Genomic DNA, 56,135 nt, shown 5'->3' with positions numbered 1-56,135 from the left:
ACCTCGAGGGGAAGATCAACGCGGCCCACATCCACTTCGGTGGGCGGCACCAGAGCGGGGGGATCATCGCCTTCCTCTGCGGCACCCCGTCGAAGGACGGGAAGGGCGGCGCGCCGAAGGGCACCAAGGAGTGCAAGGCCTCTCCCGCCAAGGTCGAGGGAACGATCAAGCCCGCGGACGTCATCGGCCCGCAGGAGCAGGGCATCAAGCCCGGCGAGTTCGACGAGCTGGTCGACGCGATCAAGGCCGGCGTCACGTACGTCAACGTGCACACCGACAAGTACCCGAACGGTGAGATCCGGGGCCAGATCAAGAAGGAAGACCGCAAGAAGGACGACCGCAAGAAGGACGACGAGAAGCCGGACTGGAGCAGCAAGGACGACGAGAAGCCGGACTGGGACTGGAGCAGCAAGGACGACGAGAAGTCCGACTGGAGCGGCAAGGACGACGAGAAGTCGGACCGCGACGGTGAGCACGGCAAGGACGACAAGGACGAGCACTCGGACGAGAAGGACTGGGGCTCGGAGCACCGGGAGGCATGACCGGTTCTCCGGTTCCGTGCCGGCTGCTGCTCTGATTGCGCGCGCGGCCCTGAGGGCGGACCGGATCCGAAGGGGCAGCCCCTGGTGGGATGCCCCTTCGGCGTGGGCGGGCACCCGCACGCGCGACGCGGGGAAGATCGTGCGTGGGCCAGGTGATTACGGCGGTTCCGGTGGGTACTGGCGGGCGATGTTCTTCATCTTCGGCCTGCGTACCAAGGTCAGCCAGTCCGGCGTGGTGCGGCAGGTGTGCCGCCACTGCGGCAACCACGCCGCGCAGGTGATCACCCGCCGGTCGACGAAGTTCACCCTGTTCTTCATCCCGCTCGTCCCGGTCCGCATGCGGTACGTGCAGCAGTGCACCTTCTGCGGTGCCCAGTACGAGATCTCGCGGTCCGACGCGCAGCGGCTCGCGGTCGGCTGAGCGCGTGGTGCGCTTCCTCTGCTGGCTGATCGGACGGGAACCGGTCGCACCCGCGCCGCCCTCCGCGCACACCGCCTCCCGCCCGCCCTGCACTGCCGGGCGGCGGCACGGTCGCCGGAAGCGCCGGCCGTTGGCCGGGACCGTCCTGCCCCGCTCGCCCTGGAACCGCTCCGCCGGCCGCTGACCCCGACCTCTAGTCTGAACCGTTCCGAGGAACGGGGGAACGTTGCGCAACCACCGGGCCGTCGTGCTGGTCGCCGTCCTGCTGTCCACCTTCTCGCTGCCGGTTTCGCTGACCGGGGCCTCGGTCGCGCTGCCCGACATCGGGCGGGACCTCGACGCCGGTCTCGCCTCCGTTCAGTGGGTGGTCAACGGCTACAACGCGACCTTCGCGAGCTTCATGCTCGCCACCGGCGCGCTCGCCGACCTCGTCGGCCGGCGGCGCGTCTTCGCCGGCGGGGTGGCGCTGTTCGCGGTGTCCGGCCTGCTCGCCGCGGTCGCCGGCGACATCCTGCTGCTGGACGTCGCCCGCGCGGTCGCGGGCGTCGGGGCCGCAGCGGCCGCCACCAGCGCCTCCGCGCTCCTCGCGGGCGCCTTCCAGGGGCCGGCCCGAGCCCGCGCGTTCAGCGTCTTCGGTACGACGATCGGCGCCGGCCTGGCCTTCGGCCCGTCGGTCGCCGGGCTGCTGATCGACACGCTGGGGTGGCGGGCGGTGTTCGCCGCGCCGGCCCTGGCGGGCGGGGCGGTGCTCCTGCTCACCCCGTGGCTGCCGGAGTCGCGCCAGCCGCACGCCGGCCGGATCGACTGGCCGGGCACCGGGTCGTTCACCGCCGCCCTGCTGTTGCTGATCTTCGGCTTCGTGCAGGGTCCCGAGTACGGCTGGGACGACGTGCGGATCGTCGGCGCCTTCGGGGTGGCGCTGGCGCTGCTCGTGGTGTTCGCCCGCGTGGAGCGGTCCCGTCCCGATCCGATGTTCGACCTGGCCCTGCTGGCGAACCCCCGGTTCGTCGGCATCTGCCTGGCGGCGGCCACCATCGTCGCCGTCATGGTGCCGCTGCTGGTCTACCTGCCGTCGTACTTCACGACCGTGGTCGGGCTGACGCCCGCCGCGGCGGGCGCGACGCTGATCCTGCTCACCGCGCCGACCCTGGTGCTTCCGCTGCTCGCCGGGGCGCTGATCCGGCGGGTGCCGGCTCCGGCGGTGATCGTCGCGTCGGTGGCGGTGGTCGCGGTGGGTGCGGCCTGGGCGACCGTGCTGGGCCCGACCAGCGACGCGGCCGTGCTGGCCGGTCCGCTGCTGACCATGGGCGCCGGGATCGGGCTGTCCATCGGGCTGCTGGACGCGCTGGCGATCGGCAGTGTCGGGCCGCACCGGGCGGCCACCGGGGCCGGGATGATCAACACCGCCCGGCTGGCCAGTGAGACGATCGCCATCGCGGTCGTCGGCGCGGTGCTCGCGAGCACCACGGCGGGCCGGCTCGCCGACCCCGGCTTCACCGGCGGCCTGCGGGCCGTGCTGTGGACGATGGCCGCCCTGGCGGCGCTCGCCGCGCTGGCCGTCGCGGCGCTGCTCCGCTCGGGCGCCCGGAGTCGCGAGCCGGTCGCGCAGCCGAGCCGTTAACAGGGGACCCTTCTTCTACCGGAGGCGTTAAAAAGGGGCCCTTCCTTCCCCTTGACCCTCACGTTGCGGGAGGCGGGAGCCTGGATCGCGGAAGGGAGGGAGACCATGGCGTACACGGTGGGGCAGGTGGCGAAGGCGGCCGGCGTGACGGTCCGGACGCTGCACCACTACGACGAGATCGGCCTGCTGTCGCCGAGCGGTCGCAGCAGCACCGGCTACCGGCGCTACGACGACGCGGACCTGGAGCGGCTGCAGCTCATCCGCTACTACCGGGAGCTCGGTTTCCCGCTGGAGGAGATCGCCGCGATCCTCGACGACCCGGCGAGCGACCCGGCCGAGCACCTGCGCCGGCAGCACGAGCTGCTGAGCGCGCGGATCGGCAAGCTGCAGGACATGGTCGCGGCGATCGAGATCGCGATGGAGGCACGGAAGATGAACATTCCGCTGACGCCGGAGGAGCGGTTCGAGGTCTTCGGCGACTTCGACCCGGACGCGCACGCCGAGGAGGCGGAACGCCGCTGGGGCGGCACCGAGGCGTACCGGGAGTCGGCCCGGCGCACCGCCGGCTACTCGAAGGACGACTGGCTGCGCAACAAGGCCGAGAACGAGGACTGGGGGCGCCGGTTCGCCGAGGTGATGGCCGCCGGCGCACCGGCGGACAGCCCGGCGGCGACGGACCTGGCCGAGGAGCACCGGCAGCTCATCAGCCGGTGGTTCTACGACTGCTCGTACGAGATCCACACCGGTCTGGCCGACATGTACGTCGGTGACCCGCGGTTCACCGAGTACTTCGAGAAGATCCGCCCGGGGATGGCCGCGTACCTGGCGGAGGCCATCCACGCCAACGCGATCAGCCGGGCGTGACGCCGACCGTGGCCCCGGGGAAGCCCGGGGCCACGGTCCCGGTCAGTCGCCGATGGTCGTGTGCAGGATGCCGCGGCCGAACGTCGCCGCGAACAGCGTCTTCGACCCGGCGTGGAAGTGCACGTCCATGACGGGCACGGCGGGGAACGTCGCGCCGACCTTGAGCCAGGTACGGCCCAGGTTCGGGGTGAAGAAGACACCCATGTCGGTGCCGACGTACAGCCACTTGCGGTGCTTCGGGTGCCGGATCACGTCGTTGACCGGCGCCTGCGGCAGGTTGCCGGAGATGTCCCGCCAGGTCGCCCCGCCGTCGGTGGTCATCAGCACGTGCGGCTGGGTCTCGCTCTCCCAGCGGAACCCGGAGTACGTGACCCAGGCCGTCCGCGCGTCCGCCGGGTCCACGGTCACCCGGGTGACCCACCGGTCGGGCAGGTCGGGGTCGGTCAGCCGGGTCCAGGTGCCACCGCCGTCCCGGGTGACCCACAGGTAGCCGTCGTCGGTGCCGACGTACACCACGTCCTCGTCGGTCCGGGCGATGCCGATCGCGGTGATGGTCGCGTACGACGTGGCGTTGCGCGGCGTCGGCCCGCCGGTCAGGTCGGGGCTGACCGCCCGCCAGGTGCGCCCCCGGTCGTCGGAGCGGTTGAGCACGTTGGAGCCGAAGTAGACGGTGTCCGGCGTGCCGGGGGCGATCTCCAACGGCGACACCCAGTTGAACCGGGTGCCGGCGAACCGGGCCCGGATCGAGGTCATCGTGTCGCCGCCGTTGTCGGAGCGGGCGCAGCCGCCGTTCTGCGAGCAGGCGTACACGTTGTCGAGGTCGACCGGGTTGATCCGGTTCATCATCCCGTCGCCACCCCGGTACAGGTTCCAGTCGGTCCCGCCCCAGGACCGCAGCGAGCCGTTGTCCTGGGTGCCGCCGGAGGCCCGGCGGACGTCCTGCGCGCTCACGTCCATGGCGTAGAACTGCATGTACGGCTGGACGGACGCGGCGGTCCACGGGCCGACCACGTCGCCACCCCGGTCCGACCAGTAGAGGCCGCCGTCGTTGCCCACGTACACCCGGCCCGGCGTGTGCGGGTCCCAGGCCATGGCGTGCTGGTCGACGTGGATGCCCCGGCCGGTCACCCAGGTCAGGCCGCCGTCGCGCGACTCCATCATCGGTACCCCGGCGGAGAAGACGTGGTTCGCGTCGGCGGGGTCGACCCAGAGCCGGCCGAACCACCAGGCGAACCCGCCGTCGGCGGCGTCGAGCGCCGGCTCGCCGGTCATCGGCCGGGACCAGGTGGCGCCCGCGTCGTCGGAGACGAAGAAGCCGGTCAGGTTGCCGATCCGGTCGTTGGTGATGGCGTACGCGCGGTTCGGGTCGCCAGGTGCGAACGCGACGCCGCTGCGGCCGGGGTCGCTGGTCGAGGCGGGCAGGGGTGCGCCGAGCCGGGTCCAGGTGGCGCCGCCGTCGGCGGAGCGGTACAGGCCGGAGCCGGGGCCGCCGTACTCGCGCCCGTCGGGGTAGCGCAGCTTGTCCCACATGGCCGCGAGCAGGATGTCCGGTTCGGTGGGGTTGATCGCGACGTCGATCGCGCCGGTGGAGTCGTTGAGGCCGTCGAGCAGCTGCTTCCACGTCTCCCCGCCGTCGGTGGTGAGGTAGACGCCGCGGTCGCCGCCGGTGTCGAACAGCCGGCCCTGCGCGGCGACGACGATCCGGCGCGGGTCGGTGGGGTCGATGCGGATCCGCCCGATCGCGCCGGTGTCGGTCAGCCCGAGGCTCTCCCAGGTCGCGCCGCCGTCGGTGGAGCGGTAGACGCCGGTGCCGTAGTACGACCCGCCGCCGCCGTGGTCCGGCTCGCCGGTGCCCGCGTACAGGGTGCCGTCGGGCGCGATCGCGAGCGCGCCCATGGACTGCGGCAGGTCGTCGGCCCAGGCGCTGGTCAGCGTGGCGCCGCCGTCGACGCTCTTCCACACCCCGCCGGTGCCGGCGGCGACGTAGACCGTGCCGGGCGTGGTCGGGTGGACCACCACGTCGATGAGTCGCCCGCCGATGTTGGTCGGGCCGAGCAGGTTCCACGTGACGTCGGACAGGTTCGGCGCGCCGCGCCGCGTGGCGTTCACCAGCGTCCGCGACTGGGCCAGCGCCTCCTGGTAGGCGGTGGCCGGGATCGAGCCGTCCGGGTTGGCCCGCTGCGCCCACATCCATTCGGCGGGCGCGGCCGGATTCTCCTCTTCGTGGAGGGCGACCGGGCGCGGTGGATCACCGGCCAGGTGCACCAGGGTCGTCGCGACCGTGAGCGCGGCCGCCACCACCCCCGCGCCGATCAACCGGAACCGTGTCCGCCTCGACAGCACCGACCGCATGGGTTCACCGGCCTTCCGCAGCATCGTCGCCGCTCGATGTGGCGGTCAGCGTACGCGGGTATCGACGTCTGTGGAAGGTGGCTTCGACTGTCGTAGGACTGTGAGACTGTCGCGTCAGGATCGCACACATCGGAGGTTCGACAGGTGTTCATCGTCGCCGGAAGCCTGTACGTCGACCCGGAGGACCGGGACGACTACCTCGCCGGGTGCGTCGAGGTGGTGGAAGCCGCCCGCAAGGCGCCCGGGTGCGTCGACTTCACCATCAGCGGGGACCTGGTCGAGCCGGGCCGGGTCAACGTCTACGAGCGGTGGGAGTCCGAGGACAAGCTGCTGGCGTTCCGGGGCTCCGGCCCGACGGAGGAGCAGCAGGTGGCGATCCGCGGCGCGGAGGTCCACCGGTACCTGATCTCCGGCGTCGAGGCCCCCTGACGGGTCACTCGCTGACCGCCTCCGGCGCGGGCGCGGTCAGGTAGTCGTGGACCGTCCGGGCCAGCCGGCGTACCACCTCGTCGCCGGTGGCGATCGGGCCGCCGGTCAGGAACGCGGGCGGGGTCACTTCGGCGGCGCCACCGGCGGAGGCTCCGGCGGCAGGCTGGGCGCGAGCCGGCGCAGCGTGAAGAAGGCCGGCACCAGCGCCTCGTACAGCTCCGAGAAGAGCGGCAGCAGCGTCGCGTACGTGGCGGCGGCGGCCGGGTCGGGCCGGACGGCCTCGTCGATGTCGACCAGTTCGGCCGCGACGTCGATGGACGCGACCAGGCCCAACGCCTCCATGCCCAGCAGCGCGGCCCCGAAGCCGGACCCCCCGCGGCCCGCGGGGAAGCGCACCGGCATGCCGAGCACGTCGGCGAGCATCTGCCGCCACAGCGGACTGCGGGCGAAGCCGCCGCTGGCCCGGACCTCGTGGACCTCGTTGCCGGCCGCCCGGATCGCGCCGAGCACCAGCGCGAGCTGCTGGCAGACCCCCTCCAGGGCGGCCCGGACCAGGTGCCGGCGGCGGTGCCCGTGGGTCAGCCCCACGTACGCGCCGCGCGGCAACGCCGACCAGTTCGGGGCCCGCTCGCTCAGCAGGTACGGCAGCATGAGCAGCCCGCCGGAGCCGACCGGCGCCCGGGCGGCCTCGGCGAGCAGTTTGTCCTCGGCGTCGGGGCCGAGCTCCGGAGCGAGCGCTTCGCCGGCCCAGTCGAGCACGATGCCGCCGTTGTTGATGGCGCCGCCGACCGTCCAGCGCTGCTCGGTCAACGCGTAGCAGAACACCCCGCCCAGCGGGTCGACGCCGGGCCGTTCGACCATCACCCGCATCGCGCCGCTCGCGCCGATCGAGCAGGCCGCCATCCCCGGGGCGACCACGCCGAGCCCCAGGTTCGCCAGCGGCCCGTCCCCGGCGCCGACCACCACCGGCGTGTCCCGGGGCAGCCCGGTCGCCGCGGCCACCTCGGCGGTGACGCCCGGCAGGACGTGGGTGGTGGGGACCAGCTCGGGCAGCTGCATCGACGTGATCCCGGCGATACCGAGGGCCTCGGAATCCCAGGCCAGCTGGTGGATGTCCAGCAGGCCGGTCGCCGAGGCCATCGAGTGGTCGGTGACCAGCGCGTCACAGAGCCGCAGCAGCAGCCAGTCCTTGATGCCCACCCAGTACGCCACCCGGCCGAAGAGTTCCGGCTCCACCTCGGCGTACCAGAGCAGCTTCGGCAGTGGCGCCATCGGGTGGATCGGGGTGCCGGTGCGCTGGTGCAGGGTCAGCCCGGACGGCACCGCCCGCAGCCGCTCGGCCTGTCGGGCGGACCGCGAGTCGGCCCAGGTGATCGAGGGCGTGATCGGGGTGCCGGAGGCGTCGAGCCCGATCAGGCTGTGCATCGCGCTGCAGAGGGAGAGGGCGGTGACCGGTCGGTCGAGTCCGGCCACCGCGCCCCGGACCGCCTCGATCACCGCCGCGTGGATGCGGTGCGGATCCTGCTCGGCGTATCCGGGGTGGGGCTCGTCGAGCGGGTACCCGGCGGAGTGGTGGGCGACCAGCCGGCCACGGGTGTCGTACGCGGCGGCCTTCGTGCTGGTGGTGCCGACGTCGACGCCGATCACGACGCCCAGGGCCCTGTCGGTCACCGGCCCCACCCCCTCGCCGTGCGCGGCCCCCGGCCGCCGCTGACGTTACCGAGCCGAAGGCGGGCGGGACGGCGAATCCGGTTGCGCGCGCGGTTCGGCGTGCGGTCGCGCCGCGTGTCGTGCGGGCCCGCCGCCGGACCTCGGGTCGCGCGACACGCCCGCACGGCATGAATCGACGCAGCGAAACCGCCCTATCGTCCGGGTTGCTCCACCGATCGGGTAATTTGCACCCGGCAACCCGTCCCCGACCGGGCCCCACCGCGGTTAACAGATGTGACACCCCGGTTGGTGGCCCATGGCCTAGGAGTCGGCGTGGCAATGACTGATTCGACCGGTTCGACGTGGCGGTACCGGTGGGCACACCGGCAGAACGAACGGCGGCAGCGGGTCTTCCGCGACGCCGACGAGGCGTGGCGGCGGCGCGACGAGGAACTGCGCCGGCTGCGTACCCTCGCCGAGGAGTTCGAGGGCTCGACCGACGCGGGTTCCGGCCTCCCCCTGGAGCTCACCCCCGGCGAGGTGGTCTTCTGGGCCTGGCCCGCCGCCCAACTGGTCGAGGTCCGGCACACCGCGGTGCTGCCCGCGCCCGACCTCACCGTCACGCCGCGGCCGACGTCGCTGCGCAACCGGCGGCCCGACGGCATCCGGGTCGCCGACGCCGGCATGGCGGTGATCACCAACCGCCGGCTGGTACTGCTCGGCGGGCGCGGCCGGCGCGACTGGACGTACGGGAAGATGACCGGCCTGGCCCACGACGCGACCGCGCCGGTCACGCTGATCCAGGTGCTCGACCGGCGCCGCGCCTCCGGGCTGCTGCTCCCGGTCGACGTGGCGGCCGACTTCCGGTTCACGCTGACGCTGGCGTTCGCCGACGCGATCGAGCAGCGTGGCGCGGTCATCGCCCAGCTCGACGAGGCGATCGCCGAGCACGAGCAGCTCAAGCCGTTCCGGCCGGCCATCGCCACGCCCGCCCAGGCGCGGCTGAGCGGATTCGTGCCCGGCGGCCGGCGGACCGTGGCCATCGCCGCCGGCATCGCGCTGCTGGTGCCGGTGGCGCTGCTGGAGACCGACCCGTCGGATCCGGGCCGCTCCGAGGTCGCGGTCGCCGCCACGCCGGCACCCACCATGACCACCGCCGCGCCGGTCGAGGCCGCCGGGTCGCCGACGCCGCGCCGCGAGGACCCGTCGCCCGCGCCGCCGTCGCCCGCGCGTTCGTCACCGCCCGCTCCCTCGTCACCGCCGTCGGACGATGAGCTGTGCGGGGCGCCGGCCAACCCGATGGGGTACGGCTTCTGCAGCGGCACCCGCATCCGCCGGCCCGCGGCCGAGGTGTGCGACTGGTTCGACTGCGTGCCCGAGTTCTGGGCCGGACGCGGGTACCTCGTGCAGTGCCGGGACGGGTCGGTCAGCCTCGCCGGCGGCAGCCCCCGGGCGTGCCGCGCGTACGGCGGCGTCCGCCGTACCTTCCGGCGCTGATCCGCCGGGAGGTGGCGCGCCCGCGACCGCTCCCATGCACGGCGCTGCCGGCCGGCCACTGTCGCTGGTGGACAGGGCGGGGCGAGCGGCGATCCTCGGGTACCGGCGCTGGCTGTCGCACCGCTGGACCGGGCGGTGCCGCTACACCCCGACGTGCAGCGCGTACGGGCTGGCCGCGGTCGAGCGGTACGGCCTCGCCGTGGGCGGGCGGATGGCGGCCGACCGGCTGCGGCGCTGCCGACCCGACGTCCCGTGCGGCACCCACGACCCGGTCCGCTGACCGGCCGCAGCGGGCCGGTGGGCGTGTCCGGGCGGGATGTGAAACGTTGTACCGTGCGTGACGGCGACTTCACCCCCTGCTGCTCCTGGACCGCCGTGGCGGGTCCGGTGGGCTGAGCGGGAGAACGACCGGCGGCGGCGCGCCCACGCCGGTGACGCCGAGGCGTGGCGTCGCCGTGCCGACGAGCTGACCCGGCTGCGGGTCGAGGCGACCTGCTTCCTCGGGTGCAGCCTGCCGCCGGACCCGCCCGTCGTGCACCTGGGCCGCGGCGAGGTCGTCTACCGCATACTCCCGAAGGTGGAACTGGTCGAGGTCGCGGCCCGCAACCTCGCCGGCCTGCCCGCACCCGGCCTGGCCGTCGACCCGGCCGGCACCGACGCGCCGGGCCACCCCCTGCCGCCGGGCCTCCGGGTGGTCGACGCCGGCACCGCCGTGGTCACCGACCGCCGGGTGGCGTTCCTCGGGCGGCACCGCCAGCGGATCTGGTGGTACGCGGACCTGGCCGGCCCGGCGCACCACCCGCGCGCCCCGCTGACCCTGCTGCACACGACGGACGGGACCCCGCTGGCGGGGCTGCTCGCGCCGCCGCCGGCCGCGCTGAACCTGCGCTTCTACCTCACTCTCGCCTTCGCCGACGGTCTCGGCAACCGCGACGCCGTCGCCGCCTGCCTCGACGACCTGGTCGCCGCCCACCTGCGCGCCCGACCGGTCGCGCCGCCGCCCGCCGCACCCGCCGAGGCGCCGGTGACCGCCCGCCTGCACGACCGCCGGCTCGCCGCCGCCGCGGCGGCGCTGGCCGCGTCGGCGGTCGTCGCCGTCACGTTCGCCGTCGGCCGGACGCTCACCCCGACCGTCCCGGCCGGGACACCGAGCCCGGTCGTGGTCAGCGACGTGACCGGCCCGGTCGACGGCTCGCCGACGCCGACGTCGTCGCCCGGGCCGGTCGAGCGTCCGCCGACGCCGACCACGCTCACGCCTCAGCCGGGCCGGCGGTCGCCGTCGACGCGCTAGTCGGTGTCCAGGAACGTCCGCCGCGACACCGGCGGCGTTCCTGGCCGCCGCACCGGCGGGGGAGACCCGCCCTACTCCGGCTTGTGGCAGACCGCTTCGAGGTTGTTGCCGTCCGGGTCGCGCACGAACGCGCCGAAGTAGGTCGCGTGGTACTCCGGCCAGAGCCTCGGGGCGTGCAGCACCTCGGCGCCGGCCGACACGGCCGCGTCGTGGAACGCCTGCACCGCCGCGCGGTCCGCCGCGGTGAACGCGATGTGCGCCTCGACGCCCTGCGCCTCGCCGTCCAGCGGGCTGAGCCAGAAGTCGGGGGCGCTGCTGCCATACCCGACCGCTCCCGGGAACTCCATCATCCGGCGGGCCCCGAGCGGGGCCAGGACGGCGTCGTAGAAGGCGAGGCTGGTGGGCAGGTCACGCACCTGGATCCCTAGGTGGTCGAGCATGACGGCTCCTCGTCGGCGATGGGACTGACGGGCGCACGCTACGACCGGGGTGTGACACGCTCCGACGTGGCGAGGCAGATCTGCAGGCCGGGGCCGGCGCGCCGGTCCTGCTTCGCGGTGTACATCGCGGCGTCCGCGCGCCGGATCAGCCGCTCGCCGTCCTCGGGCCGGTCGTTCCACGCCACGCCGATGCTCGCGCCCAGGCGCACCGGCCCACCGGCGACGATGAACGGCGGGCGGAAGACCCGCTCGATCCGCCGGCACAGCTCCGTCGCGTCGTCCCGCTGCGCGTCCAGGCCGAGGATGACGAACTCGTCGCCGCCGAACCGGCTCACCGTGTCGCCGGGGCGGACGCAGCCGCGCAGCCGCCCGGCCATGTCCGCCAGCACCTGGTCGCCCGTGGCGTGGCCGTACCGGTCGTTGACGGTCTTGAACCCGTCCAGGTCGCAGAAGAGCACCACCACCCGGCGGCCCGCCGCCAGGGCGGCGTCCAGGCGGCGGAGGAACTCCGCCCGGTTCGGCAGGTTGGTGACCGGGTCGACGCTCGCCTGGTAGCGCAGGACGCGTACCCGCTCCGACCACACGTTCCAGATCCGCAGCATGACCAGCGGCGTCACGGCGGCGGTGTTGACCGCGAGCAGCGCCGTGTCGACGTCCCGGCCGAGCAGTTCGCTGGCGCTGCCCACGGCGGGCATGGCGCACAGCGCGAGCCCGAGGAAGACCAACCGCTCCTTGCTCAGCTCGTCGGTCGGCGCAGGCCCGGGCTGGAGCAGGCGGACGACCGACCGGGCCAGCGCCGTCAACCCGACCGCCGTGTAGCCCGCCAGGTACGCCATGTCCGTGTACGCCGGCCGGTCGCTCGACCCCGGGACGACGACCAGCGCGACGCTGACCACCCCGACGAGGGAGAACCCCATCGCGGTGAGCAGGAACCACAGCGCCGGGATGAACTCCCGGGCGGTCAGCAGCAGCCGGACCAGGCACCCGAAGATGCCGGTCAGCATGAAGACCATCACGCAGGTCGAGATCTGCGTCATGGCCGGGGCGTCGACGTCCCGCAGGTGCGGCAGGAGCAGGAAGTTCCACAGCACCCCACCGGCCACCATGGACACGATCGTGGCGTCGATCAGCCCGCCCACGTCGTCGCGCCCGCGCCGTACGACGATCGTGATCGCCCCGGCGAACATGAACACCTGCGCCAGCGCCGCGAAGATCCCCACGACCGCGCCGTCACCGCTCGGGAGGCGCATCGCGAAGACGTACCAGTACCAGGCCACGTTGCTGGCGTTGAAGCTGACCAGGGCGGCGAGCAGGAACCAGAACGGCTTCCGGTGCCCGGCGGGCGTCCGGTTGAGCCCGATCATCACCGCCGGCACCGTCGCGAAGGACAGCACCAGGAAGTCGACCATCTTCTGCGCGTCGGACAGGTACGGGTACCCGACGATGCCGACGCCGCAGAAGATCAGGTAGCCGACGCTCAGCCCCAGCCCGCCCGGCTCCTGGTGCAGGCCGCGGTACCGGCCCGCCCGGCGCGCCGCCCAGTCCACCTCGTCGAAGACGTTCACGATCGACACGGTAGGGAGCTGGGCCGCCGTGCGGTAGCCGTGGCGCACATGCTGGACGGTGGCGGTTCGGCCGGCCACCGCCCGGCGGCGCCGGTCCCGGATGCCGGTTCACGCGTGGCGAGGGGACACCGGTCTTAGTACCGTACGCGGGACGAGCGGGTCGTGCCGGACGGTCCCGGGCCCGTGTTTGGTGAGGACGAGGTGACCGGTTCCACCGATGACAGCCGCCCCGGCTGGGACGGGGCAGGGGTTCGTGCCGGCCAGTGCCCGGGCTGCGGCCGGTCCACGGCCGACGACGTGTGCCTGCACTGCGCCGCCGAGGACCACTTCCGCAGCGCCTCGCTGGTCCGGGGCTTCGTCGCCTTCCCCGGCCGCGACCCCGGCCAGCCGGCTCCCGGCCCGCCGGCAGCGTCCGGGCTCGGCGACCGGGTACGCCGACCGCCGGGCAGCGGCGTCGCCGGGCCCTCGTTCGTGCGGACACCGCCCCGGCCCGCGCCCGCCCGGTCCGCCGCCGGCACCCGGACCCGCCGGCGGAACGAGGGCGGCGGTCGGGGGCCGCGGAAGATCCTCCTGAGCGTCGCCATCGCGCTCGGCGCGATCCTGCTCGCCGCGCTGGTCGGCATCGTGGGCGCCGTCATGACCGGTCCGGTGAGCGGCCCGGGCGCTGACGCCACCCCGACCGCTGACCGGCCGGGCTGAGCCTGTCGTACCCGCCCGGCAGCATCGCGCCATGGTTCTGACGTCCCTGGCCGAGGTCGAGCGCGCGATCCGGGCGGCGTGGTCGCGCTCGCCCTGGCCCTGGCCAAGCGGCCCCGGCTGCTGCTGCTCGACGAACCGGTGGCCAGCCTCGACCCGCTCGCCCGGCGGGAGTTCCTCCAGACCCTGATGGGCAGCGTCGCCGACACCGGCACCAGCGTGCTGCTCTCCTCGCACCTGCTGGCCGACGTGGAGCGGGTCTGCGACTACGTGATCGTGCTGAACGCGGCCCAGGTGCGGCTCGCCGGCCCGGTCGACGACCTGGTCGTCGCGCACCGGCGGCTGGTCGGCCCCCGACACGACGGGTCCCCGGTCGCCGGTGTCGCGGAAATCGTCCGGGCCAGCCACACCGACCGGCAGTCCACCCTGCTGGTCCGCATCGACGGGCCGGTCACCGATCCGCGGTGGACGGAGCACGACGTGACCCTGGAGGACGTCATCCTGGCGCACCTCGCCGACGGCGACACGAAGGCCAGCCACGAGGCGTGGGGGTGCCGGCATGATCTGGCTGACCTGGCGGAAGCACCGCCGAGAGGCGTTCTTCGCCGTGGCCGCGCTCGCGGTCCTCGGGGCGTTCATGGCCGCCACCGGGCTGGCCATGCGCAACGCCTACGACGACTACGGGCTGCCCGACTGCGTGACCCGCTTCGGGAGATCGGCGCCGGACCCGGTCTCGGCGAGACCTGCCACCGGGCTGTACCGATCTTCCCCAGCTGTGGGCAGGCTCGCTAAGCGAAACTTGAATCGCCGCGAGGCAACCATTCCGGTCCTTTCGCCAGGGGCCTGACGTCCGCTTCCGCGTGATCGCTGACAGCCGACGCGCCGGGGGATGGTGGCGTCACGTCGGCCCCGACTGCTGTCATGTGCGGATGAGCGAGTCCGAGGTACGGCGCACCGTCGAGGCGGTGTGGCGGTTGGAGGCCGGGCGGGTGGTCGCCGGCATCGCCGCGATCGTCCGCGACGTCGGCCAGGCCGAGGAGTTGGCCCAGGACGCGTTGGTCGCCGCACTCGAATCGTGGCCGCGCGAGGGCGTACCCGCCAATCCCGGCGCCTGGCTGACCACCGTCGGGAAGCGCCGGGCGATCGACGCGGTGCGCCGCCGGCAGACCGGGGAGCGGGTGGTGGCCGCGCTCGGCCGGGACCTCGACGAGCAGGTCACCCCCGACTTCGACGCCGCGCTCGAGGACCGCATCGAGGACGACCTGCTCCGGCTGATCTTCGTGGCCTGCCATCCGGTGCTCTCGCCGATCGCGCGGGCCGCGCTCACCCTGCGGCTCGTCGGCGGCCTCACCACCGGCGAGATCGCCCGCGCCTTCCTCACCACCGAGTCCACCGTCGGCCAGCGGATCACCCGCGCCAAGGCCACCCTCGCCGCCGCTCGCGTCCCCTTCGAGGTCCCCGGCCCGGCCGAGCGCGCCGAGCGGCTCGGCTCGGTGCTGGAGGTCGTCTACCTGATCTTCAACGAGGGGTACGCGGCCACCGCCGGCGACGACTGGATGCGCCCCACCCTCGTGCAGGAGGCCCTGCGCCTGGCCCGGCAACTCCAGGGGCTGATGCCCGACGAACCCGAGGTGCACGGCCTCGCCGCGCTGCTGGAGATCCAGGCGTCCCGCGTCCACGCCCGCACCGGCCCCGACGGCGAGCCCATCCTCCTCAACGACCAGGACCGCACCCGCTGGGACCAGTTGCTCATCCGCCGCGGACTCGCCGCCCTCGACCGGGCCCGCTCGCCCGGCACCGGCACCGTCGGCGGCGCGCCCGACCAGCCCGGCCCGTACACCATCCAGGCCGAGGTCGCGGCGTGTCACGCGCGGGCGCGTACCCCCGGGGAGACGGACTGGGCGCGGATCGCGACCCTCTACGCGGAGCTGGCCCGGCTGGTGCCCTCGCCGGTCGTGGAGCTGAACCGGGCGGTCGCCGTCGCCCAGGCCGACGGGCCCGCCGCCGGCCTGGAGATCGCCCGGGCGCTGGCGGACGAGCCGGCGCTGGCGCAGTACCACCTGCTGCCGAGCGTGCTCGGCGACCTGCTCGCCAAGCTGGGACGGCAGGGCGAGGCACGGCGGGAGTTCGAGCGCGCGGCCTCGCTCGCCGGCAACGCCCGGGAGCGGGCGCTGCTGCTCGACCGGGCCGCCGCGTGCGGCTCGTAAAAAATCTTGGCAGCGGATGTCGGATCCGGCCCGACCCGATCGACGCGTCAGTGAAAGCCCGAGATGGTGTCCGAGAACCGGAAGGAATCCTGAGATGCGCTACATGCTGATGCACAAGCTCGACGAGAACGAGCCCCTCGCCTTCGACCCGAGTCCCCAGTTCATCGAGCGGATGGGCGCCTTCATCGAGGAGGCGCAGAAGGCCGGCGTGTTCCTCGCCGGTGAGGGCCTGGAGAAGAGCAGCAAGGAGTCCGGCCGGATCACCGCCGACAAGGGCAAGGTGACCGTCACCGACGGGCCGTTCACCGAGACCAAGGAGCTGATCGCCGGGTTCGCGCTGCTGGAGGTACGCGACAAGAACGAGGCGATGGAGTGGGGGCGGCGGTTCGTCAACCTCTTCATCGAGGAGGGTGTCTACGTCGAGGTCGACGTCCGCCGGGTCTTCGAGTTCCCGGAGGGATGACCGTGCAGGGGTGCGGACGGTCGCGTCCGCACCCCTGTCACGAGTCGGGCAGAAGATGCCCGAGTACGGCCGAGAGCCGCTCCAGCATCCCGTCGACCTGACCGCGGTCATATCCCCTCAGGGCCAAGGGCAGTTTGCCGCGCTCGCGGTCCAATTCCGTCTTGGCCTGCTCGATACGCGATGCCTGGTCGGAGTTCAGCGCGTCCACGCATCGCCCGATCAGCTCGTCCACCCGGCGCTTGTCGTACCCACGCAATCCGCTTGTGAAGGTCGGTGTCTCGAACACCGGTCGGTCCAGGGGCGGTTCCACGCGGGTACCTCGATTCCTGAGGGGCCGTCGTGGGAAGCATGGCACGGCGGCACAAGCGCACCGGAAAAATCTTGCGGAGGGATGTCGGATCGCGACCGGCCCGGTCGACGCGTCAGTGAGAACCGACCGACGAGGAGATCGCGATGACCAGTACGACCCTGACGTGGACCGGGACGGGCGTCCCGACCGCGACCCTGCTCACCGCCGGGATGGCGGCCGGGCCGTTCTTCCTGGCCGTGTCGTTCGCCCAGGTGTTCACCCGGGACGGCTTCGATTTCAGCCGGCAACCGCTCAGCCTGCTCGCTCTCGGCGACCACGGCTGGATCCAGATCACCAACTTCGTCCTCGCCGGGCTGCTGGCCCTCGCTGGTGCCGCCGGCCTGCGCCGGGCCCTGCGCGGCCGCCCGGGCGGCACGTGGGGCCCGGCGCTGGTGGCGGTGGCCGGCGTCGGCATGGTCGTGGCCGGGGTGTTGACCGCCGACCCGAGCATGGGCTGGCCGGCGGGCGCTCCCGAAGGCTCGCCCGACACGATGAGCTGGCACTCGGTCGGGCACGGCGTCGGGGCGATGCTGTCCTTCGGGTCGCTCACCATCGCCTGCCTGGTCCTGGGTCCCCGCCTCGGCCGTCGCTGGGCCGCCTTCTCGGTGCTGGTCGCGCTGGCCACCATCGTCGTGATGGCCTGGCCCGACCAGGGCAGCATCAGCGTCCGGATGGCCGTCGGTTCGGCCCTCATCTTCGGCTGGCTCACCGCCGTGTCCGCCCGCCTCCGCGCCGACCTGCCCTGAAAGGGTTGTTCGAGATGCGCTACACCGACGGCCCGTTCACCGAGACGAAGGAACTGATCGCCGGCTTCGCCCTGCTGGAGGTGCGGTCGAAGGAGGAGGCGGTGGAGTGGTCGAAGCGGTTCGCCGGCATCTTCACCGACTTCGGGCTGGACGTCGAGGTCGACGTCCGCCGGGCGTACGAGGGACCGAAGGCGGTCTGACAAGGGCGTACGCGGGGGAGCCGGATGTGATGGCCGGCTCCCCCTGCCCTACTGGGCCTCGGTACCCTCGCGCGCCCGGCGGAGCTGCCGCGCATCCGTGAACCGGCCTCCGGCGAAGCGGGCCAGGGCTGTCGCCACCTCGTCCGCCGGCTCACGGACCCGGTTGAGGCCGAGCAGGACCAGAGCCCTCCGCCCGTCCAGCGGGCTCGTGCCGTCCAGCGGACGATCGATGGTCGACCCGGCCGGCACCAGCACCAACGTCGGAGGGGTCGGCTTGTTCTGATCGGCGGTCGGCACCGGCGCGTCGAGAATGATCGCGTCGATCTCGGCCCAGGACACCAGCCGGTTGAGCCCGGCGACCCGCAGGGTCAGCCCCTCCGTGCCGATGTGGAACCGGAACGGCCTGAGCTCGCGGACGGCGATCGCGCCGCTGATCACCAGCCCGAGGCCGCCGAGGATCGCCGCGGTGCCGGACCCGGCGGCGGAGCCGCACACCAGCACGAGCACGCTGCATGCGGCGAACCAGCCGCCCATGACCAGCAGATCGCGGCTTCTGTGCAGCTCCACGCCCGTACCTCGATCCTCGTGAGGGTCGCCGTGGAGAGAATCGCATGACGGTGCGAGCGTGTCTGTCGGATCTGAGCGGCGACCGACGCGTCACGTCGCGTCGTGCGTCACGGCACTGCGGGCGTGTCACTGACCGCGATACGGAGCGGACCGGCGGCGAGGACCCCCAGCACCTCCCCGGCGTCGAAGATCTCACCGGGGGCGGCCACGCCGGTCGTGAGCGTACGACCGGTGAGGAGCCGGACCACGCCTTCGACGACGATGGGTGCGGTGACGGCGTAGATGTCGCGGCCGGACGCGGCGATCCTGCGCTCCTGGGCACCCCGGCGCACGACCACCTCGGCGGCGAACCGCTGGGCGGATCGTCCCGACTCGTCGGTGGCCACCGGTGCCGGTGTCGCCGGGTCCCGCAGGTGGCTGAGCGAGGCGGTGTTGAGGTAGGAGGTCAGGGCACCCACCGGAAGGTGACGGGCGATGGTGACGACCTCCGAGAACGGCAGGCCGACCATGCGCTGCTCCCCGAACGGCTCCGGGAACCGCCAGGTGCTCTCCGGCGCCGGCTCGGCGAGGGGCGCCAGCCGTCCGTCGTTCACGACCAGTCGACGGACGGTGTTGCGCCGGCCGGTCGCGCGAGTGCCCTCGGTCGGCCACCACCGGTCCAGCGCGATCGCGACCGTGATCTCGTCCACCGGCGCGGAATCGTGGGCCGAACCGTCCGTGGCGACCGTGGCCAGCAGGTCGGCGAGACCGCCGTAGAACGCCATCGCGGGCACCACACCGACCCCCGCCGAGCGGGCGGGATCGGCCAACTCGCGGTACACCGCCTGCACCGCCGCCTGCTCGGCCGTCACGTCCAGGTAGTGGGCACCCGCCGCCACCGCCGCGGTCGCCACCGGCAGGGCCGTGTCCAGGAAGGGCCCGGCGCAGTTGACGACCGCATCGATGTCGTCGAGCGCCGACGGTGGCGCGCCGTCCGCCAGGGACCACGATCGCCATTCGAGCCCACCGTACTCGTGGGCGAGCGCCTCCAGCGCCGGTGCGTTGCGACCTGAGAGCACCGGCGTCAGGCCGCGGCGGAGAAGTTCGTCGACCACGAAGCGGCCGGTGTGACCGTTGGCGCCGTAGACCAGCACCCGTCCCATCTCGTTCATGTCTCCATGGTCAACATCTGGGACGGGTGCCACCAGCGTCCGATCTGACGACTGCCGTACAGTTTCGGACATGCACCGGGTCGCGCTCGTCCTGCACGAGACCACGATGCTCTACGAGGCGGCCATCGCCGCCGAGATCTTCGGCGTGGACCGGTCCGAGCTCTCACCGACCGGTGAGTGGTACGACCTGGTCGTGTGCACCCCGGACGGGCGGCCGAACCGGTGGCTCCCGGACGCGCGGACCGCGCGCTTCGACGAACTGGTCCGCGCCGACAGCGCCGTCGTCCCCTCCACCGACGACCCCGACGCACCACCGGACCCGGGCCTGCTGGAGGCGTTGGCCCGGGCGCACCGGCGCGGTGTGCGGATCGCCTCGCTGTGCACCGGCGCCTTCGTGCTCGCCGCCGCCGGCCTGCTCGACGGTCGCAGCGCCACCACCCACTGGATGCACGCCGACGACCTCGCCCGGCAGCATCCCCTGGTCGACGTACGCGCCGACGTCCTCTACACCGACGACGGGCAGGTGCTCACCTCCGCCGGCAAGACGGCAGCCCTGGACCTCTGCCTCCACCTGGTCCGCCGCGACTTCGGCACCGCGGCGGCCAACAACCTCGCCCGGCGGATGGTCGTACCCGCACACCGGGCCGGCGGCCAGGCGCAGTTCATCGCCCCACCGGCCGCGCCCGACAACCCGGACCGGCTCGGCGCCATGCTGGAATGGGCCCGCAGCCGTCTGGACCAGCCGCTCACCGTGCCGGACCTGGCCCGCGAGGCCGGGCTCAGCAGCCGCCACCTCGCCCGCCGGATGCGGGCCGAACTCCGGCTCAGCCCGCTCGCCTGGCTGCACCAGCAGCGGATCGCCCGGGCGCAGGAGCTTCTCGAACGTAGCGACGCGTCGGTCGAGCAGATCGCGACCCGTTGTGGTTTGGGCACCGCGACCACCCTGCGTCGGCACTTCCACAAGCACGTGGGCGTGAGCCCCACCGCCTACCGGTCCGCGTTCCACTCCCTGGTTCCGACGTCCGGTACTCCGCACCCGGCGCGCCCTGCCGGTGCCTGAGCCGCGCGGCGTTAGCAAGGTTCACCCCTTCGAGCCGGCGGGGACTACTGTGCGGCACTGCGGGCCCTGCTCGAACCCGCCACGACCGGCACCACCAACCCACCGCAGAGCAAGGAGTCGTCATGATTCTCGCCCGCGCCGCGCAGGCCACCCGCCGGTACGGCGACGTCGTCGCACTCGACCGCGTCGACCTCGACATCCAGGCCGGCGAGCTGGTGGGCATGCTGGGACCGAACGGCGCCGGCAAGAGCACCCTGCTGAACCTCCTGGTCGGGCTGCGCCGGCCCACCTCGGGTCGGGTCGAACTGTTCGGCGGTGATCCCCGCGACCCGCAGCGGCGGCGGCGGATCGGGGTGACCCCGCAGGAGACCGGACTACCCCCGACGTTGCGGGTCGGTGAAGTCGTCGATTTCACCGCGGCCCACTACCCGAACCCGCTCGGCAAGGGCGAACTGCTCGACCGCTTCGGCATCGCCGACCTGGTCAGGCGGCAGACCGGTGGCCTGTCCGGCGGGCAGAAGCGGCGCCTGGCGGTCGCGCTGGCCTTCGTCGGCCGGCCCCAACTGGTCTTCCTCGACGAGCCGACCACCGGCCTGGACGTGGAGGCCCGCCGGGCCCTGTGGGACGCCATCCGGGCCTTCCACGCCGAGGGCGGGACAGTGCTGCTGACCAGCCACTACCTGGAGGAGATCGAGGCCCTCGCCAAGCGGGTCGTGGTGATCGGCCAGGGGCGGTTGCTCACCGACGGCACCGTCGAGGAAGTCCGCGACGTGGTCGGCGTACGCCGGGTCAGCCTCGTCGCCGACGACCTGCCGGAGCTGTCCAACGTGGTCCGCACCGAGCGCGACGACGGTCGCATCCACCTGTTGACCACCGACTCCGACCAGCTGGTCCGCGAACTGGTCGGCGCGGGCGTCGCCTTCAGCGGTCTGGAGATCCGGCCGACCTCGCTGGAGGAGGCCTTCCTGACCATCACCGCCGCCGGGCCCGACGCCGCCACCAACCCGATCGCCGCCTGACGCCGCCGACCCCCGCCAGGGAGCCCCCTCATGCAGCTCACCCTCGTCCACACCAGGTACCAGCTCCTGGAGACGTTGCGCATCCCGATCGCGGTGATCGGCAGCGCGTTCTTTCCGGCCGCGTCGATGCTGTTCTTCGTCGTACCGTTCGCCGGCGGTGACCCGGTCGTCGCCACCTACGCCACCGCGTCGATGGTGACCTTCGCCGTGATGAGCGCCAACATCTTCCAGTACGGGATCGGCGTCGCCGAGGACCGGCAGCAACCGTGGGACCCGTACATGCGGACCCTGCCGGCCGGTGCGTTTCCCCGGTTCGCCGGCCGGATCCTCGCCGGCCTGGCGATGACGTTCCTCTCGCTGTTCCCGGTCGTCGTCATCGCCGCCGTGCTCACCGAGGCCCGGATCACCCCGCTGGCCCTCCTCGCCGCGCTCGGCACGGTCCTCGTCATCTCGGTGCCGTTCACGCTGATGGGCCTCGCCATCGGCTACTCGCTGCCCAGCAAGGCCGCGATCGCCGTCGCGCAGATCGTCTTCTTCTCGTTCGCGTTCGGCGGTGGCCTGTTCTTCGGCGGGCCCGAGCAGACGCCCAGCTTCATCGAGACGGTCGGCCCGTACCTGCCCACCCGGGGTGCGGTGGAGCTGATGTGGGGCGCGGTCGGCGACTACTCGGCGCGACCCACCTCGATCGTCATGCTGGGCGTCTGGATCGTCGTGCTGGCCGGCATCGCGGTCTGGGCCTTCCGGCGGGACGAAGGCCGCCGCTTCAGCTGAGCGTCGATCCCGTCTTCCGGACGGCTGCCCGCCAAGCGGGCCAGGGCGCTCGGCCACCAGGTGCGGGGGCCGAGGTCCAGGGCCAGCGCGGGGACGAGCAGGCTCCGGACGAGGAACGTGTCGAGCAGCACGCCGACGCTGATGATGACCGCAGTCTGCACGGACGGCACCAGCGGCAGCACGCTCAGCGCCCCGAACGTGGCGGCCAGCACCACGCCCGCGCTGGTGATCACCCCACCGGTGACGGCCAGTGCGTGCAGCACGCCCGGCCGGTGCCCGAGCCGCGCTGTCTCCTCGCGCGCCCGGGTGGCGAGGAAGATGGTGTAGTCCACGCCGAGGGCGACGAGGAACAGGAACGTCTGCAACGGGATCCCGACGAACAGCTTCGGGTAGCCCATCGCGTCCAGGATCAGCCCGGCCGCGCCCATCGCGGCCACATAGGACAGCACCACACTGGCCAGCAACAGCAGCGGTGCGACCAGCGCGCGCAGCAGCAGCACCAGGATGACGAAGACGACCGCCAGGACCAGCGGCACCACGATCCGGTTGTCGCGGCCGACAGTCCGCTCCTCGTCGATCAGGTACGCGGTGTCCCCGCCGACGAGGGCCTGCGCACCGGGCACGGCGTGCACCGCGTCGCGCAGCCGATCGACGGTGGCCAGCGCCTCGTCGCTGTCCGGCGGGTGGGTCAGGACCGCGGCGACGCGTACCCACCGGCCGTCCGGGGAGGGTTCCGGCTCGCCGACCTCGGCCACCCCCGGCACGGTACGGGCGGCGGCCACCACCTGGTCGGCCGAGCGGGCGGCGGCCAGGACCTCGGCCGGTGCGACGGTTCCGCCCGGGTAGTGCGCCTCGATCATCCGCTGGCCGGTGATCGAGCCGACCTCCGTCGTGAAGGTCTCGTCGCCGGGCAGGCCGATGCTCAGGTTGCCGATGCCGAAGCTCAGGGCCACCAGCGCCGCGGCCGTACTCAGCCACACCGGGCGGGGCCGCCGGCCGACGAACCCGGCGATCCGCCGCCACACGCCGTGCTCGGCCGCCACGTCGAGCTTCACCGCGTCCGGCGAGTAGCGCGGGACGAACGGCCAGAACAGCCACCGCCCGAAGATGACCAGCACGGCCGGCAGCAGCGTGGTCATGGCGAGGAACGCCGCGGCGATGCCGACCGCGCCGACCGGCCCCAGGCCCCGGGTGGACGGCAGGTCCGCCGCGAGCAGGCAGAGCAGGCCGAGAGCGACGGTCGCCGCGGAGGCGCCGATCGCACCGTACGACCGGCGCAGCGCGACGGCCATCGCCGCGTGCCGGTCGGCGTGCCGGCGCAGCTCCTCCCGGTAGCGGGCGATGAGCAGCAGGGCGTAGTCCACGCCGACCCCGAAGACGAGGACGGTCAGGATGCTCTGGCTCTGGAAGTCCACGGCCAGGCCGGCGTGCCTGGCCAGCAGGTACACCACCGCGCTGGCGAGCTGGTTGGCCAGCGCTACCGTGACGAGCGGGATCAACCACAGGACCGGGCTGCGGTACGTGACGAGCAGCAGCAGCGCGACGGTGGCGGCGGTGGCCAGCAGCAGCGTGGCGTCCATGCCGGCGAACGCGTCGAAGACGTCGTCCTCGGCGGCGGCCGGACCGGTCAACGCTGTTCGTAGTCCGGCGGGTGCGTTCTCCAGTTGGGCCTTGATGTCCGCGACCGCGTCGGCCCGCTGGCCGGCGTCCCCGGCGACGGGGAAGGACAGCAGCAGCGCCTGCCCGTCCTCGCTGGGCACCGGCGGGGGCACCTGGCCGCTGTCGGCGTACCCCAGGAAGGCCGTGCGGTCGGCCTCGGCCTTGGCGCGGTCGGCGTCGGTGAGCCCGCCCGCGCGGACGTAGACCGCGACGGCCAGGGGCTTCCGCGAGTCGGGGAACGCCTCCTCCGCGCGCTGCAACGCCCGGCTGGCCTCGGCGGTGGCGGGCAGCGCGCCGAGGGTGTCGTTGTCCTGCACCTCGGTCAGCTTGACGGCGAGGGGCCCGGCCGCCGCGATGAGGACGAGCCAGAAGACGAGCATCGCGTACTTGCTGCGGCGGCCTGGTGCCAGGCCGGTTCTCTTGTTCCTGGTCATGCCCTCGATCCTTCGAGCGGACCGGGTCGAGGACAGGAGTGCCAGGCCCCGTTCGGAGGTGGTGGTAGCACCACGCAAATCCGTGGCACCGGGGGCGGAGAATGAGCGCCGTGGACAGCTCCGTACGCGCCGTGGTGTGGCAGTTGGTGCGGCCCGGCGCGGTCGCCGCCGGGCAGGGCCTGGCCGTGGCGCTGCTGAGCCTCGTCACGAACACGGCGCTGTTCGTGCTGTCGGTGGTGTCGCTCGCCCTCATTCCCGTGTTCGGAATCGGGTTCGCGCTCTTCCCGGCGGTGACCGTGCTGGTGCGGCTGTCGGTGGGGCTGCAACGCCGGCTGAGCCGCTGGAGCCGGGCGCCGATCGCGTCGCCGTACCAGCCGGTCCCGGCCGGCGCGTCGCTCGGCACCTGGAAGCGGTTCCGCTGGATCGTCTCGGACACGGCCACGTGGCGGGACTTCGCCTGGCTGATCCCGGGCGCGATCACCGGCGGCGCGTGCCTGCTGGCGTTCGCGCTGCCCGTTTACGGCCTCGAAGGCGTCCTGCTCGTGCCGCTGCTGCTGTACCTCACCGTCGACTGGTACGGCTACGGCGTGTTCTGGCCGATGGACAACTTCCTGGAGGCGTGGCTGTCCATGCCGCAGGGCTGGCTGTTCCTCGGCGGCGGGCTGGCCGTCGCGCCCTGGCTGGTGTGGCTGCACTTCCGCTTCGCCGGCTTCTTCCTCGCGCCCACCCAGGCCCAGGAGCTGGCGTTGCGGGTACGGCACCTCGCCGCCACCCGCGCCGACACCATCGACAGCCAGGCCGCCGAGCTGCGCCGCATCGAACGCGACCTGCACGACGGCGCGCAGGCCCGGCTCGTTGCGCTGCGGATGAGCATCGGCCTGGCCGAGGAACTCCTCGCCGACGACCCGGCGAGGGCGGCGCGCCTGCTCAGCGAGGCCCAGGAGGCCAGCGGCCAGGCGCTGGTCGAGCTGCGTGACCTCGTACGCGGGATCTACCCGCCGGTGCTCGCCGAGCGCGGCCTCGACGGCGCGGTCCAGGCTCTCGCCCTCACCGTCACGCCGCCGGTGGACGTTGACCTGGACCTGCCCGGCAGCCCGCCGGCGGCGGTCGAATCCGCGGCGTACTTCGCGGTGGCCGAGTTGCTGGCCAATGTGGCCAAGCACAGTCGGGCTGGTCGGGCTTGGGTGCGGCTCTCTTATCGCGACGGTGCCCTGCGCATCGAGGTCGGTGACGACGGGCGCGGTGGCGCGCCTTTCGGAGGCGGGAGCGGTCTGGCGGGTGTGCGACGCCGGCTGGCGGCCTTCGATGGCACGATGACCGTGACGAGTCCGCCCGGCGGACCGACCGTCGTGACCATGGAGCTGCCGTGCGCGTTGTCATCGCGGAGGATCTCGCCCTCCTCCGGGACGGGCTGACCCGCATCCTCGACGCGTACGGCTTCACGGTGGTCGACGCGGTCGCGGACGGGCCGTCGGTGCTGCCGGCGCTCACCCGGCACCGGCCCGACGTCGCTGTCCTCGACGTACGCCTGCCGCCCACCTTCACCGACGAGGGCCTGCAAGCGGCGCTCGCCGCCCGGGTGGAGATGCCGGGGCTGCCGATCCTCGTGCTGTCGCAGCACGTCGAGCAGCTGTACGCGCGGGAGCTGCTCGCCGACCGTGGTGGGGGAGTCGGTTACCTGCTCAAGGACCGGGTGTCGAACGTGGGGCAGTTCGTCGACGCGGTACGCCGGGTGGCCGACGGCGGGATGGTGATGGACCCGGACGTGGTGTCCCAGCTGCTGGCGCGGAACGCGGGCGCGGACCGGTTGGGGGAGCTGACCGCTCGGGAGCGGGAGGTGCTGGGGCAGATGGCGGAGGGGCGGTCGAACGCGGCCATCGCCGGGCGGTTGTTCGTGACGGAGAAGGCGGTCAGCAAGCACATCAACAACATCTTCAGCAAGCTGGGCATGCCGCCGTCGGACGACGACAACCGGCGGGTGCTGGCGGTGCTCGCGTACCTGAACGGCTGATTCGCCGGCCAACAGGGTGTATAAGTATTACTCATGGAGGCCAGGTAACGCTTATATCGACGTTTGTGTGGCGCATGCTGACCGAAGCTGGCGTCGCGCTCATCCCACGCGGTGCCGACCGCGTCGAGCTGAGCTACGCCGACGCCCGCGCCACCTTGACTGTCGTCGCGTCCCCGACCCCGCCTCAGGTAGAAGCGGCTGAGCGACCTGCCAAGCGCGGCCCGGTGCCGTGGGGAACCTTCACCCTGCTTCGTCGGATGGTCCAGCGCCCGTACGCCACCCAGCAGGAACTGGCCGTCCTCGTTGGCGTCTCCCAGCCGCGGGTGTCCCAGGCCTTGCGCACGCTCGCCGATCAAGACGTCGTGCAGCGCACGTCGAGCGGGTGGACGCTCCGGAACCTCGATGAGGCGATCCGGTGGTGGCTGGAGAACTACCCGGGACCGGGAGGCATCAGCACGTACTGGTATGGCTTGGCGCCAGCGGTCGAACAGGCCCGGACGGTCGTCGAGATGGTCGCGGCACCCGACCCGCATGGCGTCGCGGTCTCCGGAGATGTCGCGGCCGACATCATCGCTCCCTGGCGTGCCCCGACCCGCGCCATCCTCTATGCCAGCACCGGCGTGAACCTGGCCGATGAGGGCTTCATCCCCGCCGGCGCGGAGGAGGCAACGCTCGAATTCACCGTGCCGAGAGACCCGGGTCTGTGGCAGCCGTCCGGTATGGCGGAACGCTTCATACCGGACGGTCTACCCCTTGCCGACCCGATCCAGATCCTCTGGGACGTGCGGCGTTCGCCGGGCTCAGACAGCGAGGACGCGGCGCAGCGTGTGTGGGACCTGCTGCGCCGCGATCACCGTGATCGGGGGTACGCGGCATGACCGGGCCGATGCCAGCGAGTCCGGTCCCGGCCGAGCCGCGACCTGTCTCGCTCATCTCCACCAGCCGGGCCGCAGACGCCGGATTTCTGACGCTTGCCGACCTGGCGCAGATCACCACCACTCTTGACCTGGACTACCGGATCGTCGGTGGGCACATGGTCACCCTGCTCGTGGCGCTGCACGGGGTCTCCGCGCAGGTGCCACTGCGCGAGACCGCTGATGCGGACTTCGCCGCGTTGCCCACCGTCATCGCGGACCCTCGTCTGCCAGCCGCCCTCATCGAGCGCGGCTACCGGTCTCGGGAGGCAGCCAACCGACTCACGCGTGACACCGACGATCACCGTTGGCCGTCTTCACCGCCGCCTGCCACCCTGACGGCTGATACCCGCCCGACCCGCTGTTCCTCCGGCGTCCGAAAAGGATTGCCCGGCGGCGGTAGGCTGCACAGCGAGTAGCGAAGGATGCCCGGCAGCGTGACGGGCGGGCGCCCAAGGGGCCCCGAACGTCGATTGGGCCGAAACACGGGGGATTCCATGTTCGAGCGGCTGGGCAGATTCGTCGTGCGCAGGGCGTGGTGGGTGATCGCCGGCTGGTTGCTCGCGGCGCTCGCCATCATCTTCACCGCACCGTCGCTGGGCGACATCACCTCCGCCGACCAGGAGAGCTTCCTGCCCCGCTCCTACGAGTCCGTGCAGGCCACCGAACTCGGCCAGAAGGCATTCCCGCAGGCGGCCACCGCGACGGCGATCATCGTGGTCAAACGCGCCGACGGGCAGCCGCTCACCCCGGCGGACCAGGCGAAGGTGGGCCAGCTCGCCGAGTCGCTCAAGGCCGAGAACATCCCGCACACGTCCGGCTACCTGACCGGCCCGCAGGCCGTCGCGCCCGACAGGTCCGTGCAGGTGATCAACGTCGGGCTCGACGCCCCCGCCCCGGACGACCCGGCCCTGCTCGACGCCGTACGCGACCTGCGGGCCGCCATCGGGCCGGAGCTTCAGGGCAGCGGGCTGACCGCGGGCGTGGCCGGCGACGTGGCGAGCTTCGTCGACAACGAGGACACCTTCAACGACGCCTTCTCCGTGGTCGGCATCGCGACGATCATCCTGATCATCGGGCTGATCCTGATCATCTTCCGCAGCCCCATCGCCGCGCTGCTGCCCATCGTGGTGATCAGCGTGGTCATGAGCGTCACCACCGGGCTCGTCGCCGCCGCCGGCAAGGCCTTCGACCTGAACGTCAGCCAGGACCTGCAGACGATCCTGCTGATCGTGCTGTTCGGCATCGGCACCGACTACATCCTGTTCCTGCTCTTCCGCTATCGCGAGCGGCTGCGCGCCGGTGACGACAAGCGCACCGCGATGGTCGTCTCCGTCCAGCGGGTCGGCGAGGTCATCACGTCGGCCGCCGGGGTGGTCATCGTCGCGTTCCTCGTGCTGCTCCTCGCCTCGCTGGGCTTCTTCGGCTCCCTCGGCCCGGCGCTCGCGATCGGCGTCGGCGTCATGCTGGTCACCTCGCTCACGCTCATCCCGGCGGTCGTCTCGCTGCTCGGCCGGTACGTCTTCTGGCCGTCCAAGGCATGGCAGCGTCCCCCCAAGGCGACCATCTCGCACCGGCTCGGGACGGTCATCGGGCGCCGGCCGGCGCTCGTCGCGGCGGCCTCCGGCGCCCTGCTGGTCGCGCTCGCCGCGGGCGTGCTGGGCTACAAGGCCGACTACGACTTCAGCGCCGGCTTCCCGCAGGACACCGAGTCGGCGAGGGCCGCGCAGGACCTGCAGAGCGGGTTCGCCGCCGGTGCGCTCGCCCCCACCGAGGTCTACCTGACCACCGGCAACGGGACGCCGCTCACCGACCAGCAGGTCACCGACTTCGCGGCGGCCGCGGCGAAAGCACCGGGTGTGGGTCAGGCACAGCCCCCGGAGCGCGGCAGCGACCCGAGCGTCGCCCGGATCAGCCTGCTGCTCGACGAGAACCCGGTCTCCAACGAGGCGATCACACTCGTCCGCGACGACCTGCGCGACGCCCTGCACGCCGCCGCCCCACCCGGCACCCGGGCGCTGGTCGGCGGGACCACCGCGATCTTCGCGGACATCAACTCGGCGAACAACCGCGACCTGTCGGTGATCCTGCCGGTGGCGGCCGGCCTGATCGCGCTCATCCTCGCGCTGCTGCTGCGCAGCCTGGTCGCGCCGATCTACCTCGTGATCGCGGTGCTGCTGAACTTCGCCGCCACCCTGGGCGCCACGGTCTACGTCTTCCAGGGACTACAGGACCAGCCCGGCGTGACCTTCCAACTGCCGATCATCCTGTACCTCTTCGTGGTGGCGATCGGGACCGACTACAACATCCTGATGATCGCCCGGCTGCGGGAGGAGGCGCGGGAGGGCAACGAGCCGCGCCGGGCCGCCGCCATCGGGGTGGAGCATGCGGGGCCGACGGTGGCTGCGGCGGGACTGATTCTCGCCGGGACGTTCGCGGTGCTGATGTTGGCGCCGATCTCGTTCCTGCAGCAGATGGGCTTTGCGGTGGCAATCGGCATTGTGCTGTCGGCGTTCGTCATGTCGATGTTCTTCGTGCCGGCGTTGACGGCGCTGATCGGGCACAAGGCGTGGTGGCCGGGGCATGGGGACGAGCGGCCAGCGCCGCACACCCCGCCGGAACCGGCGAGCGTGACGCAGGCATAGCGGCGGTGGACCGGTCATGCCTCAACCGGTAGTGACCGAGCTTGCGCCCCTTAGGCGGCGATGGCGCGGGCGGCGGCGTAGACGTCAGCGGGAAGCGCATGCGCAAGCTTCCAAATGATGCGCATCGGTCGGTCGCCGCTGTGCTCCTGGTAGGTCATCGGTCCGGCATACAGGTAAGCCGGTGCTCCCAGATCACGGTCCGCAACCTTGGTTTCCCGCACGAAGAGATGCACCGTCGACCCCTGCTTCTCGTGGTTGATGTAGCGCTGACCGGTCGCCGACGCCGACGACGTGGTGCTCTGCGACTCCCACTGGAACAGCGTCTCGGTGATGGCCCGGTCGGCGTACATGGTGGTGGGGGAGTAGTGCTCCTCGGACTTAACCAGGGTGACAAAGGAGAGGTCGGCCTGCGCGTCCGGCAGCCACTTGACGCCTTCGCGTAGTGAGCCCGGGTTGGGCATGCCGAAGGCGGCGCACGCTTCGTTGCGGCTGTACCGCGCGTGCACGTGTAGCGGCAGCCCGTCGACCGGGGCCGTGACCCGGTGGATGCGGTCCCGCAGCACCTCGGCCACCTGCCGCAGCTCCGCGCAGCGCGCCGGCTCGGCCCAGAGCCGGGACAGCCGCTCCGCGCGCTCGGCGAGCGGCGCGTTCGGCCCCCAGAGGTCGAAGTGCAGCAGGTCCCACAGCCGCCCGACCTCCGGCCGCTCGCCGGCCGCCACCCGAGCCAGCAGGCCGAGCCGGTCCGGGTCGTCGAGGTGCAGCATCCGCCCGATCGCCCTGCCCAACTCACGGTCGTCCGGCCCGCCCGACGAGACTTCCAGCCCGGCGAGCCGCCGCAGCCCGGCCCACCCACCGATGCTCGCCGACCGATACACGTCCTCGATCTCCACGCCGGCCTCGCGCAGGAACTCGGCCAGGCTCACGTCCCCGAGCAGCCGCAGCTCTCGGGTCAGGCCGGTCTTGGAGGTCGGCATGGCCGACTTCAGGTTGGCCAGCACGATGCCCTTCGCCACCCGGTCGAGCTGGATGTGGCAGCCGCTCGGCAGCGACGGGAAGTCATCCCGTACCGCTTCGGTGATCGCCCGCCGGCTCACCCCGGTCAGGGCCCGCCAGCGCTGGTCGAAGCGGAAGTTGGCGTGCTGCCCGCCGATGAAGTCGAGCACGGTCAGGCAGGGTTTGTCGTCGTCCAGGCGCAGGCCACGGCCGAGCTGCTGCAGGAAGATCGTGGCGCTCTCGGTCGGTCGCAGCATCAGGATCGTGTCGACCATCGGCAGGTCGACACCCTCGTTGAACAGGTCGACGGTGAACAACACCCGCAGCGTGCCGTTTCGGAAGTCCTTGATGAGTGTCTGCCGCTCCGCGGGGCCGACTCCGGACGTGATCGCCGCCGACGGCACGCCGTGCTTGGTGAACCAGTCCGCCATGAACTCGGCGTGCCCGATGCTCACGCAGAATCCGAGCGCCCGCATCCGCCCGACGTCGACGGTGTCCCGTACCGCCCGCAGCACCATCCGCGCCCGCGCGTGGTTACCGGTGTAGACGCCGTCCAGGTCCGAGGGGTCGTACCCCTGCCCGCGCTTCCACCGCAGCTGCGACAGGTCCACGTCGTCGTGCAGCCCGAAGTACTGGAACGGCGCCAGCAACTGCCGTTCCAGGGCCTCCCACAGGTGCAGCTCGACGGCGGCGCGGCCGTCGAACCACCGCCGCACGTCGCCGCCGTCACTGCGGTCGGGGGTCGCGGTCAACCCCAGGAGTACGCGCGGCCGCAGCCGCTCCAACAACCGGGCGTACGTCGGCGCCTCCGCGTGGTGGAACTCGTCGACGATCACCATGTCGTACGCCTCAGGGTTGATCTCCCGCCGGTGCAGCGACTGGATGGAGGCGAAGACGTGCCGCCAGTGCTGCGGCTCTCGACCGCCGACGAGCGTCTCGCCGAAGCTGCCGTCGCCCATCACCTGCCGGAACGTCGCCAGGCTCTGCCGCAGGATCTGCTCCTGATGGGCGACGAAGAGCAACGAGTCGACCGTCTTCTCCCGGTGTAGCCGGCGGTAGTCGAGCGCTGCAACCACCGTCTTGCCGGTGCCGGTGGCCATGACGACGAGGTTGCGCCAGCGGCCGTGAACTTTGCGCTCGGCGTCGAGGTCGGCCAGGATCTCGGCCTGGTATGGGTACGGCCGCACGTCCAGGTTCGCGATCTCGGTGGGCGCCTCGTCGGGGCGCTCCCCGCGCAGCGCGATCCGGAGTCGGTCGGCGTCCTTGCCCGGCTCGTAGTCCTCGAAGGCCGGGTCGTTCCAGTAGTCCTCGAACGTCGCGGTGAACGTGTCGATGACGTGCGGCTGTTCCAGGTTCGAGATGCGGACGTTCCATTCCACGCCGTCGACCAGCGCCGCCTTGGAGAGGTTCGACGAGCCGACGTACGCGGTGGTGGTGCCGGTGCGACGGCGGAACAGCCAGGCCTTGGCATGCAGGCGGGTGGTGCGGGTCTCGTAGGAGATCTTGATGTGGGCGCCCAACTCGGCGAGCCGGTCTAGGGCTCGTTGGTCGGTCGCCCCGAGGTAGGTCGTGGTGATGACGCGGAGGCGTCCGCCGCGTTCGATGAGGTCGCGGATGGCCGGCTCGATGATGCGCAGTCCGTGCCACTTGATGAACGCGCACAGCAGGTCGACTTGGTCGGCGGAGGCCATCTCGTGGGTGACCTCGTGGCCGATGCGCGGTTGGTGACGCCCGTTGACCAGCAGTGCACCGGTGGAGAGCGGTGTGGTGGGGCGTGGCGGGAAGGTGGGCTGCGCGGGTGGGGCGGGTGGTGAGGCGATTCCGTGCAGGAGGCGCCTGGCGTCAGCGACCTTGTCTTGCGCGGTGGCTGCCTGCGGATTCAAGCCGGCGATCGCCTCGGCGATGCGGTTGGCCAATTCGACCTGGCGGGTGAGCTCATCGCCACCACCGGACATGGCGTGTAGGGCGCGGCGGGCCAGGGTGGCGATGTGGCGGGCGAGAGCGTCGGGAGCGTCTGCGGGATCGAGGTTCGCATGCTGAACAAGAGCCGGGTCGAGGTGCTGCAGGCGGTTGGCAAGATCGCGGGTGATGAGATGCTCATACATGCCCCGCTCAAGATCCGTCACCCCGGAAACCTAACCAGTTCCATCGCCCACCGCTGCCCCGCGACATGCGATAGGTGGCGGGAGGCTGCGCGTGTCAGACGACTCACGCAGCGTTTAATGCGGGCAGTAGGCTGGCTGACTGCAGCCGTTCGTAGGCCAGCTTGATATGCGTGGGTGTAAAAAGGCGAGCTTTGCGGCCACTCCACCGGCGAACCCGCTCGGTCAACTCGTCGAGATCACTGGTGGGCGGATGCGTCGCAGCCGCGTAATGTACCGTGGCTAGCAGTTCAAGGCTGTAGGGCGCCTCGAACCCCTCGACCAAACGAGCTAGCTGCTCTAGCGCGTCAAAGGACGCCGAGCCATGGGCCTCAAACCAGGTGACAACGGCCTCCGCCGTACCGACAGTCAGCCGAATGGGCTGAAGCTCTTCGACTCGTGCCGACCTGTCGCCGAAGCCGGTGAGGTAATGCCCTTCCAACCGATCGAGGACCTGGTTGAGGTTGTCGGCGTACGGACCGTATCGACCGCGAACGAATTGCAGGCGTAGCGGCTGCCCTAACACCTGGAGGAAGTAGGCAATCTTCTGGATTTCCAGAACGGTGACACCGTCGCGCGGTTCGAGTGCTCGTGCGCGTTGGAAATAACGCTCGATGGCGTGCAGCAGGGTGGCGCGTCCCGCGGTGAGTCGAGGCTTCTCGGTGGCTACCGGCATGTCGGCCGGGTTCGGTGCCCCTTCCGGCGGAAAGAGCAGTACCCGAACATCGGGAACCTCGGCGAAGGCGTGCTCGATTGCAGGCCTGACCTCGTCCCAGTTGAGTCCACCGTTGCCGCAGCCTAGAGCAGGCACAGCTACGGACGTGATCTGACGTTCGCGCACGACGCGGACGAGGTCGGTGAGCCCGGCTTGAATGTCGGACAGCTTCGAGTTGGCCCGCCAGTGGCCCTTTGTGGGAAAGTTGATCACATATCTGCGGGGGCCGAGGCGAGCTGAATCAAAAACGAACATCCTGCCCAGCTCGACTTCGTTAGCAGCGCACGCTTGTCGATAAGCCGCGTAGTTCGCCGGGTAGGCTCGTTTGAATTGGAGGGCGATTCCCTTACCCATCACGCCGACCGTGTTGACCGTGTTGACTAACGCTTCGGTGTCAGCCGTTAGGAGGTTGCCGTGCCCGATAATGATCATTCTCCCGCCTCCTCCCGCCTGTACCCGTAGTACCAGTCCGGTCTGACACGAACGTACGCGTCGATGATGCCAGCCGTCTGTAGGACGCGCCTCAGCTGTGTCTCTCGCTGTGACGTCCGTACGGCGTAGCCGAGGAGCAGGTCGAGCTGGAACTCGCGATGGACCAGGAACTCCGCCATGCGTCGCCTGATCCGATCCGGGTCGTCGGGAAGGTTCTTCCAGATCCGCTCCTGCATCAGTGGCCAGTCGACGAGCTCCGCCAGCTCGTCGAGCGATCGGGAGAAGTTGGTCAAGTGGTGTGCACAGTTGCCGTCACTTGCGACCCAGCTGAGGCAAGCCTCATGGGCTCGTTCCACTGAGCTGACGAGGTAAACCAGCGGATCATCCCCGTCTGGGTAGCAACCTGCCTTGCCGTCCCGATGCTCGCACGCGATGCGATACATCATGGGCGAGCGTTCCGCGAAATAGAAGGGAACGTAGTCGGCTACGACACCCCCTGGTTGACAGGTGACGACGCGCTCGCGTCGGCTCGCCTTGATGTCGGCGGCGCCGACATTCATGGCGAGCCGCCGTCCTACGGCGTTGTCCGCGAGCAGCCGGCCTGCCGCCAGGATGGCCGGGAGGTTATCTATGTGCGTGAAGTGCATGATCAGCGTCGGCTTGGGCCGGCTGGTCTCATTCACCATCGATCAGTCCAGCTCGCTGGCGTCAATTCGGGCCTTCACCTCCGCGTACTCGGCGAGCAGATACAGCAGGTTGGCGCCGTCAATCAGCTCGAGCGGCTTGCCGGAGGCGAACTCGTACGAGGCGGCGCCGTAGCCGCTGGTGGTTACCAAGATGCCCTTCGAGGCGCCCTCGTTCTGGACCGTGCCGTAGAGATCTCGGACGGACGAGACGTCGACCGTGTTGCGGTAGCGCTTGGCCTGGATGACCACCTTGCCGCCGAAGATGGGTCGACGGTCGAAGGCAACACAGTCCACTCCGCCGTCGCGCGAGGGGCGGGTCTGCTTGCTGTCGAGCCCCATCTTCGCGAACAGGTTCTGGATGAGGCTCTCGAACTCGGTCGGAGTGAGTCTGAGCAGGTTCGGCCGCTGGTCGAGGTCGGCCAGCACGTCCACCTCGTCGACGAACCGCTTGTCGACCATGTCGAACTCGAGCACGGGGCGGACCGGCGCGAGTTCGGCCGGACGCCTCGACACCGATGCGTTGAGGTGCTGCAGGCACGCGCCGGGATCGACCATGCGGAGATTGAGCTCGCCGAAAACCTCACGGGTGGTCCGAAGCGACACCAGGCAAGGCTGGACGGCGGCTCCGGTGCGCGGATCGGTGGTGTCGACGATGCCGTTGAAGACGATCGTCTCTACGAAAGCGGAGCGGTCGGCCTCGAACAGCTCGTGGACCGTCCGCAGGGTGAGCTGAGCGACAAGGCTGGCGTACCGTTCCTTGACCTCCTTGACGGGCCGGGCGGCCGAGGTGATCTCGTCACGAGCCTTGACGTAGCGGTACTCCCGCACCGCTGGGACAACGTCGAGTGTCGGCAGATGGTACTCGGCGACCAGCTGACGAGATTCCGGCACGTAGGCCAGCCGGTGATGCTGCGGGAAGTCGTCCGGGTAGACCGAGTTGCCGAGCACCATGCTGAAGTATTCGACGACTGCTGTCGGCTCCGCCGCGGCGAACGCCGCAGCGAACCGCTCGATCTCAGCGTTGTGCGCGGCAACCTCCGCGTCGACCTTGGCACAGTGCTGTTGGTAGCTCTGGTAGGCGGCGGCCAGCCGCCGCTGGCGGTCGGCCTCGGCGGCTGCGTATTGAGCCTGAGCCTGGGCGAACGCCTGCTGCGCACCGGCCAACTGCTGCTGGTACTTGGCTTGCCCGCCGAACACCTTAGCGAGACCGGTCGGAGGGGGCGGCTCGAAGCGGCGCCAGTCCGGCGGGGGCAAAGGGGTGCCGAGTGCTCCCGGGCTGAAGGAAGGATGGGTGACCGTCTTCTTCAACCGGCGGAAGTCAATGTGATCGTCGACATCGAGCGTCGCAGCAAGCAGGTTGTCCAGCTCCTCAAGGCGGACCTGGAGGTCGGAGTTGGCGGCCGCCACCTCGGCAGTACGCGCCTCGGTATAAAGCCGCTTCCGTTCCCGTTCATCCGCCGCTGCGGCACGTTGCGCTGCCTTCATGGCTCGTTCGGCTTCGCGGCGCAGCTGCTGGTGGTGCCGATACGCCGCAGCCTGAGCCTGCCTCTGGGCGCGTACCTGGCGTGCGTGCGCCCGCTGCATCTCCTTGAGGATTCCCACGTGTGTCCTAAAGGGTGGATGGGTGCGGAGCCAACACCCTAGCCAGTAAGTCTGGAAGGTGGCATCCGGTCGGCTGCCAGGCAGCCGCACCTTCCGTGATGAAACGTCCGTTCGTATCCAGCAAATGAGGCGGTGAGATGTCGGATGCCGGACGGTCACTTTGCATCCGACTACCTCAACAGGCACAGATCAGCCCTCGGCCTGAGCGAGGTCGCTGATCACCACCTCCACCGAGTCCCGCAGCCGCTGTAGTTCACCAGCGGTGAGGCCGAGTTCGTAGCAGTGGTGGTGCCCTGCCCGGGACAGCGCTGACCAGGCGTACCCGGCCTGGGCAGCGATTTGTCGGCCGGCGTAGTGGTCGAGAATCAGGAATTGGGGGGAGCGGGCCCGCAGGGCCGCGATTTCGGGTCTGACGCGCCGCCAGTAGTCGTCGATGGCCGCCTCGAGGGCGAGCCGGAGCAACCAAGCGCAGGCGCGCGGCCAGGAGCCCCGAGCGCCGCGGACGACGTTGGTGAGCAGCTGGTCGGCCGCATTGAGGCAGCCCTGCGGCGACGACGTAGCTGTCGCGTTGGTCGTCATCGAAGCTCCTCGGCGAGTCGGCGGCTGTCGCGAACGAGCACCTCGAGGTCGAACTTTCCTGGGCCGTGGACGCCCTGCTTGCACGCCTGGAACACGTCACCGGCCCATCCGCCGAACCTGTTGAGCCGGCCGAGCACCTTGCCGCCCTGGTGCATGTCGCCGAACAGGGCCAGCGCCGTGACTTGGTTGAGCGTCAGCGCCTTCTCGATGAGCTCCTCGACGTCGCCGTGCCGCTCACCCCGCGCGATGCGCTCCCGCCGGATCCGCTCATGGCAGGCGGCTTCGAGTGCCGACCGGCAGAAGCCGGACACCAGCGGGTAGCGGGCATTGTCCGCCAGTTCCTCGGCCTTGAGGATCGCGGTGGCGTCGGCGAGGTACCGGTCGACCGGGTCGCTGTTCTTCCGGATCTCGACCTCCGACCCGTCGCGTCGGGTGACCGCCCAGATGGTGGCCTCGATGCGCAGTCGGCGTACCGCCTCGGGCAGCCGGTTGTCGTGCGTGAAGACCACGACCTGCCGGGTCTCCGCGAGGCCGGCGAGCACCTGCGCGAGGCCGTCGACCTTCGACGGGTCCATGCTCTGCACGGGGTCGTCGATGACGACGAACCGGAACGGGCTGTCGTCGGCGCAGGCGCGCGGCAGGAACACCGACAGGCCGAGGGCCTGCAGTTCCCCCTGGCTCATGACGGCCATGGCGGACGTGGTGGCACCGTCGACCTTTACCGGGAAGGAGATCTTCCGACTGGTGTTGGAGCCGTGGAGCCGCATGCCACTCAGCTCGACGTTGCTCTCCTGACGCAGTTCCTCCCAGATCTCCTGGGAACGCTGGGCGAACGGCTCGAACCGCTGGTCGCGAAGAGCGGACAGCGCGGTTTTCAGCCAGTCGCGGGCGGCACTGACCAGCTTGAGCTTCGCGTCGTTCTCGGCGCCGGCCCGCGCCTGGCCGAGCCAGCCCTGCAGAGCGACGGCGTGCTCGCGCCAGGCGTCGTGCCGCTGCCGCAGCCACCCACTCGTCAGTTCCTGCAGTTCAGTGAAGGCGTCGAGCAGCGGCAGGTAGGTGGTGCGTAGGCGCGCCGCGAGCTGATCGGGAGGAAGCGAAGCGGCGTCGGCGCACAGGTCGTCGACCCTGGCCCGGTAGCGCTTCACCGCCTCCGGCTGGTCCAGCACGCCGGCCATCGCCTCCAGGTCGTGGACGCTGACCCGCCGGTCCAGGTCGAGCAGCCGTACGGCTCGGGCCTGCGCCTCCCGCAGCCGCCGGTGCGCCTCCTCGGCCGCCACGGTGTCGCGTTGCAGCTGATCCAGCGTCGATTCCGCGCGACCGCGCCAGGCGGCGTCGAGCGTCCCGGCGCCGCACACCGGGCAGCTGCCGTCGCCGTGGTCGTCGTGGAAGGCGACCGCCATCCGCAGCAACTGTGCTGCCTGGTCGGCGGTGCCGGCACGGGTGGTGGCGACGCCGGCGACCTGCGCCGTGGCGGCGGCGAGTTCGTCCGCCACTTCGGCGGCGTACCCGGCGTCGGGGAGGGCGGCGGCGACCAGGCGCCGGGCGGCGACCGCCGCCGGATCGGTGGTGTCGCTGCCGGCGTCGGCGAGCAACTGGTCGAGAGCGTCGAGGTCGACGGTCCGCTTCGCCAGGAGCGCGGACGCAGCCCGGGCCCGCTCGTCGTCGACGAGGCTCAGCGCGTCCCGCAGGGCGGCGCGGGCCGTCTTGACCATGCTGATCTGGTCGTTCAGCGTTCGGCGGACCCGCATCAGGCGGTCGTCGGCGTCGACGAGCGGGTCCATGCCGAGGATCGGTGCGAGCGCGTCGAAGAGACCGCTGGGCTTGGAGGTGATGAGCCGGCCCAGGTCGCTCGCGGTGAGGAACGGCCGGTACGCGTCCAAGGACTTGCGCCACCCCAGCTCCGTCGTCCCGGGGTAGCGCTGCCCGTCGTCGGCCAGGACGCTGCCGATGCCCTGGCTGGCGTCGGTGTGGTCGTCGCGCCAGGTTCGGCGTACCCGGATGGGTTTGCTGGCCCCCTCGGCGCGGACCTGGGCCTCGATCTCGCAGGGCGACCCGTGGTGGAGGTTGCGCCAGCCGTCCTTGAAGACGCTGTTGCGGTCGGCCCAGCGTGCGCTGTCGCCGGTGAGGGCGAGCTCGACGGCCTCGGCGAAGCTGGACTTGCCGGAGCCGTTGCGGCCGACGACGAGGGTGAGGCCGGCGTGCGGCTGCAGCCGGACGCTCTGCTGTGGACCGACGCCGCGGAAGCCGGCGACGGTAATGGATTCCAGGTAGAGCGGCTGCGGGCGGGGCCGCTGGGTCGGGTCCCGCTCGGGCAGGTCGACGGACTCGCCGGCGAGGACGCCGCTGAGCGCCTCGTCGCCCACGTAGGCCGCGAGCACAAGGTCGATCACCGCATCGAACACGTTGTCTTCGGCCAACCGGTCGAAAACCTGGTCGAGTAGAGACTGGTCCCAGCCCATCCGGGTCTCCCTTCCAGGCGTCACCGTAAGTAGTGTTCCGCTTATCAACAATCCTGGTTACGGGGGATTGCTGGGAAACACTGGAACTTGTAGCATGCTCGTCGTGGCGGAGTCCATAGAAGACATCGAAGGTCGGATAGACGACCTGCGGGCGGCGGTCCGACGAGCGGTGGTGGCGCGGGACGCGGCTCGTGTCAAGGCGTTGCGTGCCGAACTGCGGGACGCCGAGCGGGAGTGGGAGCGGGCCATCACCGACCTCGCCGACCGCACAGAGGCGGACAACCGGCCCGCACGTGTCGAGGCGCCCCTGGTGTCGATGCGCGATCAGGTCCACCACGCCCTCACCCTGCTCTCCGCCCCGGCCGCACCGAAGCTGATCGCCGAGGTGCACAACGCCTTCTTCGGTGCCGCCGGTCCCGGCCTTGTCCCCGGCAAGCTGACCCACCTGCGCCGGGACGAGGAGCGCTCGTTCCGCACCGCCCCGCACTCCCGGCCGTACCATCTCTGTTCCGCCCTGACCGCCGAGCACCTCGCGCCGGCCCGCGGCCTGCTCGCGGTCTCGACCTGGCCGCTGGAGCGGCGCATCATCGGGCCGCTGAGCCCTCGTGTCGACTTTCTGACAGCCACTATCAAGGTCGCGGAGCAGGCTGCTCGGATGCCGGAGCAGACCCTCACGGTGGCGCGCCTGCTCCGCCGGTTCGCCACCAGCATCCCCGGAGCCGTCGACGGCTACGAGGCCGTCGACCCGGCGATCGTCATCAAGGCCGCCCAGGCCGAGCTGGCCGTGCACGCCGACGCCGACCGGGCCGACCGCGCCGCGGCGGCCGACCGTGCCCGCCGGCTGGACGAGGCGGAGCAGCTCTACGGCAGCCGGCTGCGCGTCATCCGGGGGTCGGCATGACCGACCTCGCCCAGCGCCTGGCCACCATCCGCGGCGGCGTCGCCCCGGCCCGGCACAACGCCCGCACCATCGCCGCCCTCACCAGCAACCCGGGCTGCGCCCGCCGCGCCGTGCTGGACTGCGCCGGCGTCGACAAGCAGCGCCTCGCCGCGTACATCGACCACCCGGCGCGGTTCGGCCAGTCCCGGTTCGCCATCACCCGCGGCAACGCGTTCGAGGCGCAGGTCAAGGCCAACGGCTGCGCCGAACTGCTGCGGCTGCTGCGCGAGCTGCTCGACCTGGAGATCCAGGAGGTCGCCTACGACGACCTGGAGTCGGTGGCCGGCCGCGAGGGCAACGACGTCCGGTACGCCCGCGCCCGCACCCTGCTCACCCGCGCCGCCGCCGAGCCCGACCGGGCCGGCACCCTCTTCGACCACCCGCTGCTGCGGCTCGACGTCGCCGGCCAGCAGGCCTACCTCGAGCCGGACCTGATCGCGTTCCAGCACGCCGGCCGGTTCCACGTCGTCGAGATCAAGAGCTTCGCCGTCATCGACGGGCAGGCCGACCCCGGCAAGGTGGCCGCCGCCGCGATCCAGTCCGCCGTGTACGTGCTGGCGATGCGGAAGCTGCTCGAAGAGGCCGGCCACGACCCGGAGGTCGTCTCGCACGACGTCGTGCTGGTCTGCCCCCGCGACTTCTCCAACCAGCCGATGGCGGTCCTGGTCGACGTCCGCAAGCAGCTCGCCGTGCTGCGTCGGCAGCTGTCCCGGATGACCCGGATCGACGCGCTGCTGGCGGAGCTGCCGGCCACGCTGAGCTTCGACCTGGCGGCCGACGGCACGGGCGTACCCACCCGCTCCCCGCAGTCGCTGATCGACGCCCTGCAGGAGGTCGAGGCGCGGTACTCGCCCGAGTGCCTGGCCGCCTGCGAGCTGGCGTACTTCTGCCGGCACGAAGCCCGCGGCTGCACCGCCGCCCTCGGCAAGTCCGTGCGCGAGGAGCTCGGCGGCATCGAGCGGGTGGAAACGGCGCTGGCCATCGCCCGCGACGAGCGGGCGCCCGCCGAGGACCAGGCGGAGGCCGCGGAGCTGTTGCGCGCCGCCGCCCGGCTGCGGGCCGAGCTGCTCAGCGGGGTGGCCGGATGAGTACGCTCACCAGCCTCGCCCGCGCCGAGGCCGTCGTCGCGGAACGCGCGCAGCGGATCACCCTGGTCCGGCACCTGCACGTCGCCGACCGTCCGCTGGTGTTCATCCCGCTCACCATGGCCGGCGAGGCCAATGCGCCGCTCGCCGCGATGGTCGGCGACGACCCGGACGACCCGACGCTGCTGATTGTGCCGCAGCCCCGGAACCGCGACCAGCGCTTCGCCTTCGCCGCTTCGCTGGCCGCCGTGGTCCTGCCGTACGTCGAGAGCTTCCGCGGTGACGTGGAGGCGGTGGCGGCGAACCGGGGCAAGGACATCCGGGTCCGGTACACGAACGCGCCCCAGCTGCTCGTGCCGAACGGCGGCGGCGTCGCGTTCACCCGGCTCTTCGGCCGCTCCACCCGGTTCCGGCGCACCGACGGCGACTACCCGGTGCACCCGACGGTGCCGCTGCTCGGCCGCTGGCTCACCTGGTTCGCCGACCGGGCCGAGCACCCGGGATCCTCCGCGCTGCTGGCGATGACCGAGGCGCTCGGCCTGCACTGGGCCACCGGCCAGAGTCCTCTCGAGGACGCCCAGCTCGCCGCCCTCATGGCGTGGATCGCCCCGCCGGACGGGATGACCGGCCCGGAGGCGGCCGCTCTCGCGGAGGATCCGGTCGCCTCGCCGCCGGCCGGCCCGACCACCGACCCGAGCTTCGACAACGAGGTCCTCGCGCCGGCGATGGCCGCGTACGACCGTGCGGTAGCCACCGACTCGCTGGTCGACCGGCGGCGCGCCGAGCTGGAGGACCTCCTGCGTGGGCAGCTCGAGCCGACCTGGCGGCTGATGTGGCAGGCCGTCGCGCTGCTGCACGACCTGCCGGCCGGGTCGCGGGTCGCCGGCCGCTGGGCCGAGGACCGAGATGCCTACACCAACTTCTGCTCGTACCTCGACGACGACGGCGGCCTGCCGCAGCCCCGCCGCGACGGGGCGGTGGCCGCCGCGCAGCGACTGCACCGCTTGGAACGGGCGCAGGCCTCGTACGACGTGCAGCGCGCCTACGACGACCCGATGGTGATGGCCGACTACCGGCTCACCGGCGAGGCGTTCGTCGGCGAGGTGACGGCCGCCGACCCGGCGCGGGTGGACAGCAGCGGCAAGCGCCGCGTCCTGCGCCCCTGGATCACGGTGACCACGGCCGACCCGGTGCTGGTCACCCCGGGCACGACGCTGTGCTCACCCGACCGGCCCGGCAACCAGAAGGCCAAGGTCGTTTCGGTCGCCCGCGACGACGACGGAACCACTGAGGTGGTGCTGGAGCTGACCGGTGGGATGGGGCCGTCGCTGACCCCGCCGCCGGGCAGCGTGCCGGAGGTGGGGGAGCGGCTCTGCTACACCACGCTGACCGACTCCTTCTTCCCGGCCGGCGCCTTCCCGACGCGGGAGGAGACGCCGTGGACCCACGGTGGGCCGCCGGCACTCTTCGACGACGGCGCCCCGACCGCCGAGGACGCCCGCGAAGAGTGGTCCTGACCTCGCCCGTCCAACCGCAGCACAACAAACGACCAGACGTTCAGATCCGTGGGGGAGCTGACATGAGCAAGTTGGGCACGATCCTCGACCAGATCGACTCGGGCACGGTGCTGCTGCCCGAGTTCCAGCGCGGCTACGTGTGGAACCGCGACCAGGTCCGCGGCCTGATGCGCTCGCTCTACCTCGGCTATCCGGTCGGCGCCCTGCTGGTTTGGGAGACCGAAGCCGACCATGGGTCGGTGCGGGGCAGCAGCAAGGCTGGTGGCGGGATCAAGCAGCTGCTCCTGGACGGTCAGCAGCGGATCACCTCCCTCTACGGGGTGGTGCGCGGCAAGCCTCCGGCGTTCTTCGAGGGCGATCCGGCCGCCTTCACCGGGCTGCGGTTCAACGTCGAAGAGGAGACCTTCGAGTTCTACGCGCCGGCCAAGATGAAGGACGACCCGACGTGGGTCGACGTCACCGAGCTCTTCGTCGACGGCATCGAGCCGCACATCGGCAAGCTTTCCGCCGACCCGGCCACCATGCCGCACTTCGCCACGTACATGGGTCGGCTCATCCGGCTGCGCAACATCCTCGAGCGCGAGTTCCACCAGGAGAAGATCACCGGCGCGGACAAGGGCGTCGAGGTCGTCGTCGACATCTTCAACCGCGTCAATTCCGGCGGCACCAAGCTCTCCAAGGGCGACCTGGCGCTGGCAAAGATCTGCGCCGACTGGCCCGAGGCGCGCTCGACCATGCGCAAGCACCTCAGCACGTGGTCGACGGCCGGATTTCAGTTCAACCTCGACTGGCTGCTGCGCAACGTCAACGCGGTAGCGACCGGCCGGGCCCAGTTCGAGTTCCTGGAGGGGGTCGGCTCGGCCGACTTCGCCCAGGCGCTGACCTCCAGCGAGCACTACATCAGCGGCTTCCTCGACGTGATCTCCGGGCGGCTTGGCCTGGACCACGACCGGGTGCTGATGGGTCGCTACGCCTTCCCGGTGGTCTCCCGCTTCCTGCACCTCAACGGCGGCTCGTTCGCCGACGCCACCCAGCGCGATCGGATGCTCTTCTGGTACATCCACGCCGCGCTGTGGGGACGCTTCGCCGGCTCCACCGAAACGATCCTGACTCAGGACTACGAGACCGTCGCCCGCACCGGCATCAACGGCCTGATCACCAGCCTCAGCCGCTGGCGCGGCGGCAACCTCGTCATCGACGGACAGGACTTCGAGGGATTCGGCCGCGGCTCGCGCTTCTACCCGCTGCTCTACCTGCTCACCCGCGTGCTCGGCGCCCGCGATTTCGGCTCCGGGCTCGAGCTCAGAGCCGAGATGCTCGGCTACCTCACCTCGCTGCAGGTGCACCACATCTTCCCGAAGGCGCTGCTCTACAAGCACGGCTACGGCCGCTCCGAGGTCAACGCCGTCGCCAACTTCTCCTTCCTGACCCAGCAGACCAACCTGGCGATCGGCAAGCGGGCGCCGGAGGACTACTTCGCCGAGACCCAGCAGAAGCACCCGGGCGCGCTCGAGTCACAGTGGATCCCCACCGACCCGCAGCTCTGGCGCCTCGACCGCTACCGCGAGTTCCTGGCCGCCCGCCGGGAGCTGTTGGCCGAGGCCGCCAACGGCTTCCTCGCCAGCCTGCGTGACGGGACCAAGCCGGCGACCGAGCCGCTGCGGCCGGTGGTCGTGGTGGCCGAGGAGGACGACGACGTCCGCGCCCGCCAGATCAAGGCGCTGGTCGACGAGCTGACCGCGGCCGGCTGTGCCGAACCCGCGTTGGACAGCGAAATCGCCGATCCTGCCACGGGACGTGTCCTGGGGGTGGCCGAGGCGTACTGGCCAAACGGCCTCCAGCCGGGTCTCGGCAACCCGGTGGTGTTGGAACTCGACGCCAACCCCGACCTGCCGCGCATGGAGGAACTCGGATACGAGGTGTTCACCTCGGTGGACGCGCTCCTCGGCTACGTGGCTCGGCGCAACGAGCAGGCAGCCGGACCGTCGGAGGACGACGACCACATCGGCCCGGACGAGTCGACCGTCGAGGACGCGGCGCTGGCGGCCGGCCCGCCGTCCGCGACCGTGCCGGCGCAGGCCGCGGTTGGCGGCACGGGCGCCGACTTCGACCGGGCGATGCGGCAGCTGTATGTGGCGGCGCGCGACGAGGCCGGCTACAACGCCACGCTCTTCCTCAGCATGCTCGCCGAGCACGGAAGCATCTCCACCGCGAAGAAGCTGCTCGCCAGCTCTGTGGTGTCCGACGGCTTCGTCGCGCTGTGGGAGCGGGGCCGGCTCGACCTGACGGTAGAGGCTCTGGTGACCAGGCCGGAGTTCGAGTGGCTGTTCGATCCCGCCGAGCTGGAGGTCGCGCGCACCCGCCTGCAGCAGTTCGAGTACGAGGCGCGGTGACGTCCATGGCCGTCAGCAACCTGCTGCTTCCGCGACAGCCGGCGGTGTCGCCGTCGGCTCAAGCTGAGCAGGTCATTGCCGAGGTGCTGGCCGACCTGCACTCCCGCGAGTACCGGGGCGTCGTGGTCGACTCGCCTCCCGGCGCCGGCAAGTCGACCCTGGTCGTCCGCGCCGCCATCGAGCTGGCCCGCGCCGGCGAGCCACTGATCGTCATCGCGCAGACGAACGAGCAGGTCGACGACCTGATCGACCGGCTCGCCCAGCAGGCGCCGGACCTGCACATCGGCCGCCTCTCGGCGAACGACTACAGCGCCACCGAGCGGATCAAGCGGTACGCCACCGTCCGGGTCGCCGCCAAGGTCGCCGACCTCGGCGGTCCCTCGATCATCATCGGTACGGCCGCGAAGTGGTCGATGGTGTCGGAGGGCTGCTGGCCCTGGGCGATCGTCGACGAGGCCTACCAGATGCGGTCGGACGCGCTGCTGCGGGTGGCCGGCCGGTTCGAGCGGGCGCTCTTCGTCGGCGACCCCGGCCAGCTCGACCCGTTCTCCACCGTCGAGACCGAACGCTGGGTCGGCCTCACCTGGGATCCGATGCAGTCCGCGGTCGCCGCCCTGCTGCGACACAACCCGAACCTACCGGTGCACCGGCTGCCGGTGTCGTGGCGGCTGCCGCCGTCGGCGGCGCCGGTGGTCGCCGAGGCGTTCTACCCGTTCACCGGGTTCCAGGCCGGTACGGGGCCTGGCGAGCGGTCGCTGTCGTTCGCCACGGCCGGGTTCGGGCACGGACCGGTCGACGCGGCGCTGGAGACGGCGGCGGCCAACGGGTGGGCGCTCTACGAGTTGCCTGCCCGGCACACGCTGCGCACCGATGCCGAGGCTGCTGAGGCGTGCGCCGTCCTGGCACGCCGGCTGCTGGAGCGTGGGGCCGTCGCCGTATCCGAACGCAAGCCTGGTGGGGCGCCCGTCACCCCCGACCGGATTGCCATCGGCGCTGCGCATCGGGACCAGGTCGCTGCCATTCGCGCCCACCTCGGCGAGGCCGAATCCGGGGTCACCGTCGACACGGCCAACCGGCTTCAAGGCCGGGAGTACGACGTGACGATCGTGTTGCACCCGCTTTCGGGCCGGCGGGACGCGACCGCGTTCCACCTGGAGTCGGGGCGGCTCTGCGTGCTCACGTCCCGACATCGGCAGGCGTGCGTCGTGGTGGCTCGGGCGGGGATCGCCGAGCTGCTCGACGCCCACCCGAGCACTGAGCCGGTGCACCTGAACGTGCCGGTCAAGTTCCCCGACGGTTGGGAGGCCAACCAGTCCGTCCTGGCTCATTTGCTGGCACATGGAGTAGGGAGCTGACGGTGGCGAGCCGTTGCAAAAGGTCGCGGGCGGGAAGACCCCCAATCGAGACGTGACCTAGCGAACGAAGACCATGAACATCGGAGCGCCCTCCCACGCTGGCTTGAGCCGTGCTACGCATTGCCACCCCCAGGAGTCGTAGGCGCGACGCGCACCGACGTTGTCGGGCCGGACGAGCAGAGTGGCGCGCTCCTCGGTCCGGCTGCGCATCAGATCGTCATGTAGGGCTCGGGCTATGCCTCGTCGCTGCCACGCGCTGCGCACCAACAACTCGCTGACGGCAAAGGTTCGTTGGTCAGTTTCCTCGGTGAAGCCGGCCGGCACAGGCTCCTGGATGCCATCCCACCACCGGGTGTCCGGCGCCAGCGGGAATCCGTAGATGTAACCCACCAACTGGTCGTCGACCGTCGCTGCCACCAGCGACCAGCCTGGGCGTGGCATGTGCGCGGCGAGTTGCTTCCCGTATCGCTCGGTGTTGTAGAGCGGCCCGTCGTTCGCATGGGCGTCCAGGTAGACGTCGATGAGCTGGTCAACCAACGTCTGGGCCTCCTCAGCCGTGTAGTGCCGCAGCCGCAGGTCTTTCTGCATCAGGCCGGTGTCCCGTCGTAAGCGTCGTTGAACTCCGGACGTGGGGGAGCGAAGTGCCTGCACCCGCAAGATCGGATCGTACTTCGGCCAGCAGCGCGGTTATTCGTCCCGACCGCACCCGCCCCATTTCCGGCAGCGGTTCGCAGGTGTCACCGGCAACCTCGCCGTTCCCGGGTGGCTGTGCCCATTGCGCTCTGTCGAGCCTAACCATTCAAACCGTTGCCAGGGTTCGCGGTATACGCCCCAAGTATATCGACCATCCTCGCGCCGCCATCTCGGTCGCCGCCGGTCCTGCCCGACGTGGTGCCTCGCCTTCGCCGGAAGTCGAGGCGGAGGGCTGGCTGCTCCTCGGGTTCGAGTACGCTGCCGGCCACCACCCCGACCTGGCCCCCGGATCGCCCGACCTGCTTCCGGTGGCGCAGCTGCTGAGCGCACTGAGCCGTCAGCTGACCCCGGCTCCGCCCATCCCGGTGCAGCGATTCGCCGACCGTTGGCGGGACCTCATCGCCGCCGAACTGGTCGACGGCGACACGCTCCTGCACACCGACATGACGCCGCGGAACTTCCTGCTCGCCGTCCGGCTGCGACTTGTCGACTGGTCCAGCCCGGCGCGCGGCGCGGCGTGGATCGACACCGCCTTCATGCTGGTACGCCTCATCCGCGCCGGCCACGAACCAGCCGCCGCCGAGGCATGGGCTCGGCAGGTCCCGGCCTGGGTGCACGCATCCGACGAGGCGGTGAACGCCTTCGCCGACGGGCTGGTGCGCCTCTGGGAACGCAAGCAGTGGGCCGCGCCCGGTCCCCACCACGGGCCACTTCTCGATGCCGCTCGGCGATGGCGGGCCTACCGGAGCACCATCAGCCGGCGATAGCAGCTCGTGAGAGCAGATCTTTCCAGCCGGGTTCAGCGGCTCGAAGGATCAGTGCCGTTGAGCAGATATCGCGGTGCTGCGGCTTGGGTGGCGAGGAGCGCTTGCGTCAACCGGTCGTGAACGTATGGGCGGAGGAGTCCTCGTGCCGCTCCCAGTGGGTAGAACTTGCACGCCAGCAGTTCGTCGTCCATTGGCCGGAGCGCGGCGAGCTGGCGGTTGTTCAGGACGCCGCCGTCGAAGATGAACATGAGGCTGTCGTCCCATGCGCCGTGGGGCGCCACCCAGTCCACCACGAGCATGGTCCGGATCCAAAGTTCGAGGCCGAGCTCTTCTCGAAGCTCTCGCTCAGCGGCCTCGTGCGGAGGCTCGTTCGCCTCGGCCATTCCGCCGGGCAGGTCCCAGTCGGGCTTGTATCGCGGGTTGACCAGCAGGATTTCACCCTGCTCGTTGCGGATCAGGACGTCCGCGCCGACCCGCTTGCGGGGCTGCTTCGCGTTGCCTTCAGCTAGATGGACCTGCCATGCTTCTGGATCGCGCTCGTAGAGCGGACGGTCATCGCGCATGCGCCTGACCTGCACTAATCACCGAGTGAAGTCCCCCCATGATGCCGATCCACGCATTCTCGCGGATGGCCTCGCCGATCCGCACCATCGTCGCCTGTGCTTCGGCGGAGCGCGAGGCGTGCGGCTTGAGCAGGATCTCCACGTGCCGGAGGTGTTCCACGACCACAGCCGAGCTTAGGCCGGTGGTGAGTTCCAGCACGCGGTGGGCGACGACACACGCTTCATCGAGCAGTCCCCGTCCCAGTAGCGCCGTCACGAGCATGAGCTGGGCGAGTAATCGGCTCCGCACCCTCTCCCTGGCACGCGCGGTAAGGGCATCTTCCAAGCGTCTGTGTGCCTCGGCGAGATCACCTATGCGGAGGAAACAGCGTGCAGCTTCGATGGCGAAGGAGGTCTCGTCGAAAGGGCTCAGCCACTTGGAGACGACGACCGTTTCCTCGGACAGGGCGCGTTCGGCGTCTTCAAGCACGCTCATCGCCTCGGCCGGTTTCCCGGCGATGGCCAGGCTGCGGGCCTGTATGGCCAGTAGCCGTGCCTTGAGTAGACCGTGCGAAGGCGCCGTCCGCGCCGCCTCCAATCCGCTGATCGAGTACGTCAACGCGTCATTGGCATTGCCCTGATAACTGGCGAGGTGGCTGAGGCTTGCGAATACCTGCGCCTTGAGCTGCTGGTCGCCGCTATCGCGGGCCAGGTAGCTTGCGGCCATCAGATGTTCTCTGGCGGTCGGCGCGGCGCCAGCGTCGTGCGCCATCCAACCCGCCATCTCGTGCAGGGAAGCCGTGGCCGCGAGGAACGCCGGAGATGCGGCGGCTCGGGCTCCGTGCCTCGTCAGCGAACTTCCGTGCTCGGCGAGATAGCTGCTCACGGTCGCGTAGAGGTGCCCGCCGCCCACCCGCCGGTCCGCTGAACGAAGCGAGCGGAGCAGGCGCAGGTCCGGCTCACGCGGTGCGGCCGGGGAATCGCCGGCTGGGCTTCCCGCGGGTAAGGCGAACCACAGCAGTTGCTGGGGCATACCGAGCAGCGCTGCCCAGGCGGCGAGTCGATCAAGGTCGCGCAGGGGCAGGCCGTTCTCCAGCCGGCTGAGCTGCGCCTGCGTCTGCCCCATCCAACCTGCGACGACTTCTTGCGGCAGCGGACGCATTCCGTGGTGCGGATGATGCCGGTACGCCCTTATGACGCGTCCGATGTGGCGGTCAGCGAAGGCGGCCTGTAGCTCGGACGTATCCCAGAACCCGGTCGGCAGGGTGGGTGGCGTCAGCAGGCGTGCGCTCTGTCGCCGGTAGCAACTGCTGCACTGGTTCGTCCGGTTGTCCCGTGCCAAACCTGCGCCACAGGAACAGCGGCGTGATGCCCGGTTGGTCTGCACTCAACACCTCAGGCGTCCTGTCCGTCAGCATGGGAATCGTTGAGGTTGTGGGAGCTATGAGCGATCCGTATACGCCTCATCGACCGTCGGTCATTCTGCCTCCTTCGAATCGCCGACACCATCCCTACACGGCCCGGGGCGGGTGCTGGGCTCCGATCGGTGCAGGCGCGCGCGACGGTACCGGTCGTCCCCGCCCGCCTCGGCGCCCTACCAGAGCGAGGGAGGGACATGGATTCGATCGACGAGGTGCTCGGAGAGCTGCCGCTGCCGCCGTACGTCACCGCCGAGGACGTCGGCTTCGCCGTCAAGGCGCTGACCGTGCACGCGCCCGAGCAGTGGCCGGACGGCCCGCGCTGCCGCAACGACCGCGCCCCGCATCCGTGTCGGCTGCACCGCTGGGGCCAGCGCGTCCTGGACCAGCGCGGCCTCACTGACCGGCAGGTCCAGGCGCTGATCGCCGAGCAGGAGGTACCGCAGCGATGATCTACGTGACCGGCGAGCGCCTGCAGGCGCACCACGTCCGCGCCGCCACCTTCGACATCCGCTGGCGCGGCCTCGACCCGAACCAGGTCTACGACTACCTCCACCGGATCGCCGACGAACTCGACCGCCTCCACCGGGAGTTGGCCACCGCGAACACCGAAGCCGAGCGCATCCGCCAGGCCCTACGCCAGTGGCAGTCCCGCCACACCGGCTGCCGCCACACCGCACCCGGTTCACCGAACAGTAGGTGGTTACGATGACCGCACCCCGCTGGGTCATCCACCTGCCCACGACGCTGACCAGCCTCGACGAGACGACGAGACTGGCGGCAGCACTGCGCGAATCCCTCGGCCACGTCACCGCCATCGACTTCGGCGAGACCACCCTCAGCGAGGAGGACCGCCAGTTCCTGCGTACCCGAGTCTGGTGTGACGCCAGGCTCGACGGCGCCGGCCGCTGCCGACGTCGCAACGACCACGACGGCCCGTGCGGGAGCACGGGGGAGTAGCCTCCGGGCATGCCCGACCCCTTGATCGACGACCTGTTGGCCGCCTTCACGCCTCCCGCGCCGTACACGATGGAGGCCGCCGCCGACGCTCCCCGCGCGCCCGGCGTGCACGTGGTCCTCGACGGCGGCACGGTCATCTACGTCGGCCGGACCGGGAACCTGCGCAACCGCCTCCGGCAGCACCTGACCGGCAACCGCGGGTCGTCGGTGCTGCACGAGCAGGTCGGCCAGCTCCTCGACAAGCAGGGCCCGGTGGCGACAGCGCAGGACATCGCCGGCTGGCTGGGCCAGCGCGAGGTCCGCTGGCAGGAGACCGACAACCCGGAGGGTACGAAGGAGAGCCTGGTCCTGGCCTTCAAGCCTCGCTTCAACCGGCAGGTGCCGAAGCCGCGCCGCTAATGCTCGCGGCGGGCAGGGCCACCCGGAAAGAGCGAGCGTCGACTTCCGCTGGGCAGCACTGATCGTTAGATCGGTACCCGATCTGCGAGACCAGGAGGACACGGTGCCGGAGTATCCGAAGGCCATCGCCATGGTCGACCGCATGGAGCCGGTGCCCCGCCGGATCCGCGCCTTCCTCGCCGGGGAGCAGGTGCTGGACACCACGCGGGCGCGGTACGTGTGGGAATGGTCGTTCTACCCCCAGTACTACATCCCGATCGCCGACGTGAACCGCAGCCTGCTGGTCGACGAGCAGTGCACGGAGGAGTCGCGGCGCGGCGCTGCGCGGCTGCACGGGCTGCGGGTGGGGGAGACGGTCCGTCGTTCGTGCGGGCGGTGGTACGGCGACGACGCGCCGGCGGGGCTGGCGGACACGATCCGGTTCGACTGGGACGCCATGGACAGCTGGTTCGAGGAGGACGAGCAGGTCTTCGTGCACCCCCGCAACCCGTATGCCCGGGTCGACGCGCTGCGGTCCACCCGCAGCGTACGGGTGGAACTGGACGGCGTCGTCCTGGCCGAGTCGACGTCGCCCGTGCTCGTCTTCGAGACCGGCCTTCCGACGCGCTACTACCTCAATCGCACCGACGTGAACGTCCACCATCTCGTGCCGTCCGCGACGACGACCGCCTGCCCGTACAAGGGCCGGACCAGCGACTACTGGTCGGTCCGTGTCGACGACACCGTCCACCCGGACCTGGCCTGGTCGTACGCCTTCCCCACCGCGGCGCTCCTGCCGATCGCCGGCCTGGTCGCCTTCTACAACGAGAAGGTCGACCTGATCGTCGACGGCGAGCGGCTCAGCCGACCGAAGACGCACTTCTCCTGACCGGCGCCGCGCCGCTTCTGGGCTGCCGGACCGGTGCGGTTGTCCATGGTGGCGGCCGTACGGGCGTAGGGTCGGTGCCGTGGACGGGGAAGGGCGTCGATACCGGTACGTCGGTCCGGCCGACGTGCGGGCGTCAGTCGCCGACGCTCCCGAGGGCTGGCCCATCCGATCACCGGTCGACCTCGACACCTACCTGGCGGCCGCGGATCCACGCGACCGTGACGAGCCGTTCACCTACGTCGTCGACACCGGCGGTACGTTGCGGCTCGCGCCGAGACGCAGCGAGCACGTCGCCTGCGCCGGCGGCGGAGAAGTCCTCGGCGCGGGGGAGATCGCCTTCGCTGGCGGGCGGGACGGCTGGGTCGTGACCGAGGTGACCAACCAGTCCACCGGCTACTGCCCCGATCCCACCTCGTGGGTGGCGGTGGCGGGCGCCCTCGACCGGGCAGGTATCGACCGCCCGGAAGGCTTCACCGTGGCGGTCATCTTCCGGCGCTGCCTCGACTGCGGCGAACGCAACCTCGTCCGCGACGACGACTACATCTGCGCGCTCTGTGGTGCTGAGCTGCCGGAGGATGTGGAGCCTCGGCTGACGGCCAAGCCGTCGACCAGTCAGCGTTTGCGCTGACACCCGAGCCTGAGGGCGAACCCCGACGAATCTGGTGGCGGTCGACCGCCGCAGCCACCCCCATGGGGCTGGTCGCCGCCGGCCTCACCGTCACCGGCCCGGCGGCTGGTACATGACCGGGAGCTGGGCCGCGGCGTCGATCTCCTCCGAGGTGATCAGCGGGACGACCCGCGCGTCCACCCCGCCCGCCGCGCGGACGGCGATGCCCAGGGCGGCGGCGGTCACGGTGTCCGGCAGGTCGCCCACCACGTACAGGTCGTAGTCGCCGAGCGCGAAGTACAGGCTCTCCACCCGGCCGCCGGTGTTCTCGATGAGAGCCCGGACGACCTCGGCGCGCGCGGTCCCGCCCTCCCTGCCCAGCCCCGCCATCCCCTGACTGGTGTAGGTCGCCTTGACCAGGAACTTCGCCACGCTGGCACCACCTTCCCCCACGCTCCCCGCAAGCCCGGCCGCGCGCGCCGCGCGTACCCGCTTCCCGCCCGACTACGCCTGGTCAGCTCTCCTGGCCGAGGAAGGCGAGGGTGACCGCGGCGAAGAGCGGCGAGGAGAAGAGGTTGTAGTGGGTCAACCCGGGCAGGATGGCCAGGGCGTGGCCGCCCGTCGGCCGCCCCTCGCCCGCCCAGCCGCCGTCGCGCAGCCCGCCGTCGAGCAGCTCGAAGACCTCGACGAAGTGGCTCGGGGGTTGCATGTCGGCGTCGGCGGCGACCACCAGCGTCGGCACCCGCAGGCCGCGGACCTGCTCGGTGAAGTCGAAGTCCTTCGCCATCGCCTCGCCGATCTTGTCGAGCAGCCGGGGGAAGTCCTCCGGACGCGGCGCCACCCGCTGGTACAGCTCGTACATCGGGGTTTCCTTCATCAACTCGGCGGCCGCGCCGGTGACCTGGCCCTGCTGCGCGAGGATCTCCGGGTACGTGGCGTCGCGGCGGATGCCCGCCGACGCCGACACCAGGCGGCCCACCTTGTCGGGGTGGCGGATGGCGACCAGGAGCGCGACGCCGCCGCCGAGGGAGTAGCCGACGACGTCCGGCTGCTCCAGCCCGAGGTGGTCGATGAGGGCCGCGATGTCGTCGGCCATCAGCGCGATGTCGAGCGGCCGGTCGATGTCGGCGGTCCGGCCGTGCCCCTGCAGGTCGACCAGGATGACCTGGTGGCCGCCGGCCAGGGTGGGCAGGATCGGCCCGAACATCTCACCCGACCCCAGGCCGCCGTGCAGCAGGATCATCGGGCGGCCCTGCCCGTGCGTCTCGTAGTACAGGTTGATGCCGTTGACGTCGGCGTACCGGCCGGTGGTGGTGGGCTCGGCAGTCCACTGCGTGGTGGTCATGACGGTGCTCCCTCGCGTCGTGTTCTGAGCTGACGTCCTGGTGACCAGGCGAACGCCGGAGACTCATCGGTGCGGGAGACACGAATTTTCGGGCCCGGGATTGTCGGGGGAGAGGGCTAGATTGGCCGGCGTGAGTGACGTGGCGACCGGCACCTCCATCGAGTCGCATTTGGAGCCGTACCGTTCGGAGTTGACCGGCTACTGCTACCGGATGCTGGGCTCGGCCTTCGAGGCCGAGGACGCCGTGCAGGACACCTTCGTGCGGGCGTGGCGCAACTTCGAGCGGTTCGAGGGCCGGTCGGCACTGCGGACCTGGCTGTACCGGATCGCGACCAACGTCTGCCTGACCATGCTCACCAGCGCGCAGCGCCGGGTCCGGCCGATGGACCTCGGGCCCGCCGGGTCGGGCGACGCCACGCACGCCGGTGAGCCGCGTCCCGACGAGATCTGGGTCGGCCCGGTGCCGGACAGCCGGGTGCTGCCGGAGGGCAGCGACCCGGCCGAGGTGATCGCGGGCCGCGAGTCCGTGCGGTTGGCGTTCGTCGCCGCGCTGCAACACCTGCCGCCGCGGCAGCGGTCCGTGCTCATCCTGCGGGAGGTGCTGGCCTGGTCGGCCCAGGAGGTGGCCGACCTCCTCGGCACCACCGTGGCGAGCGTCAACAGCGCCCTGCAGCGGGCGCGGGCCACCCTCGCCGCCGCCGACACCACCGCCGACGTCTACCGGCCGCTCGACGAGGAGCAGAAGGCGCTGCTCGCCCGGTACGTGAAAGCGTTCGAAGCGTACGACCTGACCGCCCTCACGACGCTGCTGCACGAGGACGCCACGCTGTCGATGCCGCCGCTGCCGCTGTGGTTGCGCGGCCACGGCGACATCCTCACCTGGATGGGCGGCACGGGCTGCGGATGCCGCGGCTCCCGGCTGGTGCCGGTGGTGGCGAGCGGCCTGCCGGCGTTCGGGCAGTACCGCCCCAGCCTCTCCGGCTCCGGGCACGACCCGTGGGCGTTGATCGTGCTGGAGATCTCAGGCGGGCGGATCGCGGGCGTCAACAACTTCCTCGACACCGCCCGCCTGTTCCCGTTGTTCGGGTTGCCGGGCCGGCTGGAATAGCGCGTCGGTCAGGCCGAGCAGGTCGGCGAGCTCCAGCAGGCCGGCGCCGGCGCCGCTGACCACCAGCCGCCAGCCGTGCCGCCGCGCGGTCACCCGCAACCGGGCGAGGGCCTCGATCGTGACCACGTCCGGGCGGGCCCGGCTCACGTCGCAGACCACCACGCCACCGTCGTTGCCGCGCAGCACCTCGGCCAGGTCATCGCAGCGGGCGGGGATGTCCGCGCGGGTCAGCGTCGCGCCGACGGCGAAGGAGATCGCGGGGGGCGTCACCCGGATAGGACCGCCGGGCGCCGGGAAACTCACCGCACCCGGACCGATGAATCCCGTACGACCCGGTGGTCTGACCCGACCCGGACAACGTCTTCGGCGCGGGCCTCGCCGTCCCACCCGCGCGGATGCCCGGGCTCGCATAGACCATGTTGACTGCGGCTGATAGACCGGGAGGGGACGCGCGCGAAGGAGTTGCCTGTGAGTGGGGAGATGCCGGACCGGGCCCTGACGGCGGCCCTGGCCGACGCCGCGGCGATCCGCGGCACCATCGAACGCAAGGCGACCCACAACCAGAACGTCATCGGCCTGCACCTCACCGTCGTCGCGGCGGTTGCCGGTTTCATCCTCGCCGAGAAGGCCGACCTGCGCCTGCTCCTCATCCTGCCGCTCGTCAGCGCCGCGCTGGGCTTGAACGTCGTCTCGCAGTACCGGGACATCCGCATCGCGGGCGACTACATCGAGCAGGTGCTGCGCCCGGCCATCGCCCAGTACACCGGCAATGGAACCCTCTTCGGCTGGGAGGCGTTCTACTGGAAGCGGAAGCACGACGGGCACCTGGCGCAGGCGGCGGCCATGGGTCTGATCTTCCCGGGCGTCTCCACGCTCGCCCTGGCGATCACCCTGCCCGCGGTGCGGACCCTGGCCGATCGGCTGGCCTGGGTCGTCGGGGCGGGGATGCTGGTGCTCCTGCTCGCCT

The 56,135-nt window shown here is 71.3% G+C and carries 55 protein-coding genes and 2 pseudogenes (2 of these 57 only partly in view); 36 read left to right on the top strand and 21 right to left on the bottom strand.

The features are described from left to right. The 4 genes from AB0873_RS05260 to AB0873_RS05245 form a co-directional block, all read left to right on the top strand. Positions 1-542, top strand: partial view of a CHRD domain-containing protein gene (locus AB0873_RS05260; protein ID WP_366598518.1) — the 3' portion only. It extends 289 nt beyond the left edge of the window; only the last 542 of its 831 coding nucleotides appear in the window; its start codon lies off the left edge, out of view; the stop codon is at positions 540-542. Positions 543-729: 187 nt separating this feature from the next. Further along, the gene (locus AB0873_RS05255; protein WP_366598517.1) at positions 730-963 is read left to right on the top strand and encodes a zinc-ribbon domain-containing protein; all 234 of its coding nucleotides are present in this window, start codon (positions 730-732) and stop codon (positions 961-963) included. Positions 964-1,189: 226 nt separating this feature from the next. Further along, a complete protein-coding gene (locus AB0873_RS05250; protein ID WP_366598516.1) occupies positions 1,190-2,584 on the top strand; it encodes an MFS transporter in 1,395 nt (464 codons plus the stop codon). 105 nt (positions 2,585-2,689) lie between these two features. Next, positions 2,690-3,448, top strand: coding sequence for a MerR family transcriptional regulator (locus AB0873_RS05245; protein WP_366598515.1), 759 nt, complete (start codon positions 2,690-2,692; stop codon positions 3,446-3,448). 42 nt (positions 3,449-3,490) lie between these two features. Here AB0873_RS05245 and AB0873_RS05240 read toward each other — a convergent pair whose 3' ends face one another. Continuing rightward, positions 3,491-5,824 (bottom strand): glycosyl hydrolase, encoded by a 2,334-nt coding sequence (locus AB0873_RS05240; RefSeq protein ID WP_366598513.1) that lies wholly within the window; start codon positions 5,822-5,824, stop codon positions 3,491-3,493. 120 nt (positions 5,825-5,944) lie between these two features. Between AB0873_RS05240 and AB0873_RS05235 the strand changes: the two genes are divergently transcribed. Next, positions 5,945-6,229 carry an antibiotic biosynthesis monooxygenase family protein gene (locus AB0873_RS05235; protein ID WP_366598512.1) on the top strand — a complete coding sequence of 95 codons (285 nt, stop codon included), beginning with the start codon at positions 5,945-5,947 and terminating at the stop codon, positions 6,227-6,229. Between the two features lie 4 nt (positions 6,230-6,233). Here the strand turns inward: AB0873_RS05235 and AB0873_RS05230 are convergent, their stop codons facing one another. Together AB0873_RS05230 and AB0873_RS05225 are read right to left on the bottom strand one after the other, a co-directional pair. Continuing rightward, entirely contained in the window at positions 6,234-6,356 is a 123-nt protein-coding gene (locus AB0873_RS05230) for a hypothetical protein (protein ID WP_366598510.1), read from the bottom strand. Beyond that, positions 6,353-7,900, bottom strand: a complete 1,548-nt coding sequence (locus AB0873_RS05225; RefSeq protein WP_366598509.1) for a gluconokinase — start codon at positions 7,898-7,900, stop codon at positions 6,353-6,355. The genes AB0873_RS05230 and AB0873_RS05225 overlap by 4 nt, the downstream gene beginning before the upstream one ends. Before the next feature lie 312 nt (positions 7,901-8,212). Here AB0873_RS05225 and AB0873_RS05220 point away from each other — a divergent pair, with 312 nt between their 5' ends. The 3 genes and pseudogenes from AB0873_RS05220 to AB0873_RS05210 all read left to right on the top strand — a co-directional run. Further along, complete coding sequence (locus AB0873_RS05220) at positions 8,213-9,376, top strand: hypothetical protein (RefSeq protein ID WP_366598508.1); 1,164 nt, start codon at positions 8,213-8,215, stop codon at positions 9,374-9,376. Between the two features lie 67 nt (positions 9,377-9,443). Continuing rightward, positions 9,444-9,656, top strand: a complete 213-nt coding sequence (gene yidD / locus AB0873_RS05215) for a membrane protein insertion efficiency factor YidD (protein WP_366598507.1) — start codon at positions 9,444-9,446, stop codon at positions 9,654-9,656. A 57-nt stretch (positions 9,657-9,713) separates the two neighbouring features. Then, a pseudogene (locus AB0873_RS05210) lies at positions 9,714-10,475 on the top strand (hypothetical protein); the annotation flags it as partial. A gap of 263 nt (positions 10,476-10,738) precedes the next feature. Here the strand turns inward: AB0873_RS05210 and AB0873_RS05205 are convergent. Both AB0873_RS05205 and AB0873_RS05200 read right to left on the bottom strand, forming a co-directional pair. After that, positions 10,739-11,107, bottom strand: a complete 369-nt coding sequence (locus AB0873_RS05205) for a VOC family protein (RefSeq protein WP_366598506.1) — start codon at positions 11,105-11,107, stop codon at positions 10,739-10,741. A 38-nt stretch (positions 11,108-11,145) separates the two neighbouring features. Further along, on the bottom strand, positions 11,146-12,672 hold the full coding sequence (locus AB0873_RS05200) for a GGDEF domain-containing protein (protein WP_366598505.1): 1,527 nt from the start codon (positions 12,670-12,672) through the stop codon (positions 11,146-11,148). Positions 12,673-12,855: 183 nt separating this feature from the next. Between AB0873_RS05200 and AB0873_RS05195 the strand changes: the two genes are divergently transcribed. The 4 genes from AB0873_RS05195 to AB0873_RS05180 all read left to right on the top strand — a co-directional run bounded on the left by AB0873_RS05195 (position 12,856) and on the right by AB0873_RS05180 (position 16,038). Beyond that, positions 12,856-13,371, top strand: coding sequence for a hypothetical protein (locus AB0873_RS05195; RefSeq protein ID WP_366598503.1), 516 nt, complete (start codon positions 12,856-12,858; stop codon positions 13,369-13,371). A gap of 78 nt (positions 13,372-13,449) precedes the next feature. Then, positions 13,450-14,160, top strand: coding sequence for an AAA family ATPase (locus AB0873_RS05190; RefSeq protein WP_366598502.1), 711 nt, complete (start codon positions 13,450-13,452; stop codon positions 14,158-14,160). Positions 14,161-14,297: 137 nt separating this feature from the next. Then, positions 14,298-15,575 carry an RNA polymerase sigma factor gene (locus tag AB0873_RS05185; protein WP_366598501.1) on the top strand — a complete coding sequence of 426 codons (1,278 nt, stop codon included), beginning with the start codon at positions 14,298-14,300 and terminating at the stop codon, positions 15,573-15,575. Between the two features lie 94 nt (positions 15,576-15,669). After that, entirely contained in the window at positions 15,670-16,038 is a 369-nt protein-coding gene (locus AB0873_RS05180; RefSeq protein WP_155333878.1) for a YciI family protein, read from the top strand. Positions 16,039-16,075: 37 nt separating this feature from the next. Here the strand turns inward: AB0873_RS05180 and AB0873_RS05175 are convergent, their stop codons facing one another. Beyond that, positions 16,076-16,348 carry a hypothetical protein gene (locus tag AB0873_RS05175; protein ID WP_155333877.1) on the bottom strand — a complete coding sequence of 91 codons (273 nt, stop codon included), beginning with the start codon at positions 16,346-16,348 and terminating at the stop codon, positions 16,076-16,078. Between the two features lie 143 nt (positions 16,349-16,491). Between AB0873_RS05175 and AB0873_RS05170 the strand changes: the two genes are divergently transcribed. Continuing rightward, a complete protein-coding gene (locus AB0873_RS05170; RefSeq protein ID WP_366598500.1) occupies positions 16,492-17,133 on the top strand; it encodes a DUF998 domain-containing protein in 642 nt (213 codons plus the stop codon). A gap of 23 nt (positions 17,134-17,156) precedes the next feature. Further along, positions 17,157-17,333 (top strand): annotated as a pseudogene (locus AB0873_RS05165) (YciI family protein); the annotation flags it as partial. A 48-nt stretch (positions 17,334-17,381) separates the two neighbouring features. Here the strand turns inward: AB0873_RS05165 and AB0873_RS05160 are convergent. Together AB0873_RS05160 and AB0873_RS05155 are read right to left on the bottom strand one after the other, a co-directional pair. Continuing rightward, positions 17,382-17,900 (bottom strand): hypothetical protein, encoded by a 519-nt coding sequence (locus AB0873_RS05160; RefSeq protein ID WP_366598499.1) that lies wholly within the window; start codon positions 17,898-17,900, stop codon positions 17,382-17,384. A 107-nt stretch (positions 17,901-18,007) separates the two neighbouring features. After that, positions 18,008-19,051 (bottom strand): saccharopine dehydrogenase NADP-binding domain-containing protein, encoded by a 1,044-nt coding sequence (locus tag AB0873_RS05155; RefSeq protein ID WP_366598498.1) that lies wholly within the window; start codon positions 19,049-19,051, stop codon positions 18,008-18,010. Between the two features lie 70 nt (positions 19,052-19,121). Between AB0873_RS05155 and AB0873_RS05150 the strand changes: the two genes are divergently transcribed. From AB0873_RS05150 to AB0873_RS05140, 3 genes are all read left to right on the top strand, one after another. Then, the gene (locus AB0873_RS05150) at positions 19,122-20,111 is read left to right on the top strand and encodes a helix-turn-helix domain-containing protein (RefSeq protein WP_366598496.1); all 990 of its coding nucleotides are present in this window, start codon (positions 19,122-19,124) and stop codon (positions 20,109-20,111) included. A gap of 122 nt (positions 20,112-20,233) precedes the next feature. Next, complete coding sequence (locus AB0873_RS05145; protein ID WP_366598495.1) at positions 20,234-21,130, top strand: ABC transporter ATP-binding protein; 897 nt, start codon at positions 20,234-20,236, stop codon at positions 21,128-21,130. A 30-nt stretch (positions 21,131-21,160) separates the two neighbouring features. Then, positions 21,161-21,901, top strand: coding sequence for an ABC transporter permease (locus tag AB0873_RS05140; protein ID WP_366598494.1), 741 nt, complete (start codon positions 21,161-21,163; stop codon positions 21,899-21,901). On the opposite strand, the gene AB0873_RS05135 is transcribed toward AB0873_RS05140, so the two are convergent. After that, a complete protein-coding gene (locus AB0873_RS05135; RefSeq protein ID WP_366598493.1) occupies positions 21,793-23,994 on the bottom strand; it encodes an MMPL family transporter in 2,202 nt (733 codons plus the stop codon). The genes AB0873_RS05140 and AB0873_RS05135 overlap by 109 nt on opposite strands. Positions 23,995-24,095: 101 nt before the next feature. On the opposite strand from AB0873_RS05135, the gene AB0873_RS05130 reads away from it, so the two are divergent. From AB0873_RS05130 to AB0873_RS05110, 5 genes are all read left to right on the top strand, one after another. Further along, entirely contained in the window at positions 24,096-25,409 is a 1,314-nt protein-coding gene (locus AB0873_RS05130; RefSeq protein WP_366598492.1) for a histidine kinase, read from the top strand. After that, the gene (locus tag AB0873_RS05125) at positions 25,361-26,005 is read left to right on the top strand and encodes a response regulator transcription factor (protein ID WP_366598490.1); all 645 of its coding nucleotides are present in this window, start codon (positions 25,361-25,363) and stop codon (positions 26,003-26,005) included. The genes AB0873_RS05130 and AB0873_RS05125 overlap by 49 nt, the downstream gene beginning before the upstream one ends. Positions 26,006-26,079: 74 nt before the next feature. Continuing rightward, positions 26,080-26,883: a hypothetical protein gene (locus AB0873_RS05120; RefSeq protein WP_366598489.1), complete on the top strand. Its 804-nt coding sequence runs from the start codon at positions 26,080-26,082 to the stop codon at positions 26,881-26,883. Then, positions 26,880-27,338 carry a hypothetical protein gene (locus AB0873_RS05115; RefSeq protein ID WP_366598488.1) on the top strand — a complete coding sequence of 153 codons (459 nt, stop codon included), beginning with the start codon at positions 26,880-26,882 and terminating at the stop codon, positions 27,336-27,338. Before AB0873_RS05120 ends, AB0873_RS05115 begins: the two co-directional genes overlap by 4 nt. A gap of 78 nt (positions 27,339-27,416) precedes the next feature. After that, the gene (locus AB0873_RS05110) at positions 27,417-29,564 is read left to right on the top strand and encodes an MMPL family transporter (RefSeq protein WP_366598487.1); all 2,148 of its coding nucleotides are present in this window, start codon (positions 27,417-27,419) and stop codon (positions 29,562-29,564) included. Between the two features lie 50 nt (positions 29,565-29,614). Here AB0873_RS05110 and AB0873_RS05105 read toward each other — a convergent pair whose 3' ends face one another. The 6 genes from AB0873_RS05105 to AB0873_RS05080 all read right to left on the bottom strand — a co-directional run bounded on the left by AB0873_RS05105 (position 29,615) and on the right by AB0873_RS05080 (position 39,171). Continuing rightward, entirely contained in the window at positions 29,615-32,683 is a 3,069-nt protein-coding gene (locus AB0873_RS05105; RefSeq protein ID WP_366598486.1) for a DUF3427 domain-containing protein, read from the bottom strand. Positions 32,684-32,765: 82 nt separating this feature from the next. Continuing rightward, complete coding sequence (locus AB0873_RS05100; RefSeq protein ID WP_366598485.1) at positions 32,766-33,845, bottom strand: macro domain-containing protein; 1,080 nt, start codon at positions 33,843-33,845, stop codon at positions 32,766-32,768. Next, positions 33,842-34,531 carry a DUF4433 domain-containing protein gene (locus tag AB0873_RS05095; protein WP_366598484.1) on the bottom strand — a complete coding sequence of 230 codons (690 nt, stop codon included), beginning with the start codon at positions 34,529-34,531 and terminating at the stop codon, positions 33,842-33,844. Before AB0873_RS05095 ends, AB0873_RS05100 begins: the two co-directional genes overlap by 4 nt. A 3-nt stretch (positions 34,532-34,534) precedes the next feature. After that, the gene (locus AB0873_RS05090; protein WP_366598483.1) at positions 34,535-36,133 is read right to left on the bottom strand and encodes a restriction endonuclease; all 1,599 of its coding nucleotides are present in this window, start codon (positions 36,131-36,133) and stop codon (positions 34,535-34,537) included. A gap of 189 nt (positions 36,134-36,322) precedes the next feature. Continuing rightward, a complete protein-coding gene (locus tag AB0873_RS05085; RefSeq protein ID WP_366598482.1) occupies positions 36,323-36,712 on the bottom strand; it encodes a hypothetical protein in 390 nt (129 codons plus the stop codon). Beyond that, positions 36,709-39,171, bottom strand: coding sequence for an AAA family ATPase (locus AB0873_RS05080; RefSeq protein ID WP_366598481.1), 2,463 nt, complete (start codon positions 39,169-39,171; stop codon positions 36,709-36,711). Before AB0873_RS05080 ends, AB0873_RS05085 begins: the two co-directional genes overlap by 4 nt. Before the next feature lie 94 nt (positions 39,172-39,265). Here AB0873_RS05080 and AB0873_RS05075 point away from each other — a divergent pair, with 94 nt between their 5' ends. From AB0873_RS05075 to AB0873_RS05055, 5 genes are all read left to right on the top strand, one after another. After that, entirely contained in the window at positions 39,266-40,072 is an 807-nt protein-coding gene (locus tag AB0873_RS05075) for a hypothetical protein (RefSeq protein WP_366598480.1), read from the top strand. Then, positions 40,069-41,199, top strand: a complete 1,131-nt coding sequence (locus tag AB0873_RS05070; RefSeq protein ID WP_366598479.1) for a hypothetical protein — start codon at positions 40,069-40,071, stop codon at positions 41,197-41,199. The genes AB0873_RS05075 and AB0873_RS05070 overlap by 4 nt, the downstream gene beginning before the upstream one ends. Beyond that, positions 41,196-42,713, top strand: a complete 1,518-nt coding sequence (locus tag AB0873_RS05065) for a hypothetical protein (RefSeq protein WP_366598478.1) — start codon at positions 41,196-41,198, stop codon at positions 42,711-42,713. The genes AB0873_RS05070 and AB0873_RS05065 overlap by 4 nt, the downstream gene beginning before the upstream one ends. A 62-nt stretch (positions 42,714-42,775) precedes the next feature. Beyond that, positions 42,776-45,106 carry a DUF262 domain-containing protein gene (locus tag AB0873_RS05060; RefSeq protein WP_366598477.1) on the top strand — a complete coding sequence of 777 codons (2,331 nt, stop codon included), beginning with the start codon at positions 42,776-42,778 and terminating at the stop codon, positions 45,104-45,106. Positions 45,107-45,111: 5 nt separating this feature from the next. Beyond that, positions 45,112-46,461 carry an AAA domain-containing protein gene (locus AB0873_RS05055; protein ID WP_366598476.1) on the top strand — a complete coding sequence of 450 codons (1,350 nt, stop codon included), beginning with the start codon at positions 45,112-45,114 and terminating at the stop codon, positions 46,459-46,461. A gap of 57 nt (positions 46,462-46,518) precedes the next feature. Here AB0873_RS05055 and AB0873_RS05050 read toward each other — a convergent pair whose 3' ends face one another. Then, positions 46,519-47,049 carry a GNAT family N-acetyltransferase gene (locus tag AB0873_RS05050; protein ID WP_155333859.1) on the bottom strand — a complete coding sequence of 177 codons (531 nt, stop codon included), beginning with the start codon at positions 47,047-47,049 and terminating at the stop codon, positions 46,519-46,521. A gap of 413 nt (positions 47,050-47,462) precedes the next feature. On the opposite strand from AB0873_RS05050, the gene AB0873_RS05045 reads away from it, so the two are divergent. Then, complete coding sequence (locus tag AB0873_RS05045; RefSeq protein ID WP_366598475.1) at positions 47,463-47,921, top strand: hypothetical protein; 459 nt, start codon at positions 47,463-47,465, stop codon at positions 47,919-47,921. Between the two features lie 32 nt (positions 47,922-47,953). On the opposite strand, the gene AB0873_RS05040 is transcribed toward AB0873_RS05045, so the two are convergent. After that, positions 47,954-48,484: an NUDIX domain-containing protein gene (locus AB0873_RS05040; RefSeq protein ID WP_366598474.1), complete on the bottom strand. Its 531-nt coding sequence runs from the start codon at positions 48,482-48,484 to the stop codon at positions 47,954-47,956. Continuing rightward, complete coding sequence (locus tag AB0873_RS05035) at positions 48,474-49,850, bottom strand: DNA-binding protein (protein ID WP_366598473.1); 1,377 nt, start codon at positions 49,848-49,850, stop codon at positions 48,474-48,476. Before AB0873_RS05035 ends, AB0873_RS05040 begins: the two co-directional genes overlap by 11 nt. 228 nt (positions 49,851-50,078) lie before the next feature. Between AB0873_RS05035 and AB0873_RS05030 the strand changes: the two genes are divergently transcribed. The 6 genes from AB0873_RS05030 (at position 50,079) to AB0873_RS05005 (ending at position 52,736) form a co-directional block, all read left to right on the top strand. After that, a complete protein-coding gene (locus tag AB0873_RS05030; RefSeq protein ID WP_366598472.1) occupies positions 50,079-50,333 on the top strand; it encodes a hypothetical protein in 255 nt (84 codons plus the stop codon). Next, a complete protein-coding gene (locus AB0873_RS05025; RefSeq protein WP_366598471.1) occupies positions 50,330-50,593 on the top strand; it encodes a DivIVA domain-containing protein in 264 nt (87 codons plus the stop codon). The genes AB0873_RS05030 and AB0873_RS05025 overlap by 4 nt, the downstream gene beginning before the upstream one ends. Then, complete coding sequence (locus tag AB0873_RS05020) at positions 50,590-50,841, top strand: hypothetical protein (protein WP_155333853.1); 252 nt, start codon at positions 50,590-50,592, stop codon at positions 50,839-50,841. The genes AB0873_RS05025 and AB0873_RS05020 overlap by 4 nt, the downstream gene beginning before the upstream one ends. 9 nt (positions 50,842-50,850) lie before the next feature. Continuing rightward, the gene (locus tag AB0873_RS05015; RefSeq protein WP_366598470.1) at positions 50,851-51,240 is read left to right on the top strand and encodes a GIY-YIG nuclease family protein; all 390 of its coding nucleotides are present in this window, start codon (positions 50,851-50,853) and stop codon (positions 51,238-51,240) included. A gap of 103 nt (positions 51,241-51,343) precedes the next feature. Further along, complete coding sequence (locus tag AB0873_RS05010) at positions 51,344-52,108, top strand: DUF427 domain-containing protein (protein WP_366598469.1); 765 nt, start codon at positions 51,344-51,346, stop codon at positions 52,106-52,108. Between the two features lie 79 nt (positions 52,109-52,187). After that, complete coding sequence (locus AB0873_RS05005; protein WP_366598468.1) at positions 52,188-52,736, top strand: hypothetical protein; 549 nt, start codon at positions 52,188-52,190, stop codon at positions 52,734-52,736. A gap of 90 nt (positions 52,737-52,826) precedes the next feature. Here AB0873_RS05005 and AB0873_RS05000 read toward each other — a convergent pair whose 3' ends face one another. Continuing rightward, positions 52,827-53,105 (bottom strand): GYD domain-containing protein, encoded by a 279-nt coding sequence (locus AB0873_RS05000; protein WP_366598571.1) that lies wholly within the window; start codon positions 53,103-53,105, stop codon positions 52,827-52,829. A gap of 124 nt (positions 53,106-53,229) precedes the next feature. Beyond that, positions 53,230-54,060, bottom strand: a complete 831-nt coding sequence (locus AB0873_RS04995; RefSeq protein WP_366598467.1) for an alpha/beta hydrolase — start codon at positions 54,058-54,060, stop codon at positions 53,230-53,232. A gap of 130 nt (positions 54,061-54,190) precedes the next feature. Here AB0873_RS04995 and AB0873_RS04990 point away from each other — a divergent pair, with 130 nt between their 5' ends. Continuing rightward, complete coding sequence (locus tag AB0873_RS04990; protein WP_366598465.1) at positions 54,191-55,168, top strand: sigma-70 family RNA polymerase sigma factor; 978 nt, start codon at positions 54,191-54,193, stop codon at positions 55,166-55,168. Here AB0873_RS04990 and AB0873_RS04985 read toward each other — a convergent pair. Continuing rightward, positions 55,082-55,438, bottom strand: a complete 357-nt coding sequence (locus AB0873_RS04985; RefSeq protein ID WP_366598464.1) for an STAS domain-containing protein — start codon at positions 55,436-55,438, stop codon at positions 55,082-55,084. The genes AB0873_RS04990 and AB0873_RS04985 overlap by 87 nt on opposite strands. Positions 55,439-55,636: 198 nt before the next feature. On the opposite strand from AB0873_RS04985, the gene AB0873_RS04980 reads away from it, so the two are divergent. Further along, positions 55,637-56,135: the 5' portion of a hypothetical protein gene (locus AB0873_RS04980; protein WP_366598463.1), read on the top strand. Its footprint extends 110 nt past the window's final position; only the first 499 of its 609 coding nucleotides appear in the window; the start codon lies at positions 55,637-55,639; the stop codon falls past the right edge of the window.

This window comes from Micromonospora sp. NPDC047707, assembly GCF_040704235.1.
Lineage (GTDB): Bacteria > Actinomycetota > Actinomycetes > Mycobacteriales > Micromonosporaceae > Micromonospora.
This window is presented reverse-complemented; position numbering and strand designations above follow the sequence as displayed.

What these genes read in the sequence shown, in the direction of transcription:
- AB0873_RS05255 (WP_366598517.1), top strand. Translation starts at nt 730, where the DNA reads ATGTTCTTCATCTTCGGCCTGCGTACCAAGGTCAGCCAGTCCGGCGTG.
- AB0873_RS05245 (WP_366598515.1), top strand. Translation starts at nt 2,690, where the DNA reads ATGGCGTACACGGTGGGGCAGGTGGCGAAGGCGGCCGGCGTGACGGTC.
- AB0873_RS05240 (WP_366598513.1), bottom strand. Translation starts at nt 5,824, where the DNA reads ATGCTGCGGAAGGCCGGTGAACCCATGCGGTCGGTGCTGTCGAGGCGG.
- AB0873_RS05205 (WP_366598506.1), bottom strand. Translation starts at nt 11,107, where the DNA reads ATGCTCGACCACCTAGGGATCCAGGTGCGTGACCTGCCCACCAGCCTC.
- AB0873_RS05185 (WP_366598501.1), top strand. Translation starts at nt 14,298, where the DNA reads ATGAGCGAGTCCGAGGTACGGCGCACCGTCGAGGCGGTGTGGCGGTTG.
- AB0873_RS05180 (WP_155333878.1), top strand. Translation starts at nt 15,670, where the DNA reads ATGCGCTACATGCTGATGCACAAGCTCGACGAGAACGAGCCCCTCGCC.
- AB0873_RS05170 (WP_366598500.1), top strand. Translation starts at nt 16,492, where the DNA reads ATGACCAGTACGACCCTGACGTGGACCGGGACGGGCGTCCCGACCGCG.
- AB0873_RS05155 (WP_366598498.1), bottom strand. Translation starts at nt 19,051, where the DNA reads ATGAACGAGATGGGACGGGTGCTGGTCTACGGCGCCAACGGTCACACC.
- AB0873_RS05150 (WP_366598496.1), top strand. Translation starts at nt 19,122, where the DNA reads ATGCACCGGGTCGCGCTCGTCCTGCACGAGACCACGATGCTCTACGAG.
- AB0873_RS05145 (WP_366598495.1), top strand. Translation starts at nt 20,234, where the DNA reads ATGATTCTCGCCCGCGCCGCGCAGGCCACCCGCCGGTACGGCGACGTC.
- AB0873_RS05140 (WP_366598494.1), top strand. Translation starts at nt 21,161, where the DNA reads ATGCAGCTCACCCTCGTCCACACCAGGTACCAGCTCCTGGAGACGTTG.
- AB0873_RS05135 (WP_366598493.1), bottom strand. Translation starts at nt 23,994, where the DNA reads ATGACCAGGAACAAGAGAACCGGCCTGGCACCAGGCCGCCGCAGCAAG.
- AB0873_RS05130 (WP_366598492.1), top strand. Translation starts at nt 24,096, where the DNA reads ATGAGCGCCGTGGACAGCTCCGTACGCGCCGTGGTGTGGCAGTTGGTG.
- AB0873_RS05120 (WP_366598489.1), top strand. Translation starts at nt 26,080, where the DNA reads ATGCTGACCGAAGCTGGCGTCGCGCTCATCCCACGCGGTGCCGACCGC.
- AB0873_RS05115 (WP_366598488.1), top strand. Translation starts at nt 26,880, where the DNA reads ATGACCGGGCCGATGCCAGCGAGTCCGGTCCCGGCCGAGCCGCGACCT.
- AB0873_RS05110 (WP_366598487.1), top strand. Translation starts at nt 27,417, where the DNA reads ATGTTCGAGCGGCTGGGCAGATTCGTCGTGCGCAGGGCGTGGTGGGTG.
- AB0873_RS05100 (WP_366598485.1), bottom strand. Translation starts at nt 33,845, where the DNA reads ATGATCATTATCGGGCACGGCAACCTCCTAACGGCTGACACCGAAGCG.
- AB0873_RS05095 (WP_366598484.1), bottom strand. Translation starts at nt 34,531, where the DNA reads ATGGTGAATGAGACCAGCCGGCCCAAGCCGACGCTGATCATGCACTTC.
- AB0873_RS05085 (WP_366598482.1), bottom strand. Translation starts at nt 36,712, where the DNA reads ATGACGACCAACGCGACAGCTACGTCGTCGCCGCAGGGCTGCCTCAAT.
- AB0873_RS05080 (WP_366598481.1), bottom strand. Translation starts at nt 39,171, where the DNA reads ATGGGCTGGGACCAGTCTCTACTCGACCAGGTTTTCGACCGGTTGGCC.
- AB0873_RS05075 (WP_366598480.1), top strand. Translation starts at nt 39,266, where the DNA reads ATGCTCGTCGTGGCGGAGTCCATAGAAGACATCGAAGGTCGGATAGAC.
- AB0873_RS05070 (WP_366598479.1), top strand. Translation starts at nt 40,069, where the DNA reads ATGACCGACCTCGCCCAGCGCCTGGCCACCATCCGCGGCGGCGTCGCC.
- AB0873_RS05065 (WP_366598478.1), top strand. Translation starts at nt 41,196, where the DNA reads ATGAGTACGCTCACCAGCCTCGCCCGCGCCGAGGCCGTCGTCGCGGAA.
- AB0873_RS05060 (WP_366598477.1), top strand. Translation starts at nt 42,776, where the DNA reads ATGAGCAAGTTGGGCACGATCCTCGACCAGATCGACTCGGGCACGGTG.
- AB0873_RS05055 (WP_366598476.1), top strand. Translation starts at nt 45,112, where the DNA reads ATGGCCGTCAGCAACCTGCTGCTTCCGCGACAGCCGGCGGTGTCGCCG.
- AB0873_RS05050 (WP_155333859.1), bottom strand. Translation starts at nt 47,049, where the DNA reads ATGCAGAAAGACCTGCGGCTGCGGCACTACACGGCTGAGGAGGCCCAG.
- AB0873_RS05040 (WP_366598474.1), bottom strand. Translation starts at nt 48,484, where the DNA reads ATGCGCGATGACCGTCCGCTCTACGAGCGCGATCCAGAAGCATGGCAG.
- AB0873_RS05030 (WP_366598472.1), top strand. Translation starts at nt 50,079, where the DNA reads ATGGATTCGATCGACGAGGTGCTCGGAGAGCTGCCGCTGCCGCCGTAC.
- AB0873_RS05025 (WP_366598471.1), top strand. Translation starts at nt 50,330, where the DNA reads ATGATCTACGTGACCGGCGAGCGCCTGCAGGCGCACCACGTCCGCGCC.
- AB0873_RS05020 (WP_155333853.1), top strand. Translation starts at nt 50,590, where the DNA reads ATGACCGCACCCCGCTGGGTCATCCACCTGCCCACGACGCTGACCAGC.
- AB0873_RS05015 (WP_366598470.1), top strand. Translation starts at nt 50,851, where the DNA reads ATGCCCGACCCCTTGATCGACGACCTGTTGGCCGCCTTCACGCCTCCC.
- AB0873_RS05000 (WP_366598571.1), bottom strand. Translation starts at nt 53,105, where the DNA reads ATGGCGGGGCTGGGCAGGGAGGGCGGGACCGCGCGCGCCGAGGTCGTC.
- AB0873_RS04995 (WP_366598467.1), bottom strand. Translation starts at nt 54,060, where the DNA reads ATGACCACCACGCAGTGGACTGCCGAGCCCACCACCACCGGCCGGTAC.